The organism is Ilumatobacter sp. (assembly GCF_046290335.1).
Lineage (GTDB): Bacteria > Actinomycetota > Acidimicrobiia > Acidimicrobiales > Ilumatobacteraceae > Ilumatobacter_A.
Map to the genome: position 1 here is coordinate 518,220 of NZ_JBKAGH010000001.1, position 57,284 is coordinate 575,503.

The window sequence follows — 57,284 nt, forward strand, 5'->3', positions numbered from 1 at the left end:
CGAGCGCGACCACGGTCGTGGTGTCGGAGATCTCCGAGTCCAAGCCGCCCATCACTCCGCCGAGCCCGATCGGGACGTCGTTGGCGTCGCAGATGACCAGGTCGTCGGACGAAAACGTCCGATCCTCGCCGTCGAGCGTGACCAAGTGTTCGCCTTCGTCGGCGAGCCGGATCCGGAACCCGCCACCCCCGAGCGTGTCGAGGTCGTACGCGTGGTTGGGCTGGTTGAGTTCGAGCATCACGTAGTTGCTGACGTCGACCACGTTGTTGATGGGCCGCATGCCCGCGGCGGTCAAGCGGTTGGCCATCCACCGGGCGGACGGTTTCACTTCGACGCCGGAGATCACTGTCGAGGTGAAGCGCGGGCACCGGTCGCGAGCGGCGATCTCGACCGACGCGACGCGCTCGGGGCCCGTGACGTCGAGGACGGGATCGGGGGGCCGGAACTCGACGCCCATCTTCGCCGCGAGATCGCGGGCGATACCGACGTAGCCCCAACAGTCGGGGCGGTTGCGTGTGACGTCGGCATCGATCAGCACGTCGGACGAGATGCCGAGCGCATCGCCGTACGGAACGCCCAACGGCGTACCGGACGGCAGGATCCGGATCCCGCTGTGGTCGTCGCCGAGTCCGAGTTCGGACGCCGAGCACAGCATCCCTTCGGAGTCGATGCCCAGGATGCCGCGACGTTCGATCGTCATGCCGTTCGGCATCGTGGTACCGAGGGTCGCCATCGGCACCACGTCGTCGACGGAGATGTTGCTCGCACCGCACCACACGTGACGCTCGACGCCATCGCCAGCATCGACGTAGACGCGCTGCACCTTCGCTGCGTCGGGATGCGATTCGAGACGAAGGATGCGCGCGGTGACGACACCGTCGACCGTGTCGCCGACCGAGGTGACCGTGTCGACTTCGAGACCGAGCGAGGTGAGCGCGTCGGCGACGCGCTGCACGGCCGCCGAGTCGGTCGGGTCACCGAAGTCGCCGTAGGAGTTGAGCCAGGACAGGAGAATCTTCATGGGTCTGCCCTTTTCAGAACTGTTCGATGAAACGAAGGTCGTCGGCGTACATCGCCCGGAGGTCGTCGACGCCGTGGCGCATCAGGGCCATGCGGTCGATGCCGAAGCCGAAGGCGAATCCGCTCCATTCCTCCGGGTCGAGTCCACCGGCTGCGAGCACGTTGGGGTGAACCATGCCGCAGCCACCGAGCTCGATCCAGGATCCATCGGGGCGCTGGATGTCGAACTCCGCCGACGGCTCGGTGAACGGGAAGTAGCTCGGGCGCAACCGAGAGTTCCAGCCCTTGCCGAAGAAGGCATGCGTGAACGCTTCGATCGTGCCAGCGAGGTCGGCCATCGAGATGTCGCGATCGATGACGAGTCCTTCGATCTGATGGAACACGGGCATGTGCGTGGCATCCGGAGTGTCGCGACGGAACACGCGTCCGGGAGCGATCACATAGATCGGCGGCTCCTGGGTGAGCATCGTGCGGATCTGTACCGGAGAGGTATGCGTGCGCAGCAGCGTGGTGCCGAGCGTTCCACCCGGTGGCACGTGGTCGACGAAGAGGGTGTCGAACTCGCCTCGAGCCGGATGGCCCTCGCCCATGTTGAGGGCTTCGAAATTGTGCCAGTCGGTTTCGACCTCGGGCCCTTCGGCCACCCGAAAGCCCATGCCGACGAACACGTCCTCGAGCCGCTCCCACGCTTGTGTGACGAGGTGCGCTTTCCCGCGGCTCGGCTTGGTCATGAACTCGGTGAGGTCGAGGCGCTCAGCCTCGACGCGTGCGGCGAGCGCCTCGGACCGAAGCTCTCCTCGACGATCATCGAGCGCAGCGTCGACGGCAGCCATCGCCTCGTTGATGGCAGCGCCAGCAGCCTTCTTGTCGTCGATCGACTCGACCGAGCCGAGCTGCTTCTTCAGTCCGGCGAGTTCACCCTTCTTGCCGGCGAACCGGGTGGTCATCGAGGTGAGGTCGTCGAGGGATACCGCCGAGGCGATCTCGGCGAGCGCCGCGTCGCGGGCGGCGGTGATGTCTGCGATCAAGGGAGGTCCTTTCGAAGTGCGAACGTGAGCGTACGGCCGCGCGCAGCGGCCAGTGATGATCCCCGGACGGACTCAGGACGTGGCGCAGGAGCGAAGATGTGCCATTCCCCGGTTCACCCGGGGCACAGAAATCGCTGCAACTGCATCGTCACCACGCCCAGCGTAGCGCCGCGTTGACGATCAGGCGCCTTGCGTTTCGCCCGATCGCGTGTCTCTCTCAGCGGAACCGACCGTTTCGCCTTCCGGCCGCGGCCACGACCGACACCTCGTGTGCTACAGGTTGGTGATGGCCTCCATCGATCAGCATTCTGCGACCGAACGACCATTCCCGCCCAAGCAATACCAGTCCTTGTTCGCGATGCCGCTGTCACCGGCGGAGCTACGCGAGCACCAGGCCCGCTATCTCTCGATGCCCGAGTACCGCTACGGACCTGCTGCGCGCCTGCTGTTCTGGACCGCCGACAAGGTGTTCCCGCAGGGACGCAGCTTCGAGTTCTTCGCCTTCGTCGAGTTGGTGGCCCGAGTCCCGTACATGGCGTGGGAACACGTCGGCCACATCGCGCAGACCCAGAACCACCGCGACCACGAGTTCGACCGCAAGATCCAAGATCGCGTCCTGCTCGCCCGGGACGAACAAGACAACGAGTTCTGGCACCTGCTGATCATGGAAGAGGCTTGCGAGCAGGTCGGCTACGAGCGGCGGTGGTTCTTCGACAAGCTGTTCCCCCAGATCTTGTCGGTCGTCTACTACCACCTCTCGTGGCTGCTCTTCGTCGTGCGCCCGAACTGGTCGTACCAGCTCAACCGCGACTTCGAGGACCACGCGATGCGCCAGTACGCCCGATTCGTGGAGGAGCATCCCGAGTTCGACGAGATGGCTTGGGAGTCTCGCTATCGAGGCGACTACGGGTTTCACGCAACCGTCGGCGACATGCTCCGCCAGATCGCCCACGACGAGGAACAGCACAAGCTCCACTCGGAAGCCTTCATCCGCCGCGGCGCCCGATTCTCTCGCCGTACCGGCTGACCAGGCGCCTCGCATCGACGCGCGAACCGCGCCGACCACCTTCACGATCAGGGCGGCGGCGGCTTGGCCAGGTCGTCGACGACCTCGGCGCCGATCGCTGTCAACACCGACGGCGCCGCCAAGACCTTGCGGTCACGTGAGCCCCCACCGAGAATGATCTGGTCGCGAGCCATCACGGCGCGATCGACCCAGATGGGGACCTCGTCGGGCAGCCCGAACGGTGTGACGCCGCCGATCTGCATGCCGGTGATGTTCGCGGTGTCGTGCGCGTCGGCGAACGACGCCTTCTTCGTGCCGAGGCGCTTGCGCACCACCTTGTTGACGTCGAGTCGCGTGCTGGCCAGCACGACGCAGGCAGCGAACACCGGCGGGTCGGCTTTGCCGACGACGAGGATCGTGTTGGCCGAGTCGTCCAACGAATAGCCGTAGGCCTCGCAGAACTGCGCGGTATCGGCGAGTTCCGGGTCGCACGGCACGATGTCGTAGTCGACGCCGGTCGCGTCGAGTCGTTCGATGAGCGGATCCGCCATGGACCCGAACCTATCCGGCCCCACCCTCGCGTCGCTGCGTCGCCTCGAGCACCTGGTCGAACACCTGGCCGTCGGCCCACAATTGCTCGATTCGATCGAGCCGTTCCGTGGCCTCGTGACGGAGTTGGCCTGCGATTTCGGCGATCAGGAGCTCCACGACCGCCACCACGGGCACCACGCTGTCGAACGGCCCCACGGCCGCGACGTCGATGCCCAACCAGCGGTCGGCCATCGCGGCAAGCGGCGACAGCGGGCCATCGGTGATCGCGATGAGCCTGACGCCGGCAGCAACGAGTTCGGTGGCGGCTGCCACGACAGCGGACTCATAGCGAGGAAAGTCGATCACCACGGCGACGTCGCCCGCAGCGGCTTCGGCGAGCTGCGATGCCACCGCCGGTGGGGAGCCCTCGAGTCGCCGGACACCGGGGCGGAGGAGACGCAGGTTCCCCGCGAGCAGCGTTCCCGGAGTCGCCGAGGTTTCGGCGCACAACACCCACACTGTCCCCAGCGCCCGAGCGATCTCGGTGGCCAGATCTGCCACGGTGCCCACGTCGAGGCCACTGAGGGTTCGGTGCAACCGGTCGACGACTTCGACTGCCGGGTCAGCGTGTCGATCCCGAGTTGCGGTCGGGGACGAATCCGTCGCCAATCGGAGTCGGTCGGTCGGTCGCCGCAGTCGTTCGGCCAATGACGCCCGAACGTGATCTTGGAGCGCGCCGTAGCCGTCGAAGTCGAGTTTGTTGGCGAACCGGACGACCGTGGGTCCGCTCGTGCCGACGGCGCGAGCCAGATCCGCCACCGTGCCGAAGGCCACAGCGGTCGGGTCGTCGAGGATCAGCCGGGCGAGACGACGTTCGGTGGGGGTGAGCGAGGAGCCCGCCGAGGCGATCCGTTCGCTCAGGTTCTGCATGCTCGTGGCCGCCGCTGGTCGCATGAATGAGACGTTACATTATCGAGACGCTTAATGTAATGTTCGAGTCATGACGAGCTCATCTGTGACTCACGCTGGCTCGCAGCCGGCCACCGTGCTCGGTGCCGCCGGGCTGACCACCGACGTGCTGACCGCGGGCGTCGACCGCCCCGACGGACTCACGGTTCGAACACCGATCGACGGCTCGGTGCTGGCGACCCTGGCCACCCACTCCGCCGACGGGGCCGATGCGATGATCGCGGCCGCGTCCGAAGCCTTCGCCGCCTGGCGTGCGGTCCCGGCCCCACGGCGCGGCGAGTTGGTGCGTCTGATCGGCGACGAGCTGAGGTCGGCGAAACGAGATCTCGGTCGCCTCGTCTCCCTCGAGTGCGGCAAGATCTTCCAAGAAGGCCTGGGCGAGGTGCAGGAGATGATCGACATCTGCGACTTCGCCGTGGGGCTCTCTCGCCAGCTCTACGGCCTGACGATCGCGTCGGAACGCCCGGGTCACCACATGCGCGAGACCTGGCATCCCATGGGCGTGTGCGGGATCATCACCGCGTTCAACTTCCCGGTCGCGCCGTGGTGCTGGAACGCTGCGCTGGCCCTGGTCTGCGGTGACCCGGTGCTCTGGAAGCCGTCCGAGAAGACCCCGCTCACCGCGCTGGCCACCCAGGCGATCGTCGACCGGGCGATCTCACGCTTCGACGCCGACGGCGGTGAGGCCCCTGCTGCGCTCTCGCAGGTCTTGATCGGCGGCCCCGAGCTCGGTCGAGCCCTGACCGCCAGCTCGGACGTGGCCATCGTGTCGGCCACCGGATCGAGCGCGATGGGGCGCAAGGTGTCGGTGGCTGTGGCCGAGCGGTTCGGGCGTGCCATTCTCGAACTCGGCGGCAACAACGCCATGATCGTCTCCCCGTCGGCAGACCTCGACATGGCGTTGCGGGCGATCGTCTTCTCCGCGGTCGGCACCGCCGGACAGCGATGCACGACGCTACGTCGGCTCATCGTCCATGAGGATGTCCGAGCCGATCTCGTGGAACGGCTGCAGCAGGTGTATGCGAACCTTCCCATCGGTGACCCGCTCGACGACACGACGCTGGTGGGCCCCTTGATCGACGAAGCAGCCCACACCGCCATGAGCGACGCGCTCGACCGCGCCCGGGCCGACGGCGCGAGCGTGTTCGGTGGTGAGCGGGTGCGCGCCGAGGTGCACCCCGATGCCTTCTACGTCAACCCGGCCATCGTCGAACTCGAGGCCCCGACCGATCTGACCAGGGAGGAGACCTTCGCGCCGATCCTCTATGTCATGCCCTACCGCACGCTCGACGAGGCCATCGACATCACCAACGACGTGCCCCAAGGTCTGTCGTCATGCATCTTCTCCACCGATGTGCGAGAGACCGAGCTCTTCTTGTCGGCGATCGGATCCGACTGCGGGATCGCGAACGTCAACATCGGCCCGTCCGGCGCCGAGATCGGCGGGGCGTTCGGCGGCGAGAAGGAGACCGGCGGCGGTCGCGAATCCGGCTCCGACGCCTGGAAGGGCTACATGCGACGCCAGACCCAGACCATCAACTTTTCCCGTGAACTTCCCCTCGCGCAGGGCATCCGGTTCGAGGTCTGATCATCATGGATCCCGACCGACTCGGCACGGTGGCCGTGCTCGGCCTCGGCAAGATCGGGCAGTTGGCTGCCCGCTTGCTGTGCGACGCGGGGTTCGACGTCGTCGGCCACGATGTCCGACCCCGGCCGCGTTCGGAGGCGTTCCCCGTCCGGGCGACCGACGTGACCGACCCCGACTCGCTGACCGCCGCCCTGGCCGACCGACACGCCGTGCTGTCGTGCCTCCCCTACTCGTTCAACATCGGCGTGGCCGACGTCGCCCACCGACTCGGCACCCACTACTTCGATCTCACCGAGGACGTGGCGACGACGCAGCACATCCGAACGCTGGCCGACACCTCGTCGGCGGTGATGGCACCCCAGTGCGGTCTGGCACCGGGTTTCGTCGGCATCGTCGCTGCGTCCCAGGCCGAGTCGTTCGACCGCTGCCGGTCGATCCGCATGCGCGTCGGCGCCCTGCCAGAACACCCCACCGGGCTACTCGGCTACGCCTTCAACTGGTCGCCCGAGGGCGTGGTCAACGAGTACCTCAACGACTGTGAAGTCATCGAGGAGGGCGTGCGCAAATGGGTGTCGCCGATGGAATGGAAAGAAACCGTCCACGTCGGCGGCACCCGTCTCGAGGCGTTCACCACCTCCGGTGGTCTCGGGACGATGTGCGACACCTATCTCGGCCGAGTCGAGAACCTCGACTACAAGACCCTGCGCTATCCGGGTCACATGGATCTGATGAACTTCTTCTTCCACGAACTCCTGATGCGGGAGCGAAAGGAACTGGCCGGCGAGATCCTCACCAACGCCAAGCCGCCGGTCGACGATGACGCCGTCTACATCCACGTGTCGTCCGAAGGCTGGATCGACGAGCAACTCACCCGATTGGAGTTCGTGCGCACCTTCCGTCCGATCACCGTCGGTACCGAGCGGGCCACGGCGATTGCGTGGACCACTGCGGGTTCGGTGGCATCGGTGATCGAGATGGTGAGCAACGGACTCCTGCCCGAGCGGGGTTTCGTGAAGCAGGAGGAGATCCCGTTCGACGCGTTCACGGCCACCACCACCGGCCGATTGTTCGGCAAGGCGCGCTGACACGAAGCGCTCGACGACACCGCTAGGACACCGCTACGACACCGCGACAACGCTGTCGCATGTTCGCTGGACGGAGGCGAGATCCGACCTACCCGGCACCGCCGGCACGCTGCCGCGCCGCTTCGAACACCAGCACCGTCGTCGCCATCGCCACGTTGAGCGACTCGCTGCGCCCAGCGTGGGGAATGGTCAACCACTGGCGGATCGGACCGCGTTCGTCATTCCACTCGTCAGGGAGCCCGGCGGCCTCGTTGCCCATCACGATGGCGACCCGGCCCGCCAGGTCGGCATCGGTGTACCTGGTCACGGTGCGCCCAGGCGCGAGGTGGCTGCTCGTTCCGACGAGCACCAGCCCGGCCCCGAGCACGTCGTCGAACGTCGCCGTGAGCACCGGGACGTGGAAGATCGCGCCAGCGGAGGCGCGGACCACCTTCGGGTTGTACACGTCGACCGAGCCAGGTGTGAGCACGACGGCGTCGGCGCCCGCCGCTTCGGCCGAACGAAGAATCGTGCCGAGGTTGCCGGGGTCGCTCACCCGGTCGAGCACGACGACGAACGATGCATCAGCGAGAGAGATGGCGGGCGGGCGCATCTCGACGACCGTCAGTGGCGGTTGCGGTGTCTTGGTCGAGCCGACGCGCTCGAACACGCCCATCGCGAGTTGCTGAACCGGCCCGGCACCAGCGACACGCACCTCGCTGCCCTCCGGAACGAACTGCATCAGGCAGCTCCAGCCCGCTGCAACCGCTTCGGCCGTCGACACGGGCCCTTCGACGACGAAACGGCGATGCTCGTTGCGTTCGGCCCGCGAGCCGACCAGCTTGCGCAACGACTGCACGGTCGAGTTGTTCATGCTCAGCGGGGCCATGGTCTCGGTTTCTGCGACGGGTGCGGCACGGTAGCGAAAACGACGACGGGCCGCACCTCTCGGCGCGGCCCTCGTCGTCGATCACGTGGGATCGAAATTCAGCGGTTGCTCAGAGCGCTGCCTTCGCGTTCTCGACGAGCTTGGCGAACGCTGCAGCATCGGTGACGGCGAGATCGGCGAGGATCTTGCGGTCGACTTCGATGCCAGCTGCGCTCAAGCCCGCGATGAAACGGCTGTAGCTCATGTCGTTTTGGCGGCAGGCGGCGTTGATGCGCTGGATCCAGAGCCGGCGCATCTCGCCCTTGCGGGCTCGACGGTCGCGGAAGGCGTAGTTGCCCGACCGCATGACCTGCTCGTTCGCGGCGCGGAACGAGCGGCTCTTGTTGCCGTAGTAGCCACGCGCCTGCTTCAGGACCTTCTTGTGGCGATTCGTCTTGGTGACGCCACGCTTCACTCTTGCCATTGTTCAGTCTCCTCGTGAGTTCGTTCGGGGGTCGTCAGCGCTCGGCGAGGAGACGCTTGATCTTTCGGGCATCGCCGGGGTGCACGTCGGCATCGGCTTCGAGGCGGCGCTTGCGGCGGCTCGACTTCTTCTCGAACAGGTGCTGATTGTTGCTCTGCTCGCGACGGAGCTTGCCCGTCCCGGTCTTCTTGAACCGCTTCGCAGCGGTCTTCGATGTCTTCATCTTCGGCATCTGGATGCTCCTTGTTGTCATGTGCCGGACTGCGGTCTGCCGCGGTCGGCGTGACGCCTCAGTCGGCGTCGTTCTCGGCCGGTGCAGCGACCTGATCGGCGGTGTCTACGTCGGCGGTTGCTGCGTCGGCTGATTCGGCCTCTGCAGCTGCTGCTTCGGCGGCCGCCGCGCGCTCTGCTTCGGCTGCTGCCTTCTTCATGGCTTCTTGGGCCTGCTTGTCAGGCGACAGCACCATCGACATGGCTCGGCCTTCGAGTCGCGAACGACTGTCGAGCTTGGCCGCCGGACCCACCGCTTCGATCACCTGGTCGAGGATCTTTGCGCCGAGCTCGGGGTGCGCCATCTCGCGTCCTCGGAACTGCAACGTCACCTTGACCTTGTGGCCTTCGTCGATGAATCGCACGACGTTGCGCGTCTTGGTGTCGAAGTCACCCTTGCCGATCTTGGGCCGGTACTTGACTTCTTTGACCGAGACGTTGGTCGACTTCTTGCGCGCTTCTTTGGCCTTCTGGTCTTCCTCGTACTTGAACTTGCCGTAGTCCATGATGCGACAGACGGGTGGGTTCGCGGTCGGGGCGACTTCGACGAGGTCGAGATCGAGTCCTCGGGCCATGCGCAGCGCCTCGGGAACGGGTTTGATTCCGAGTTGGTCCCCGCTGGGTCCGATGAGGCGGACCTCTCGGGATCGGATGCGGTCGTTCACGCGGTGCTGTTCACTACGCGGTTCTGGTCGTCGCGGTGCTATGACTGCCTACTCCTGTGCAATGGGCCTCCCCATGTGATGAATACTGGTGCTCGACGCGAAGTCCCGCGGAGCGACCACACACGGCGCGCCGGAAATCCGACGCCACGCTGACAGTCTCAGCCTCAGAACCTGGCTCACGGTCGGACGAATCGCTTCGACACGGTGGTGGCCAGGTGGGGGTTGCCCCCACTTCGCCTCAGTTGTAACAGGGGCACACTATCCGGCGACACCGCGGAAACCTCGGAGTCCGCCGCGGGTGAGCAGCGGCGACCTACATTGAGCGCACCATGGGACGCTTCGACGACATCCGCGCCTCGCTGCGCAACCGGGCTGCTTCAGCGCTGAGCGAGCCGCTGGCCCGCTCATCGACGTCGCGGCGTCTCCTGCTGCGCTCCCCCGCGTTCATCGAGTGGATCACCACCGATCCGGCGGTGCGCAGGCACTTGGAGGATGACGAAGGGTTCCTCGCGTCATTGCATGCGTCGACCAGGTTCGGTGCGACCGAGCCTGCGATGCACGTCGACGTCGACGTCTCCGACGAACAACTCGCCGCAGCGTTCGAACGCGTCCGCGAGACCTGGGAGAAGGTTGGCGTCGACGAGCCGTTCTGGTCGGTGTTGAGCGCCGACGAGTTCAAGCGCGACCGCCTGGCCGACACCGACGCGTTCTACGAGTCCGGACGATTCCACGTCGACCAGCTCGTTGCCACCCTCGAGCGCCACGGGGTCGACCCGTCCGGCGTCGGCACGTGCCTCGAGTTCGGATGTGGCGTGGGTCGTATCACGCTGTGGCTCGCCGAGCGTTTCGGCCACGTCGTCGGTTGTGACATCTCACAACCGCACCTCGATCTCGCAGCCGCCGAGTTCGAACGACGGGGCCGAACCGGCGTCGATCTGCTCCGAGTCGCCGACCGAGCGGCACTCTCGGCACTCCCCGAGGCCGATCTCGTGTACTCGATCATCGTGTTGCAGCACAACCCGCCGCCGATCATGGCGTTCATCCTGCGGCGGCTCCTCGACTCGTTGCGATCGGGCGGACACGCCGTGCTCCAGATCCCGACGCACGACCGCCGCTACCACTTCGGCATCGACGAGTACCTCGCTCCCGACGTCGCCGACGGCATCTTGATGCACGTGCTGCCCCAGCCCGACCTCTTCGGCATCGTCCACGACGCCGGCTGCGTCGTGCGAGAGATCTACGCCGATCATCTGGCGGGCATGGCACCGCACACGATGTCGAACACCCTCGTCATCCACCGCCCGAACGAGTGAGTCCAGGCGGTTGCCCGGCGCGCCGCTGAACGGGCGGTCGAGGCTGTCGCTGTGCGATCACCGAGCTGCATCGGCACACTCGACTGGTCATACGAGTTGTGTACCCCGATCGAACAGGAGGTGTTCGACCGGCTTTCGGTGTTCCCGTCCCGGTTCAGCCTGACTTCGGCGCGGGCGATCGCCGCAGGTGGAGCGATCGACGAACTCGACGTGATCGATCTCGTTCCACAACTCGTCGACCGGTCGCTGCTCCAACGAGTCACCGTCGACGACGGCACCTCTCGATACCGCATGCTCGAGACGGTGCGCGCCTACGCCCTCGCTCACCTCCAAGACGCAGGGACCACCGATGAGACCCGAGCGCTCCACGCACGCTACGTGGCCGACACGCTGCTCCGACTCGCGCTGCGCGCCTACGGCCCCGACGAGCACGTCGTGCGTGCCGAGATGGCCAGTTGGCTCATCGACGCCGTTGCCGCCGTCGACACCTCCGTCGAGCAGCAACGATGGCACGACGCGTTCCTCCTCACCCGAGCCGGCCACGCGGCAGGGTTTCGCCAGTGGGTGGACCTGCAAGGGCTCATCATCGACGCAGCACGAAACCGACAGGAACTGAGCGAACTCGAGATCGCTCTCCTCGGATTCGCTCCGATGACGCACTTCGGCATCGACGCGGATCTGACGCGCCAGGTGTTCGATGCGATCGTCGACGGCCGATGGGTGGCACGGCACGACTCCGTCGGTGCGCCCCACGAGTCGATGGACGGCATCGACCTCACCGACACCGAGTGGGACCGGCTGATGGCCTCCCTCGACGACCTCGCTGTCGCCAGCACCGACACGCGCTTCACCGCCCTCGTGGGTCTGGCGTTCTGCTCGATCTCGGCCGACCGGACCGAGCAGATCATCGAACGACTCGAGGACCTCGCCGACGCGACCGGAAGCGCCACCGTGCGGGCCTGGAGTGCGAGCGCGACTCCGACACGTCGTCCACCGACACCCTCGACGAACTGATCGCCGACGTCCTCACACTCGCCGACACGCTCCCGCGCTGAACCGCTGGAGTACGAGTACGGGTGAGTGTGAGAGGATTCGTGGGTTCCGAGTTCGGGGAGAGAATGTGATGCAGACGGTGATGGTGACGGGCGCGAGTGCAGGAGTGGGCCGCTCGCTCGCTCTCCGCTTCGCCTCGGAGGGCTTCGATGTGGTGGCGGTTGCCCGTCGCAGTGAGCTGCTGGACGAGCTCGCCGCGGAGATTTCCGATCGATACGGGCAGCAGGTGTTTCCGCTGTGCATCGATCTCACCGAACCCGGAGCGGCCGAGCGCGCGTACGAGGAAGCTCGTGGTCTCGGTGTCACCGTGCTCATCAACAATGCGGGCCTCGGAGACTGGAACTACGTCTGGGACGTCGGAGTCGATCGACTGCACGACATGATCGATCTCAACGTCCGCGCACTCACCGTGCTGTCGGTGCTGTTCACGCAGGACCACCGGGACACCGATGCGCAGCTCATCAACGTGGCCTCGGCTGCCGGATACGCATTGTTCGCGGGAGCGGTGACCTACAGCGCGACGAAGTTCTTCGTGACCGCTTTCACCGAGGGGATTCAGCTCGACATCGCGGCGGCAGGTGGAACGATGAAGGCGAAGGTGCTGGTGCCTGGTCCGATCGATACCGAGTTCACGGCCATCTCGTTGTCGGAGACGAAGTTCCCGGCTCGCGGCACGGACGGGGTCGAGTTCCACACCGCGGACGAGATCGCGGAGTTCGCACATCAGCTCTACGTGAGCGACCGCTCCGTGGGCCTCGTCGACACCGCCGACATGTCGTTTCGCCTCAGCGACTCCGTCCACCCGACCGCCTGGCTCACGAAACGGTGAGGCTCCGCGCTCGACTACGCCGTGCAACGTCGCTGTCACAAGGTCACGACCGGTCCACGGTGGGTTCTTGCCCGGCGCTGCACGACGAAGCGGCCGTCGGACTTCGAGCTACGGCGGCGCCAGTGCTCGTCGGCGGGCACATCCCTCCATCGCATCGCTGTGTTCGACCTGACGAGGCCGTGGCGCTGCCGGATCGCGAACTCCACCATGTCGGGCGCCGAGGTGTAGACCGTGACCTGCTGTCGCCGTGGCGACGAGGTCGTCTGTCAGCGCCGAGCGTTGGCGAGCATCTCGGCAATCCGGTGGTCGTCGTAACCTGCTTGTGCCTTCGGGCCGCTTGCCAGGCGTTCGAACACGGCAGTCATCTCGTCGATGACGTCGCGGAACGGAAGGAGAGCGTCTTGGTACCCCGGTCCTGGCGACAAGGTGCGTCCCGGCACCGGCCACTCGAGCGACGCGACGAACTCGGCGATGTCGAAGGGGCGATGGTCTGAGAGGAACGCACGCTCCACGTCTCGCAGCTCGAACTCGTCGTCGAGGAAGAGACCGAAGTCGGTGAAGAAGATGCGCTCTCCGTCGGTCACGATGTTCGATGGATTGGCATCGAAGTGGCCGACGCGGCGATCGCGCAGAAAGTCGGTGACTTCCAGAGCCTGGTTGATCACCGAACCGATTGCGTCCTCGTGTTCGGGAAGCCAGTTCATCAGGACGTGCGGAACGTGCTCGATGAGCAACACGATTGCGTGCTCGGAGGCCTGTCGCTCCTCGATGAAGCGGCGGATCGCTGGATCGTTGTCCCAGTAGGTCACGTAGCGGTCGAGCTCGGCGGTGTCCCGATGCCGTGTCTGGCCGGCCAGCGGGAGCAGCCGATGGTGATGCAGGAGTGGGAAGCTTTCGATGTGACCGTCGAGCACCCAACGGGTGGTCCTCTCGTGCGCAGCGAGCTCACGTCCCGCTCCGAAGCCCGCCGAGCCGACGCCGTACTGGTAGGTCGCTGGAAGATCGAACAGATTCGCCGTGGACGGATACGTCTCGAGTTCGACGGCGGTGACGGGCAACATCTTCACGAAGACCGCATGGTCAGCGATCTCAACCGTCTGCGAGACACCCCACCCCCGGCGAGGTTCGCCCTCAGCGAGCAGCTCGAGCAGGTCGGCGTCGGACATCGAGCTGCAGCGTGTCGACAAATCGGCGTGCCGTGCGATCCGGTCCGTCACCAACGCGAAGCTACCTCCCGTGCCCTTTCGGGACCGCTGATCGACTCGATCGAGTTCCTTCCGGCGAGGAATCGACTCGGAACGGCAGCGGCACCGACTCGTCGGCCAACGAGCCGACCGACTGGAACTGGCGCCTGCGCTGGGGCCGTCAGCCGAAGAGGCCGAAGACGTCGACGACCAAGTGGGTGCGTTCCGAGGAGTAGAGCACGAAGTCGCCGTCGTAGTGGATGTCTGACGGCAGGTTGATGATCGCCTGATTTCCGGTGACGCTCCCGGAGAAGTTCAGGTTGGAGGTACTGATCCGCCTGGGTGGGAGATCAGCCTGCAACGCAATCGCCGTCGCGAAACCGGGGCCATCGGGCCGCACAGCGGTGAGGTTCGCGACGATGGCAAGCCCCGGGGAATAGCCGCGAATCTCGACGCCAGCGCCGGGCGGTATCGACCCGTCACCGTCGAAGGGGCTCGACGCTCGACTGTCGAATTCGCGATAGGGAGCAAGCCCGAGAAACCTCATCCCACCAGGGTTGTCGGCGTAATACCCGACGATGTCGATCGCGATGTCGACGGTTCCAGCGGAGTTCCACACCTCGAAATCGGTACCGCCTGCGAGGTCGATCGTCACGAGCCGATTCACGTTGCGGCCCGCCGGGAAGTTCATCGACGAACCCTCGGGCAGGGGACTCCCGTCCGCGTGAAGCCGAAGAAAGCCGGTCGTCGTCGGGTTGATGGCGGTCACGTTCGCAACGATCGCTACCGCGCCAGGCGTGATGTCTCCGACCGTGGCTCCAATCGAGAGATCGCCGGCGGTGAACGATTCCGACGGTCCGAGTCTCCCACCGTAGATTCGGGTGTCGACCATGCGTTGCGGACGAAGAGGAACGAACCGTGAGCCACCGGCGCCGAACGTCGACGAATAGAAGCCGAAGACGTCCACGACGAGATGCACCGCTCCCACCGAGTTGAACAGATCAACCGATCCGTCTGCGCCCAGCTTGACCGACACCGAGTTGCCGAGCGTGTTGCCCTCGATGAGGTTGAGCGACGCAACCGTCGGCCGATCGAGACCCGACGGCCACACGGTGACGAATCCAAGACCGTTGGGTGACTTCTCGAAACGAACCCCCGTCACGTTCACGACCACCGAGTGCGCGTCGACGGGCACCCCAGCGTTCCCGGCCACGTGAACACGAATCGTCTCACCGCCCTCGACGGGTTGTCGGCCGCGGCCGTCGGCACCGATATCGATCCTCGTGTCGAGCAGCCTCGTCGGTGGCAGCGAGGTGAACTCGCCCAATGATCCGCACACGACGGCGAGGTCGACGATCCTCGTGGCCACCGAGAAGCCCGTTGCGACCCGTCCGTCCCCGAGCAGCACGAGGCTGTCGAGTTGGAAGCATTCGGCGTCGCCGGACACGAGTGCGCTTCCGGTCCTCGCATCGAAAATGGTGAGGCGGTTGTCCGACCACGAATAGCGCAACGGAATGGACGGATCGTCGCGCGCGAGATCGAATGGAGTGGTGTCTCTCAGCTGGCGGCCGTCGGTGTCGTACACCGCCTGAGCTGTCACGATCTCACCCGGTCGAACCACGAACGGAAACGTCGCGCCATCATCGCTTGCGATCGGCTCGACGGACTCGACACCCGAGTCTCCGACGGTGACGATGTAGATCTCGCGACCTGGCTGATCGGTGCCAGCGAACAACACCGCCCTCGTCTCGTCGAGCGGCGCCAACGCAGCAATCGACAGCCCCAACGGCAACGCGTCAGGAGTCCACCAGATCGACGGCCTCATAACCCCGTCGACGATCGCGGCGATCCCGTTCCGAGTTGCCATGACGACCGCATCGGAATCGCCGAGCAAGGCCACCTTCGTCGTGCTCTCTTCACCCAGCCCGATGTCGCGCACGTTCGTCACCGGTGTCGACCTCAGCGTGTCGAGATCGATGCGACTGATCTGCTCTGCGCCCGCTGCCGATTCGCTGAGGTAGGCAGCGCGACCATTTCCCGCGACCACTGCCGACGAGTAGAAGGGGACCTGGTCACCCGCTCGCAGGCGACCGGTCACGATGTCGAGCGTGACGAAGCGACCCTCGTCCGGCCAGGTTCCGAAGAGAAGTCCACGTTCGGGAACCGCAACGGCGTTCTCCAGCCGCAGGTCCGGGAACTCCGTCACCCCGAACCTCACGAACTCGGGCGGGATCACTCGTTCGTCGACCGACGCCGACGTTCCTGAGAAATCACTGGCCGGCGGACTCGCCTCCACCGACAGCTCGAGCGGGGCCGTCGCCGTCACGAGGACCACGACGAGACTCAGGAGCCGCTTCACGGCGATCGAGAACCCGATCGCACGACGGTTCAGCGGCAGCGTGTCGATCGACCGCTGGTATGGATCGGTCGGCACGACATGGGAGTACGGAACTCGAGCGTGAGGTACCAGCCGCCACGGGCCCGCCACGAAGCCGCCGAGCGATCGTCCTGTGATGCCTCGCAGCACCGGATCCAACATCGACCTCCACCATAGATCAACGTCCACGACGGTCCGCCGAGTTCGTTGCGCCGCCGTCGCGCTCACACGGAGCCCGTGGGCGCGCGACCGACGCGCCGTTGAGTGGTACCTCGAAGATCGAGGGGCCCGGTACTAGCGTGTCGGCCGTGAGCGAGGACGACATCGACGACATGGATGAGCTGTTCGACGACGAGCTGGACCAGCTGGACGTCGAACCCGATGAGCTGGATCCCGACCAGCTCGATCAGATCGAACAGGCCCAGCAGGCGATGCAGGAGGCCCGAGCCCGGCTCGCCGAGGTGCCCGCCGAGGTCGTCGTGACGAACCACGTGATGGGGCTGTACGAGTTGGCCGCTATTCACCTCTCGTCGGAAGAGCCCGACCTCGTCCAGGCCGCGCTGGCCATCGACGCGGTCGCGTGTCTGGTCGACGGGTTGGGCGATCGACTCGGCCCGGACGCGCCGACGATGGTCGAAGCGCTGAACAACATCCGCCTGGCGTTCGTCCAGATCAAGGGCTGAAGCGTCACAGCTGAAGCGTCACAGCTGAACCGTCACAGCTGAGCCTGAATCCACCGCGTGGGGTCTTGGGGCTGGCCGATGATGGTGGGTGTGGAGCGAGCGAGTTGTGGTCCTGGCGGACCGGGTTTGGGGCGTGTTGAACCGGGTTCGGACGGTGTTGGTGGGTTCGTGACGCTGGGTCGGGTCTGGGGCGCGTCGGACCGCTGGTCTGTGGGTCAGCCGGCTGGGCCGGGCAGTGCGCGCAGGTTCGTGAGCATTGTGGTGAAGTCGCCGCTCCATGGCCATCGTGTCGGGAAGCGAAGTGTGCGTCGTCCGGATCGGTTCACCGCGACAGCGGGGACCGCGATGATCCGGACGTGCAGGGTTCGGTTGTTGACGGGTTCGTGTCCGCCGAGGGTGACGGTCCAGCGGGCGAGGTTGTGGGCGATCACGGCGCATCCGAACCAGGCGGCGTTCGCTGCGTAGTGGCCGGAAGGGATGTGGGCTGCGCCGCCGTCTTTGAGTTCTCGGATGGCGAGTTCGACCACGGCGTGTTCGCGGTGGAACCGGTCCGCGGCCACGGTGTTGAGGTCGGTGCGGTTGGTGATGAAGCTGTGGTGTCGCCACTCCGGAAAGAGGCGCGCCTGGGCGGTGTCGGCCAGCCGAGCCCGTCGCACGACGAGGCGCACGGTGCGACGATTCTTTTTCAACGGGCCGCCGCCCTCGTAGCTGGTCTCGGCGACCTGGGCGTAGCCGCCGAGGGTGTAGTCGATATCGACCCACGCGTCATCGGGGATGCTCGCGATCGCCGCTTTCACCTTGGCATGATTGGTGACGGTGATCGACCAGGTCATGCTGTGACGGTCCAAGGTTCGCAGCAGTTCCCACGACCAGAACCCCGAATCGGCGCGCACACACTTGGCGCCGGTGTGTTGCTTTGGCTCGGCGTAGGACGCCGGCGAGTTCGTCGATGAATCGGTTGATCCCGCGTGACGATCCGGCTGATCCTTTCCGCATCCGTGAGAACAAGATCTCGCCGGTGCCGGCGCGTGTCGCGACGAGAGGGTGATAGCCGAGACATTTCGTGTAGCCGTATCCGGCGCCCTGCTTCGCGTGACCATGGACCTCACAGATCGTCGAGTCCAAGTCGATCATCAGATCGCTGTCGCCGGGACCCGCGCCCACAGCCCACGCGTTCGTGAGGAGCCGGGCGGCGACAGCGTCGAGTTGGCGGACGAACCCGAACGTGAACGACCTGAGGAACGTACCGATCGTCGAAGGTGCCATCACCCGAAACGGCAACACCGACTGTGTCGCCCCGGCGCGTAGTACGTCGGTGTGATCGATGTGCGTGGCACCCGCACACATCGCCGCGATCAGCGTGCAGAGTTCGCGGCCAGGGGTGTGCGATCCGGTCTTCACCCACTCGTTCGCGAGACGTTCCAAACCGAGCCGCGCCATCAGCGTGGCCACCACGATCAGGCCGGCATTGGCGATCAGGGCGTCATGATCGAATGACGTGTCGTAACGGTCGACGGTGCGCGATACTGGGAACACAGAAAGTGCCTCCTGTTACTTGTGGACTTTGTGACTTCGAACATCACAATCATCCCAGTACAGGGGGCCTTTTTGGTGGACGCGCTCCATCCAACCTCGTCACCTACCCGGTGGATCCAGGCCCAGATCCGAAGCGCCGGATTGTCCACCGAAATCATGCCGTCTCCGCGTCGTCGAGACGTCGGCGACGAGGCCCTCGCTGTGCCTGCGGTTGTGTTGCGCTGTCCGGTTCAACCCCGTAGAGCCAGAAAATTCCAATGATGTGTAGCGGTTTGGGGCCGCCGAGGGGTTCTATAGGTAGGCACCGACGATGGATACCGATAGCGATACCGATGATTTCGACTGCTTTGTCCGCGAAGCTGAGCCGCGTCTACGACGCGCCTACGGCGGCCATCTCGCGCCTCACCGTGTTGGTGACGCCGTCGGTTCTGCGTTGGAGTACGCCTGGACCAATTGGGATCGTGTTGCGCTGATGGAGCATCCGGTCGGCTACTTGTTCCGCGTCGGCCTGTCGAAGTCCCGCAGCCGGAAGCAGGCGCGGCTTCCAACACCTCCACCAAACGAAATGCCCCAGGTCGAACCAGCCCTGATTCGGGCGGTGCAGCAGCTTCCACGGCGCCAGCGAGAGGTGGTGTGGCTTGTCGAAGCGTGCGAATGGACTCCCACAGAGGCTGCAAGAGCCCTCGGTGTGTCCTTGTCCGCGATCCGTACTCATCGATCACGAGGGCTGGAACGCCTTCGACGACAGTTGGGCGTGAAAGCCAATGCGTGAAATCAGTGATCAACTCCGCGAGTGGTCGAAGGCACTCGCGGATGCGTCTGAACCACTCGACGTCCGCAGCGCCAAGCTGCTAGCGACCTCTCCATCCGGATCGCGGGCCAGCCACCGAACGCTGGCCCTTGTGGCCTCGATAGCTGCGATCGCCGCGGGAGTCTTCGCCGTCGCCACGTTAAGCGGCGGTGAACGCATTCGCCCCGGATCCACCACTCTCCCGTTGGTAGCAGGTGAGGTCGCTTCAAGTACCCCAGCGATAACCCAGGTCGCGACAACCCCCAATTCTGTCCAGGATGCCTCACCCGCCGGGCGGAGCGACACAACTGACCACAACTTCCCTAGCGATTTTTTGGATCGGAGGTGGGTACTGTTGGGCGAGTCGCTCGCCGAGACTGGCCCACTACTCGGCGCGTTCGAGATTAGTTCTCTGGGCGTTCGTGGGTTTGATGGCTGCAATGTCTATCGAAGTGACATTGAGATTATGGGAGACGATCGAGTGATCCTCCGAACAGGCGAGGAGCTGAGCACGGTTCTCGGTTGCGGGAACTCGTCTTCATTCCCTCCCGTCGGTGCAGCGGTTCGAGTAGCGAATGGAACGTTGCTCCTTGAAGATCAGAGCCAAGCGATAGCACTCGATTTCATGTCGCTGGAGCCATGGACGGCCTCGACATCGGTACTGGTATGGGAGACCGGATCAACATCGGTTTCCATGACCCTTACGTCACAGGGTGAAGTGAAGTCCAATTGCGGACGACTCGGTTCGTGGGAGTCGCCGTCCTCAATCGTCCTCGACGGGTTGGATCTGATACCCACACCAACGTGCTCATCGGAGGCCGTCGACCTGCTACGAATGATTGTGCCTTTGGGATCACAGGACTCGATCTCGTACTCGCTCCGCGAACTCTCCGGCAGCCGGCTTCTCGTCGGCCCGAGCGACGTTCAGAGCCTGCGCGGTTTCTTCATTGTTAGCCCGGATCTTTCATAGGACTTTGCTGGCTCTCCGCGTTTCAGGGTTGGATCGTGGGTAGGAGGGTCCAGTCGGGTTTGCCGGCGTAGAGGAGGCAGCGGACTCGGTGGTGTCGGAAGTTCACTAGGCCGAACGCGACTCGCTTGATCCGCTTTGCGAGGTTGTTGACTGCCTCGGTTGGTCCGTTCGAGACGTGCGAGCGGTGCCATGCCGTGATCTGGCTCGCCCACTTGGCGATGGTGCGTCCGAGGCGCCGGACCTCGATCGGCATCGACTCGTCTGCGAAGTCGCGAACGATCTCAGCGACCCACTCATCGGCGAGATCGGGGTCGGTGTGGGCGTAGGTCTGACGGACGACTTCCTTCGCGTTCCACGCGAACCACACCTCCTGTCGCGGGTCGCCAGCACGCAGCAGACCAATGAGTCGGTCGTGCTGATCGCCGGTGAGTCGCTCGGCCGCGATCGAGAGTCGACGCCGGATCCGGTCGAGCGGATCGTCCTTGCGGCCCCGATGACCCATGGTCTCGTTCTGCACGCGTCGCCGGCACTCGTCGAGCGCGGTGCCGGCGAGGCGGTGGACGTGGAATGGGTCAGCGACCTGGACCGCCAGCGGGAGCATCGTGTCGAACACGCTGCGGTAGCTGTTCGACAGATCCAGGGTCGCCCACTCGATCCGATCCCGCCACGCCTGCGGACGCGCGGCGAGCCAGCGGCACGGCTCGACCGCTGTTCTGCCCGGCACGACATCGAGGAGCTGGCCGCGGCGCACGTCGACGATCTGCGTCGACCACGACTGCGTCCGGAACCTGCCGAGCCTGGCGAACAGGGTCTCGTCCAGACCGAGCGCATTGACGTCGCCGATGCGGTCGGGATGGTCGATGAGTTGCTCTCCGATCGCGACAACGGCGTCCATCACGGTGTGCCAGCCGCAGCCGAGCTCGCGTGCCACATCGGACACGGCACGACCGTTGCGCCCGACGTGCAACGTCGACCAACGAGCCGCACGGGTCGTCAACGCGCACCGGGTCGTTGCGATCTCGGCGTTGTCGTCGCACCAGCAGCGGCCACACGTCGTGCAGCGCCAGCGTTGCTTGCGCCACACCAACCGGGTCGAGCGGCCGAACACCGGCAGATCCACGAACTCGACCTCGCGGATCCCGTGTCGATGCACCACGCCGCCACACGAACAGTCCGGTCGACCGGTCGGCGTCTCGACAACAACGCGCAGCCACCTCGGCCAGTCCCCGACACCGATCACGTTCACGTCGGGCAACCCGACCAGGAGCGCGCACATGCGCGTAGCATCGATTTCCAAGCAGGGGCTCCTCGCAACTCAACGACTTCGACATCGCTGAGACTTGCAGAGCCCCTGTGGCGCGCCCGGGATCAACCCCGAACCATCACCCAACCCTCAGACGCGGAGAACCCACAATCATCCCAGTACAGGGGGCCTTTTTGGTGGACGCGCTCCATCCAACCTCGTCACCTACCCGGTGGATCCAGGCTGAAGCGTCACAGCTCAAGCATCACAGCTGAACCGGCCGATCGGGGCGTCGATCACTCGGCCCGACCGCACGATCACACCCTCGCTCGTCAGCAGTTCGGCCTGCTGCCGCGGGTCCGACGCCCGCAGCACGCCAGCGGCGTTGACCACGCGCCACCACGGCACGTCCCAGTCGGTGGTTGCCAGGATCCGGCCCACGAGACGCGCCTGCGTGGGGTAGCCGGCCACCTCGGCGACGTCGCCGTACGTGGTCACCTCGCCCTCGGCCAACGACATCAACACCGCGAGGATGCGCTGTTCGCGTTCGCTCCCCGTCGTCACGATGCAAGGGTCACGGGCCAGGGGTCACGGAGCGGTTATCAGGGCCGGATGTTGGCCGCTTCGTAGCGCCCGAGTTTGGCGAGGAGGTCGAAACTCACAGTTGCTCCCACTTCGATGCCACGCGACCCGTCGGCGATCTCGATGCAGTGGAACGCGAACACGTCGCCATCGGCGGTTCGGATGGACCCGAGCCCGACCGCGGCGTCGAACTCGCTGACCGTGCCCGAAAGTCCCCGACCGCGAGCGAGTTCGGTCACGGGACGATCTTCGAGATCGGCATCTCGACGAGGTCGGTGGCGCCGGCTTCTCGCAGCGCCGGGATGATCAGGTTGATCTGTCGCTTCTCGACCACCGACTCCACGGCGAACCCGCCGCCGGCGAGCTCGGAGATCGTCGGCGACTTCATCGACGGGAGCACGGCGAGCACCGCCGCGCGATCCGCGTCGCTCACGTTCAGCTTGAGCAGCACTCGGCCGCGAGCGTCGAGCACGCCGTTGAGCAGCGTCATCACCTGCTCCATCGCCTTGGCCTTCTCGGGATCGGCGGCCGACTCCGGGTTCGCGATCACCTCGGTGTAGCTGGTGAGAATCGTGTCGATCACCTTGAGGCCGGCGGCTCGCAGCGCTCGACCCGTCTCGGTGATCTCGACGACGACGTCGGCGATGTCGGGAATCTTGGCCTCGGTCGCGCCGTAGGAGAGCCGCACGTTGGCGTCGACGCCCTTGGCGGCGAAGAAGCGCTTGGTCAGTTCCGGGTACTCCGATTGCACCCGCACCCCGTCGGGCAAGTCGGTGACCGACTGCGCCGGCGAATCGCCGGCGACCGCGACCACGAGGCGAATCGGCTTGCTGGTCGCCTTCGAGTACTTGAGCTCACCCAGGCTGACCACGGTGCTGGCGGTCTCCTCGATCCAGTCGCGACCGGTGATCCCGATGTCGAAGAGCCCCTCCTCGACGTACATCGGGATCTCCTGGGGGCGCAGGATCCGGACGGATTCGATCCGCGGGTCGTCGATCGTCGCCTGGTAGTCGACCGACGACGACCGGTTGACCGGCAGATCGGCTGCCTCGAACAGCTCCAGCGTCGCTCGTTCCAACGAACCCTTTGGCAAGACCAGTCGCAGCACCGGGCGGAGGCTATCGGCGCTCAGTGCGACGTGTCGGTGTCGTTGAGCAGGCGCAGGGCATGCGGGAGCACGTCGATGATCGCGCCGAGCTGCTCGACGCAGCCGTTGGTGCTGCCCGGCGTGTTGACGACGATCGACTGCCCTCGCACGCCGGCGATGCCGCGCGACAGGCGCCCGAGCGGGTTGCACAGCCGCATCGCTTCGGCCAGACCCGGCGCTTCGCGTTCGATCACCGCGCGGGTTCCCTCCGGGGTCTGGTCGCGCGGGGCGAAGCCGGTGCCGCCCGTCGACACGACGACGCCGGCGAAGCCGTCGGTCATCTCGCGCAGCATGGTCGCCACGTTGTCGGTGCCGTCGGCCGTCACCCGGTGATCGACCACGTCGAACCCGTGCTCTCGCAGGAACGCAACGAGCGCAGCCCCGCTGCGGTCCTCGCGGGTTCCGTGCACCACGCCGTCGGAGCAGGTGAGCACCTTGGCGAACGGGGTCGGGGCGGCGGTCGGATCGCTCATCGACGTCGACGGTAGCGAATCATCGTCATGCCGTCGGTGTCGGCATCTTGTGGCAGGACGCGCCACCCCTGCCGATACGCACGCCACTCCCCGACCGTCGGCGGGGTCTCGTCGACCTCGAAGCCGTCGGGAGTCGGGTGATCCACCGACTCCGCCGAGCCCAGGGTGCAGACGCTGTACACGAGGCGACCTCCCGGAGCCACGAGCGGCGCCACTGCCGAGAGCAGCGATCGCTGCAGCGCGGCGAGCTCGACCACGTCGCTGCGTTGGATTCGCCACCTCGCGTCGGCGCGCCGGCGCAGCGCGCCGAGCCCCGAGCACGGAGCGTCGAGCAGGACCGCATCGAACGATCCGGGCCGAAACGGTGGCGCCGTGCTGTCGGCGGTCACCACCGGCACGTCGAGACCGAGTCGGCGGGCATTGTCGACGATCAAGCGGCTTCGCCCGATCCCCCGATCGGCCGCCACCACCGTCGCTCCGGCGGACGCCAACGCCGTGGCCTTGCCTCCCGGCGCGGCGCACACGTCGAGGATCCGCTCACCCGGCGCGACCTCGACGCCCGCTGCGACCCACTGCGACGACTCGTCCTGGACGTAGCCGTCGGCGCGTTCGGTCACCGGGGGCGCCTGATTCATGCGCTCCAGTGCGGTGATCGACTCGTCGCCCAGCTCGGCGGTCAGCAACTCGACGATCCAGTCGGGGTAGCTGAGGCGAGCCGCCTCCGAGGGCCACGTGAGCGCGCTGACGTCGAGCCGCGCCACCTTGCGCAGGACGGCGTTGACGAAGCCCCGGGTCCGCTTGGGGGCGAGGCCGACGGTTTCACCGACGGCGGCGTGGGGCGCCACCCCGGCGAACGCGAGTTGGTAGGCGCCGAGGCGCAGGATCGTGCGCGTGCGCTCGTCGGGCGGCGACGTGACGTATCGGTCGACGAGCGAATCGCACGCTCGGCGCATACGCGTCGTCCCGTAGACCAACTCGGTGGCGAAGCGCCGGTCCTGTTCGTCGAGATCGGAGCGCGACAGCGCCGGGCCGAGCGCCAGGTTCGCGTACGCGCCGTCACGCTCGATCCTGGTCAGCACGTCGGCGGCCACGTGCCGCGCCGAACGGCCGGTTTCTTCGCTCACCGGTCGCCGAACAGTTCGTCGGGCCGCGGCTGGGCACCGTTTCGCCACGCGTCGAACGGCATCGGCCCTTTGCCCTCGGGCTGCACCACGGTCGGGACGAGACGTCCGTCGACGACCTCGGCGGCGTGGATCTTGAGTCGCTTGTCTCGGAACGTGGTCCACATGCCGCCGACGCGAACGCGCCGATGCAGCAGCTCGACCGGCTCGTTCCAGTCGATCTCGAACTCGGCCTTGTCCAACTTGGCGGCGTAGACCGGCTCGCCGACCTGCGGCTGCGGCTCGTCGATCCAGTCGCCCAGCGGTCGCGACAGGCACTCGACGAGCACGCGCGATCCGACCTCGACCAGCCGGGTTCGGAGTTCGTCGGCCGTGACGGCGTCGTCGATCGGGACCCGCTCCTCGGCGTGGATGCCGCCCGTGTCGAGCCCTTCCTCGACCCGCATCACGTCGACACCCGTTTCGGCGTCGCCCGCGAGCATCGCCCGCTCGACCGGCGCAGCACCGCGCCAGCGCGGCAGTAACGAGAAGTGCAGGTTGACCATCGGCACGGCATCGAGCAGATGCGGCTTGATGATGCGTCCGTACGCGACCACGACACCGAGTTCGGCACCGTCGTCGACCGCCGCGAGCACGTCGTCGGGGTCGTGAGACACCGTCAGGCCGAGTTCGAGCGCGGCGGCCTTGACCGGGCTCGGCGACAGCGCGGCGCCCCGGCCTCGCTTCTTGTCGACACGCGTGATGACGCGAACGACATCGTGACCGGCATCGACGAGGGCTCGCAGGGGCGGCACCGCCATCTCCGGGGTGCCGAGGTAGACGAGCTTCATCGGCGCGGTCATCGACGCAATCTCATCGGCGAGTCGTCAGGACAGACGCAGGCGCCGGCGGAGCCCGGAGCGTTCGGCCGCCGCAGCCTGGCTCACCGACTCCTCTTCGATCCGCCGGTACTCGGCGAGTGCTTCCTTGCGCTGGTCCCCCTCGAGCCGGTCGAACATCAGCACGCCGTTGAGGTGGTCGATCTCGTGCTGGAACATGCGCGCTTCGAGTTCGTCGGCCTCGATCTCGATGATCTCGCCGTCGATGCTGACGCCGCGCACGAGCACCTGCTTGGGTCGAAGCATCTCGACGTACAGACCCGGGATCGACAGGCAGCCCTCGTCGAAGACCCATTCGCCGTCGGACTCGACGATCTCGGGGTTGATGATCGCCAACGGGTCGTCACCGAGATCCCAGACGACCACCTGCTTCTGCACCCCGATCTGTGGGGCTGCGAGCGCCAGGCCGTTGCCGGAGTCGACCAGGGTGTCGAACATGTCGTTGACGAGGCGGATGACCTTGCCGTCGACGTTGTCGACCTTCATCGCCTTGCTCTTCAGCACGGGGTCGCCGTATGTCCTGATCTTGTACGACATCCCTGCCAGGCTAGGACCCGTGCCCCCCGATCCCGACCATCGAGCTCACGAACCAGCCGACGAGCGAGCCGGCGAGGGCGACGCCCAGTACTTCGAACACCGACCCACGGTCCCGTCCGATCCGGTCGTGGTCGACGTCAGCCTCCCCGACACCGCGTTCGCGATGGAGACCGATCGCGGGGTGTTCAGCCGAGGACACGTCGACGCCGGCACGGCGTTCCTGCTCCGAGCCGACCCGCCGCTCGTGTCGCACGGGCACGTGCTCGATCTCGGCTGCGGGGCTGGCGTGATCGCACTGACCATGGCCCGGCGATCACCCGACGCGACGGTCTGGGCCGTCGACGTCAACGAGCGCGCGCGAGACCTCTGCCGGCGCAACGCCGAGCGCAACGCGATCGCGAACGTGCGCGTGGCCGCGCCCGACGACGTGCCCGACGACGTGTCGTTCGGCACGATCTGGTCGAACCCGCCGATCCGGATCGGCAAGCAGGCACTGCACGACCTCCTCCTGCGCTGGCTCGCCCGACTGTCGTGTGAGGGCACGGCGGCGCTGGTCGTCCAGAAGCATCTCGGTGCCGACTCGTTGCAGCGCTGGCTGATCGACCGGGGCCATCCCACCGAGCGCATCGGATCCAAAGCCGGCTTCCGGCTGCTCGCCGTGAGGGCCGCGACCGAAACGGACCCCGACCGGACCGAGGCGACCTGAAGCTGTCGGCGATCCCGTCCCGTCAAGCGAGCAGGTCGGGGATCGCTGCGTCGCTCACCATCACCAGGCGCTGCACCGCCCGGGTCATCGCGACGTAGAGCAGCCGGGCACCGAGCGCGGTCGGGCCGCCGTCGGCGTGGCCTTCGGCGAGGATCTCGTGCGGGTTGACGACCACCACCCCGTCGAACTCCAGGCCTTTCACCGCGTGCGCCTCGAAGAGCGGCACCTCGGCCGTTTCCAGGGCGTGCACACGATCGACTGCACGCAGACCGAGGCTGGCGAGTTCGTCGCGAAGCGCATCGTGGAGTCGTGCCGGAGCGACGACACCGGTGAGCTTGTGGAGGCGCTTGACCGCCACGGCGTGCGCGGCGACGCGCGAGGCCAGCGTCGCGGCCGAGCCCACGTGCCACTCGGGAGGCGAGCCGCCCATCCGCACGCTGCGACTCGCCGTGGCATCGACACCGGTCGCCGCAAGGAGCCGATTGGCGACCCGCAAGATCGGGTCGGGCACGCGGTAGCCGATCGTGAGTTCGGCGATCGTCCCCGACGACGCCGACACCCCGAGATGAGCGAACACGTCGGCCCATCGCTCTTGACCTGCGGGAGCCGTCGACTGTGCGACGTCGCCGACGAGCGTCATCGAGCCGGTTGCCGCCCGGCGAGCGATGACCCGGAGCGCCACCGCCGAGTGATCTTGCGCTTCGTCGACGATCACGTGGCCGTACGTGAACGGGGTTCCGTCGAGGATCGAGTTCGCTTCGTCGACCAACAACTGATCGGCACGAGTCCAGACTCGCCGCCTGCCCGCTGGTCCCGGCAGCAGACGATCGACCAGCTTCACGGCATGCTGAGTCGGCCATGCCGCCGTGATCGCCGACTTGAGAGGCGCGGCGGAACTCCACGCGTCGTCGCGGCCCGTTCGGCGAAGCAGCTCGCGCTTCGCGATCGCGGTCAGCCGCGCTCGGCGCTGATTGACGGGAGCGTTACCGGACGTTGCCGTCTCCACCCAGCTGGCGAACTCCGCTGCCGAGATGACGTGATTGCGGACGCCGATCGGCACGACGACGTCGTCGACCGGTGCCTTGATCGCACCCAACGCCGCTCGTTCGAGATCGCGGACTCGCTCCGCATCTCCTTTCCATCGAGCCATGTCGATGTCGTCGTCACCGGTGACCTCGACCCGCGGCAGACACAGCTCGTCGACCGTCGCCTGGCGCACTCGACGCTCACCCAGCGACGGCAACACGTTGCCGATGTAGTCGAGAAACGCATCGTTGGGTCCGATGACCAGCACGCCGTCACGGGCGAGACGCGCTCGATGCTCGAAGAGCAGGAAGGCCGCACGGTGCAGCGCAACGGCCGTCTTGCCGGTTCCCGGACCGCCCTGGACGATGAGCGCCTGATCGATGTCGGAGCGAATCACCACGTCCTGTTCGCCCTGGATGGTGGCGACGATCTCACGCATGGCGCCGTCACGCTCGGCCCCGATCTCGGCGAGCACCGGATCCGGAATTCCCGCAGCACTCGTCCCCGACTCCGGATCGTCGAGGTGTTCGTCGAGGTAGGCGACCAAGTCGCCGTCGTCATCGAGCGTGAACCGCCTCCGGAACGCCACCCCCAGCGGGTCGATCGCCGTCGCGCGGTAGAAGGGAGCGGCGATCGGCGCACGCCAGTCGACCACGAGGGGGTCGTGATCGTCGTTCTCGATGTGGCGACGACCGATGTACCAGCGATCGACGGCACCATCCGCCCCCGGCTCGTCGATGCGCCCGAAGAACTCTCCGGCGCCCGGTCCGTTGAGGTCGAGCAGCGCCTCGGCAACCGTGACCTCGATGTACTCCTTGGTGATCTCGTCTGCTGCACCAGCGGGGTCGACCGCCGACAACCGCTCGATCATCCGGTCGCGCGCCGAACGCGACGCCTCCAGGCGCGACCGCTCCATGTCGAGCTCGGGGAACAGGTCAGCGTTCAAGGGCCGATCGACGCTACCGGCTCCGTCGATGCATGCGCCTCAGATCCGCGGCGGATCGACCGTCACCTTGATGCGAGCGCCCGGCGGACGTTGCGCCGCGTTGAGCGCTCGCCCGAGGTCGAACCAGTCGTCGGCACGGATCAGGAACCCTTCGTCGCCGTTGCCGCCGACCTCGACGACGGACCGGTCGAGTTGGTCGACCACCTCGACGCTGAACTCGCCCGACACCGTGGCCAACGCTCCGTAAGGGGGCAGCCGGAGCATCTGGCGACGCTCACGTTCGGCGTGTACGACGATGTCGGGCTTGGCCGCCGCTGCAGCCCGGATCACCTCGTGGTCGGGGTTGAACGTCTGGATCAGCACCGTCGGCGCGATCCTGCCCGCTCGGATGATCAGGGCAAGCGCCTGCTCCGAGGCACGAAACCGGGGTGCCAGCATCTCGGAGTCGAACTCGAGAAACGCCACGACGTCGGTGCGCTGCAGTCGGTGCAGTGCCGCCTCCGTGCCGACGTAGATGTCGGCGCGTCGAGGCGGCTCGTCCTCGGCGCCCGTGATCGCGACGACATGCCGGTTCGCCGCCTTCTCCAGTTCTTCGCGCAGACGGGTGACGCCCGGTCGGAGGTTGGCGAAGTTGCCAGCGCCGCACTCCTGACAGACCGGGGGCCGAGTCGTGTCGCAGCGACGGCACACCAATCGACCGTCGTCGCCGAGCCCGACGGCTGCGTCGCAGCGCTCACAACGCGTCAGCGTCCGACAGGTTCGACACGCCAGCACGCGGGCACGCCCGGTGGTGTTGCTGATGCACACCACGTGCTGCAGCGGATCCCGAAGGTGCTCGATCAGTTCGCTCGTCACCAGCGAGCGCTTCCACGGGTCCTCGTCGGTCCGGTCCACGACCTCGATTCGCGGCCAGTGCAGTTGCTCGCGCCGGTGGGGCGGATGGACCACCCCGCCCGGGCCGGCGAGCTCCTCGACCGCCACGAGCGTCGGCGCCGGCGACACGAACACCGCCGGGACCCCGGCACGGCGGCAGCGCTCGGCGACGACGTCGCGGGCGTGCCACGTCGGGGACCGCTCCTCCTGCAGCGCCTCGTCGTGTTCGTCGACGACGACGGCGGCCGCCAAGCCGGTGCACGGCATCCACGCGGCCGAACGCGATCCGACGACGACGTCGACGCCCCCGGCGGCGGCGGCCCAGTCGTCGGGCACCGCCGCGACGGTGGCACCGGTTCGCCGGAGTCGAGCAGCGAGCAGGGCGGCATCGTCGACGGACGGCACGATCACGAGCGTCGGACCGCGCCGGATCGCCGACAGCACGGTCGGCAACACATCCGAACGAGGCGGAAGCCGCAACACACCACCACCGAGATCGAGCAGTTGGGTCGTGGCGGGCGAACTCGGCCCCGGGTCGATCGCCCGACGATGCGGCGGTGGAATCGACCGAATCGCTCGCTTGGGCGACGCTGCGACGAGGAACGGCCGGAGCCGACGGCCCGCCCAACGGACCGCCGCCCACGACGCGAGCTCGATCATCGCTTCCGACGGGCCGTGCCCGGTCACCTTCAGGATCGGCTTGAGATCCTCGGCGTCGACGCCGCTCTCGGATCGGTCGACCACCGCGAGGACCCACCCACCGATACGCCGACCGTGCAACTCGACGCGCACCATCGTGCCGACCTCGACCTGCTCGGCGAGGTCGTCGGGGATCAGGTAGTCGAACTGTTTGTCGAGCCCGGTCACGTCGGGCAGCACGCGGGCGATCACACCCGGCACCAGGTCATCGAGGCAACGGCGCGACCGCTCGACGCCAGCGGTCTCACGGCCGACCGTCCTGGCCGCGGCCTTCCCGTCGTCGGCCTTCCCGTCGTCGGCGCGGTGATGTCCGCCGACGAAGAGTCAGGCGCCGAGGGCCGACTTCAACTCGTCGAGACGCCCGAGCTGCTCCCACGGGAATTCCTCACGGCCGAAGTGACCGTAGGCCGCCGACTTCTTGTAGATCGGACGCTTGAGATCGAGATCGCGGACGATCGCACCGGGACGCAGATCGAACGTGGCGCGGACGGCCGCTTCGATCTTCGACGGATCTTCCTTGGCCGTACCGAAGGTCTCGACGAGGATGCTCATCGGTTGGGCCATGCCGATCGCGTACGCCAGCTGGATCTCGCAGCGGTCAGCGGCGCCGGAGGCGACGACGTGCTTGGCGACCCAACGGCCGGCGTAGGCGGCCGAGCGGTCGACCTTCGACGGGTCCTTGCCCGAGAAGGCGCCGCCGCCGTGGCGACCCATGCCGCCGTAGGTGTCGACGATGATCTTGCGACCCGTCAGGCCGCAGTCGGCGTAGGGGCCGCCGAGGACGAACTTGCCCGTCGGGTTGATGTAGATCTGGTACTCGTCGTCGGCGAACTGCTCGGGGATCACCGGGCGGATCACCTGGTCGATGAGATCGGGACGGATCACCGTGTCGCGGTCGATCCCGTCCTGATGCTGCGTCGAGATGAGCACGGCCTTGAGCGCGACCGGAACGCCGTGCTCGTCGTACTCGAAGGTCACCTGGGTCTTGCCGTCGGGGCGCAGGTACGGGATCTGCCCGGACTTGCGAACCTCGGCGAGCCGCTCCGCCAACCGGTGAGCGGTGTTGATCGGCAGCGGCATCAGCGCGTCGGTCTCGTTGCACGCGTAGCCGAACATCATGCCCTGATCGCCAGCACCTTGAAGGTTCAATTCGTCCTCGCCGGACGTGCCGCCGCGGACTTCTTCACTGGTGTCGACGCCCTGCGCGATGTCGGGGCTCTGCTCGTCGAGGGTGACCATCACACCACAGGTGTTGCCGTCGAAGCCGAACAGCGCGTTGTCGTAGCCGATGCCGTTGATCGTGTCGCGGGCGATCCGAGGGATCTCGACGTACGCCGAGGTGCTGATCTCACCCGCCACCACGCAGAGCCCGGTCGTGACCAGGGTCTCGCAGGCGACGCGGGCATCGGGATCCTCGGCGAGGATCGCATCGAGGACCGCGTCGGAGATCTGATCGGCCATCTTGTCGGGATGACCCTCGGTGACGCTTTCGGAGGTGAACGTGTAGTTAGCCATTGGTGTGTCCTGTCTTGGTGTCGACGATCAGCGCGCTCGCATGATCTCGACGATCGTGTCGATAACGGCTCGGGCGACATCTCGCTTGGCAGCGAGGTCGATCTCGACAGGCTCCGCCCCGGGCCGAAGCATCGTAACCGCATTCGTGTCGTGAGCGAAGCCAACCTGCGCAGCGCCGACGTCGTTGGCAACGATGAGATCGAGCCGCTTCGCCTCCAGCTTCGCCTGCGCGTTGGCGACGAGATCGTCGGTCTCGGCCGCGAAACCGACGAGCACCTGACCATCGCGTTTCGCTGCGCCCAGCCCCGCGAGGATGTCGGGCGTCGGCTCGAGCACGATGTCGGGCACGCCGTCGCGCTTCTTGATCTTGCCGCCCGCAGTGGTCGCCGGGCGGAAGTCGGCCACCGCAGCGGCCATGACGATCACGTCGTTGCTCGAAGCGGCCTCTCGCATGGCGGCCTCCATCTGCGACGCCGTCTCGACCGCAACGACGGTCGTGCCGAACGGAGGGGACAACTCGACCGTCGACACGATCGTGACGTCGGCACCGCGAGCGGCCGCCTCGGCAGCGATCGCATACCCCTGCTTGCCCGAACTGCGATTGGCGATGACGCGCACAGCGTCGATCGGCTCGCGCGTCCCGCCCGCTGACACGACCACGCGGACACCGGCGAGGTCTCGCGGGCCGAGCACCGACTCGACCGCGGCGACGATGCGCGCCGGTTCGGCCAGACGGCCCATCCCAGTATCGCCTCCGGCCAGGCGACCGGGCTCCGGCTCGACGATGTGGACGCCTCGTTCACGGAGGACGGCGATGTTGTCGACCACACTCGGGTGCTCCCACATCTCGGTGTGCATCGCCGGACAGACGACGACCGGGGCCCGCGTCGCCAACAACGTGTTGGTCAACAGGTCGTGGCTGAAGCCGGACCGGTAGGCCGACAGCAGCTTGGCAGTGGCGGGCGCCACCAGGATCAGGTCGGCACCCTGGCCGACCTTGGTGTGCGGGATCGGTGTCTCGGGGTCGTGCCACAACTCAGTGCGGACGGGCTCGGACGCCAGCGCGCTCAGCGTCGTGGTTCCCACGAAGTGCTGCGCTGCATCCGTCATGATCGGCGCCACGTGGGCACCGGCATCGACGAGTCGACGAGCGATCTCGATGGCCTTGTAGGCGGCGATTCCGCCCGTCACACCGAGCACGATGCGCTTGCCGGCAAGGGGGCCGGCGTGTTGAGTCACGGTCCTGAGCTGCCGCTCGGGGAAACCGGATCAGTCGGTGCTCTCGACGGCCGGATCGGTAGCGTCGTCGCTGACCGCCTCCGCTTCGGCGTCGGCGACATCGTCGGACACGGGCGCAGGCGGCTCGGTCCAGATGATCTTGTCGTCAGCGATCTCCTGGAACCCGATCGACAGCGGCTTGCGCGCTGTCGACGACACCTGCGGCGGGATCATGTGGCCGAGGCCATCGCCGAGTTGGTTGAAGTACGAGTTGATGTTGCGCGCCCGACGAGCGGCGAGCGTGACCAGCGTGAACTTGTTGAGGTTCGGCTTCTCGAGCAGCGTCTCGATCGACGGGTTGATCAACGTGTCATTGTCCATCGGCATAGTCCTCCCACCCTACCCGTGCTGGCGACTGGATCGGACTGCATCGATGATCCCGAGCATCTCGTCGATCGTCTCCTCGAGATCATCGTTGACGACCGTGAAGTCGGCGAGGCGCCGCCCGACCGGTTCTTCCTCTTCCGCCTTCTTCAGGCGAGCAAGGACCTTGTGCTCCAGATCGCCGCGGCCCCGCAGACGCCGTTCCTGTTCGGCACGCGAGGGCGGCAGCACGAAGATGAGCACGGCGTCAGGGTGGATGCGCTTCACCTGTTGCGCGCCGTCGACTTCGATCTCGAGCACGAGGTCACGGGATTCGTCGACGTCCGGGGTGGGCGATCCGTAGTAGTTGCCGAGGAACTCGGTCCATTCCAAGAACCCACCGTCGGAGATGCGCTGTTCGAACTGGGCGGTGGTGGTGAAGACGTAGGCGTCGTCGGATTCCGACGGGCGCTGCTCGCGAGTGGTCCACGACCGACTCAGGAACAGCGCCGGGTCGCGCTCGACCAGCGCATCGACGATGGTTCCCTTGCCGACTCCACCAGGTCCGGAAACGACGATGATCACAGGGGATTCCACCGCTTCAGGCCGCGATGGTTTCAATGCAGTTCGTCGAGCAGCGCTTTGCGTTGCTGCGCCCCGAGCCCCTGCACGCGACGGTTGTCGGCGATGCCGATCTCGTCCATCAGCTTGCGCGCCTTGACCTTGCCGACACCGGGGAGCGACTCGAGCATCGAGACGACCTTGAGTTTGCCGACGTTGTCGTCGTCGGAATCCAGGGCTTCTTTCAGTGTCATCGAGCCCATCTTGAGCCGCGCTTTGATGTCGGCACGAGCGGCTCGGGCCTCGGCCGCCTTGACGAGCGCAGCCGCCCGCTGCTCCGGGGTCAACGGTGGTGGTGTTGCCATGAAGTCACGGTAGCGCGCCGAGATCGGCCGTGCGCGCAACCCCACGCGACTGCATCCACTCGACGAGGTCGTCGTGCACGTTTCGCGGTGCGCGCGGGTCGGCGAAGGTGGCCGTACCGACCTGTACGGCGGTCGCTCCCGCGAGCAACATCTCCACCGCATCCCAGCTCGACGCGACGCCACCGACGCCGATGACGGGGAGCTCCGGCAACGCCTGGTGCACATCGTGCACGGCTCGTACCGCTACCGGATGAATGGCTCGCCCCGACAGCCCTCCACCGCCAGCGCCGAGCGTCGGCGACAGCGTCTCGGGGTCGTAGGCCAAGCCGAGGAGTGTGTTGATACAGGTGACCGCCTCGGCGCCGGCTTCAGCGACCGCTGCGGCGACGTCGATGATCCGGTCGGTGTTCGCGCTCAGCTTCGCCCACCGGGGACGGCCGCATGCTGCGGTCGCAGCGACGACGGCAGCCGAGAGTTCGGCGTCGTGAGCGAAGATCGAACCACGACCTTCGAGGTTCGGACACGACAGGTTCACCTCGACCGCCACCACGCTCGCGGGCGCGTCGGCCAACTGCTCGGCCGCTCGGCGATAGTCGGCCAGCGAGCGACCCCAGATGCTCGCGACGACCGTGGCGCCGGTCGCGGCCAATTCCGGCAGCACCGACGCGAGCCAGTACTCCACGCCGGGCCCCTGGAGCCCGACCGCGTTCATCATTCCCTGGGAGGTGGGGTGCAGGCGCGGCGGAGGGTTGCCGTCCCAGGCGTACGGCGCGAGCGACTTCGTGACGATCGCGCCGATCGTGGACAGGTCGAAGTACGGCGCCAACTCCGTGCCGTAGCCGGCGGTGCCCGACGCCGTCATCACCGGCGACGACAACGTCACCGATCCGACGGTCGTCGCCAGGTTCATCCGGAGACACCCGCAGCGTGATGATCCTGCAGGCTCGTCACCGACAGCGGCTGGCCGTGACGCTCGGCGAGGCCCTGTGCTGCCGCGAGCGCAGCATCGACCGTGGTGACGCAACTCACGCGGTGCAGGCTCGCCGCCTTGCGGATCGTCGCCCCATCGGTCCGCCCGATCCTGCCGCGTGGGGTGTTGACCACGAAGCCGATCTTTCCGTCGGCGATCAGGTCGGGGGCCGTGGGCAGATCGAGGTCGTCGTCGCTGCGAGCGCCGTCGTTGTGCACCTTTGCCACGATCTGATCCACCGCCAACCCGAACTTCGCAAGGTAGGCCGCGGTGCCCGCGGTTGCGGCGATGCCGAGTCCGAGCGCCCGAAGCCGCTGCGCGACCACGAGCCCAGCGGGCTTGTCGGGGTCGGCGAGCGACAGGAACACCATGCCGTGGGCCGCCTCGGTCGGCAGCACCGTGCCAGCGGCGAGTTCCGCCTTGTAGAACGCACGACCGAAGGTCGCGTCGATGCCCATCACCTCACCGGTCGAACGCATTTCCGGTCCGAGTGCCGGATCGACCTCCGGGAACCGAGTGAACGGAAGGACGGCTTCCTTGACCGCCACGTGACCGCTCACCGGTTCGGTGAGCAGGCCTTCTTCGCGCAACTCCGCGAGCGTGGCACCGAGCATCACCCGGGTGGCGACCTTGGCGAGCGGGACCCCGGTCGCCTTGGCGACGAACGGCACCGTGCGACTCGCCCGCGGGTTGGCTTCGATGACGTAGACGGTCGTGCCGACGACGGCGTATTGCACATTGATCAGCCCGCGCACGTCGAGCCGCTCGGCGATCGCGCCCGTGTAGGCGTGGATGACCTCGACGACCCACGACGGCAACGTCTGTGGCGGGATCGCGCACGCCGAGTCGCCGGAGTGCACGCCGGCTTCCTCGACGTGTTCCATCACCCCACCGATCAGCACGTCACCGGTGTGGTCGCGAACGGCGTCGACGTCGACTTCGGTCGCATCCGCGAGGAATCGGTCGATCAACACGGGCCGCTCCGCCGAAAGGCCGCCTTCCTTGCCCAGCGATCCGAAGCCGGCGAGCTCCTCCATCGCCGATGCCAGATGATCGCGGTCGTGCACGATCTGCATCGCTCGGCCGCCGAGCACGTAGCTCGGGCGCACGAGGACTGGGAACCCGATGGAATCGGTGATCTCCAGCGCTCGCTCGAGGGTTGCAGCGGTGCCTCCGGGCGGCTGCGGGATCTGCAGCTCGTCGCACATCTGGTTCCACCGCTCGCGGTCCTCCGCGGCGTCGATCGAGTCCGGAGAGGTGCCGGCGACGAGTTCGACGGGGATCTCCCCGGCGAGTTTCAGCGGCGTCTGACCGCCGAGCGAGACGACGATGCGATAGGGCTGCTCGGCGTCGATGATGTTGAGGACGTCCTCCTTCGTCAGGGGCTCGAAGTACAACCGGTCGGACGTGTCGTAGTCGGTCGAGACCGTCTCGGGGTTGCAATTGACCATGATCGTCTCGAAGCCCGCCTCGCGCAGCGCGAACGACGCGTGCACACAGCAGTAGTCGAACTCGATGCCCTGCCCGATGCGGTTCGGCCCGGAACCGAGAATCATGACCTTCTGACGATCGGACGGTCGCACCTCACTCTCGTCCTCGTACGACGAGTAGTGGTACGGCGTCTGCGCGTCGAACTCCGCAGCGCACGTGTCGACGGTCTTGTACGTCGGCACGACGCCGGCCCCGATCCGCCCTGCGCGAACGTCGGCCTCCGACATGCCCCACAGATACGCGAGTTGGGCATCGGCGAACCCGAGCCGCTTCGCTCGCTTCCACGTGCGCGTCGTCATCGCGGCGACACCGAGATCGGCCAACGCCTGCCGCTCCTCGACGATCATCGACATCTGGTCGAGGAACCACGGGTCGATCTTGGTCACCTCGTGGACCTCGTCGACGCTGTGGCCCCGGCGCAGCAGTTCTCCGACCTGCCAGATCCGATCGGGGGTGGCGACCGCTGCCGCTGCGGCGAGTTCGTCGTCGTCGAGCGAGGCGTACTGCTCCTCCCCCGCATCGCAGTTCAACCCGTGACGACCCTGTTCGAGAGAGCGCAGCGCCTTCTGCAAGCTCTCGGGAAATGTGCGACCGATGGCCATCACTTCCCCGACCGATTGCATCTGCGTCCCGAGCACCCCGTTCGTGCCGGGCAGCTTCTCGAATGCCCAACGCGGGATCTTCGTCACGACGTAGTCGATCGACGGCTCGAACGCCGCCGGGGTCGACGACAGCGGCGTGGACGTGATGTCGTTGTCGATCTCGTCGAGGGTGTAGCCGACCGCCAGCTTCGCGGCGATCTTGGCGATCGGAAACCCCGTCGCCTTCGACGCGAGCGCCGACGAACGCGACACACGAGGGTTCATCTCGATGACGACCTGTCGACCGTCGGACGGGTCGACGGCGAACTGCACGTTGGATCCGCCCGTCTCGACGCCGACGCGCCGGATGCAGGCGATCGCTGCGTCACGCATCTGCTGGTATTCGACGTCGGTCAGCGTCTGGATCGGCGCGACGGTGATCGAGTCACCGGTGTGCACACCCATCGGATCGAGGTTCTCGATGCCACAGATGATCACGCAGTTGTCGGCCTTGTCACGGATGACCTCGAGCTCGTACTCCTTCCAGCCGACGATCGACTCCTCGACGAGGATCTCGCTGATCGGGCTGGCGGAGAGACCGTTGGCGGCCATCCGCTCGAACTCTTCGGGGGTGTGAGCGATACCGGTGCCACGGCCGCCGAGGATGTACGCCGGACGGATGATCACGGGCAGACCGATCTCGTCCATTGCAATGCGGGCCTCGACCATGTCGTGCGCGGTGCGGGAGCGACATGATTCGAGCCCGATCTCGGTCATCGCGACCTTGAAGTTCTCGCGGTCCTCCGCCGTTGCGATGGCTTCCGCGTTGGCGCCGATCATCTCCGGCTTGCCCGGCACCCCGATGAGCCCCCGTTCGAACAGTTCCATCGCGATGTTCAGCCCGGTCTGGCCGCCGAGCGTGGGCAGCACGGCGTCGGGCTGCTCCTTGTCGATGATCGCCGAGACGACTTCCCACGTCAGCGGCTCGATGTAGGTCGCATCCGCGAAGTCGGGATCGGTCATGATCGTCGCCGGGTTCGAGTTGGCCAGGATGACCCGGTACCCCTCGTCGCGCAGCACACGGCAGGCCTGCGTACCGGAATAGTCGAACTCGCAAGCCTGGCCGATCACGATCGGGCCGGATCCGATGATCAAGATGGACTCGATGTCGTTGCGCCGGGGCATCACGCACCTGCTTTCTTGGTCGAGGCGAAGGCATCCATCAGGTCCGCGAACTCCTGGAAGAGGTAGTCGGCGTCGTGCGGTCCGGGATTGGCCTCGGGATGGTGCTGGACGCTGAACGCGTGGGCATCCATGGTGCGAATCCCCTGGCAGACATCATCGTTGAGGTTGACGTGGGTCATCGCGACGCTGCTCGGCAGCGTGGCAGCGTCGATCGCGAAGTTGTGGTTCTGGCTGGCGATCTCGACACGATTGGTGATCAGATTCTTGACGGGCTGGTTGGCGCCGTGATGGCCGAAGGGCAACTTGATCGACGACGCGCCGAGCGCCATGCCCAGCAGTTGATGCCCGAGACAGATCCCGAAGATCGGCACCTTCCCGAGCATCTCGGAGATGGCTTCGACCGCGTACGGCGCCATCGCCGGGTCGCCCGGGCCGTTCGACAGGAAGACTCCGTCGGGGTCACGGGCCAAGATGTCGGCAGCGGTCGTACCGGCGCTGACGACCTCGACACGGCCGTAGCGGGCCAGGCTGCGGGCGATGTTGCGCTTCATCCCGAAATCCATCGCGACGATGGTGCGCTGGCTCTGCGGGTCGAGTGATTCGATCGTGTAGCCAACCGGAGTGGTGACCGTGCGCACGAGGTCGACGCCGTCGGTTCCCGGCTCCGCGCGTGCTGCCGCGAGCAGCTCGGCCTCCGATGCCGTGCCGAACGCGCCGGGGATCGCTCCGGTGTCGCGGATCACGCGGGTGAGACGGCGCGTGTCGATGCCGGCGATGCCGGGCACCCCGCGTTCGAACAGCAGGGCGCCCAGGTCGGCTTGGGCTCGATGGTTGCTGCGTCGGCGAGCGAGTTCGCGCACGACGACACCGCGACAGAACGTTCCGACCGATTCGAAGTCGGTCGCATTGATGCCGTAGTTGCCGATGTGCGGCGTGGTGAACGTGATGATCTGGCCGGCGTAGCTGGGGTCGGTGATGACCTCTTGGTAGCCGGTCATCGCCGTGTTGAAGACGACCTCGCCGGTCGCGATCGGCACGATCGCGCCGAAGAGTTCACCTTCGAAGACCTGGCCGTCGGCGAGGACGAGTTGGCCGTCGACCGGTGGAGGGGTCGACGAAGCCCTGGGGGAAGTGGCTGGTGTGTTCATCGTGTGGGGGTTCCGTTCTCGACGACGACGTCGCCGTGCAGGATCGTGTGGGTGGTTCGGCCGGTCAGGGGGATGCCGACGTAGGGGGTGTTGCGACTCTTGCTGGCCAACTGGCTCGGCACGACCTCCCAGCGGACGTCGGGGTCGAGGATCGTGAGGTTGGCCGGCTCTCCGGGCTCGATCGGACGCCCGTGGACGTCGTCGATCCCGGCGATCGCCGCCGGCTTCCACGACATCGCCGCGATCACGTCGGCGAACGGCATGTCGAGGTGCGCCAGGCAGACGCCGAGCGCGGTTTCGAGGCCGAGCATGCCGGGCGGGGCCTGGTCGAGCGGCTGTTCTTTCGACTCGGGTACGTGCGGCGCGTGATCGGTGGCGATCGCGTCGATCGTGCCGTCGGCGAGACCACCGCGGACGGCGTCGACGTCGGCCATCGTGCGCAGCGGCGGGTTGACCTTGTAGATGGCGCTGTACGAACGAAGGAGCTCGTCGGTCAGGCTGATGTGATGTGGCGTGGCTTCGGCCGTGATCGGCAGACCATCCGCCTTCGCCGCCCGCACCAACTCGACGCTCTTGGCGGTCGACAGGTGCAGGAAGTGTGCAGGTGCGCCGGTGAGACGCACCAGCTCGATGTCGCGGTGGACCATCAACTCCTCCGCCAGCGACGGCCAGCCGGGGAGCCCGAGGTGGCTGCAGCAGTCGCCTTCGTGCATCACGGCACCGGCGGTGAGCCGCTCGACCTCACAGTGCTGCGCCATCGTGATCCCGAGACCGAGCGCGTACTCGAACGCCCGACGCATGAGCAGCGGATCCTGCACGCCGTTGCCGTCGTCGGTGAACAGCTTCACGCCAGCGGCTGCCAACTCTGCGAAGGGTGTGAGCTGGGTGCCCGCCCGCCCGACGGTGATCGACGCCGACGGATACACGTCGCACAGGCCGGCTCGTCGGCCCTGTTCGCGCACGAACTCGACGACGCCGACGGAGTCCTGGGTCGGGTCGGTGTTGGGCATCGCGACGACAGCGGTGTAGCCGCCCTTGGCCGCTGCACGCGACCCGGTCTCGATCGTCTCGGCTTCCTCCTTGCCCGGTTCGCGCAGGTGCGTGTGGAGATCGACGAACCCCGGCGACAGGACCCGTCCCGGCACATCGAGGTGCTGCTCGTCGGACCGTGGGGCGAGTTCGGCTGCGACCTCCACGACACGTCCTGCGGCCACGCGCACGTCGGCGCGCCGTTCTCCTCGCTGATCGACGAGGGTGGCACCGGTGATGAGAAGACTCATGTGGGGGTTCCTTCCGAGAGGGTGGACTCGCTGCCGAGCAGGTCGAACAACACGGCCATGCGCACGGCGATGCCGTTGGTGACCTGTTGCGTGATGACTGCGCCGGGAAGTTCGGCCGGGTCGACCGCGATCTCGACGCCACGGTTGATCGGGCCGGGGTGCATCACGAGTGCGTGCGGCGCGAGCCGGGCGGCGCGGGCAGCGGTGAGACCGAAACGCGCCGTGTACTCGCGCGGTCCGGGAACGAGCGCCTCGGTCATCCGTTCGTTCTGCATGCGCAGCAGGTAGAGGACGTCGAGGTCCTCGATGATGTCGTCGAGGCGATCGGTGGTGTGCTGGTGGACGACGGGCGGTAGCAGCGTGCGCGGGGCGACCCAGGTGACATCGGCACCCATCGCGCAGAATGCTGCGGTCGTGGATCGAGCCACCCGACTGTGCTTGATGTCGCCGACGATCGCCACCCGGAGTCCGTCGAACCCGCCCGTGCGATTGAGCGCCGTGCGGATGGTGAACATGTCGAGCAGCGCCTGGGTCGGATGTGCGTGCCAACCGTCGCCTGCGTTGATCACCGACGCGTTCGTCCAGCCGTCGACGAGCCACGGAGCGCCGGTCGACGCGTGCCGGATGACGAACGCGTCGACACCCATCGCCGCGATCGTCTCGATCGTGTCCTTCAGGCTCTCGCCCTTCTTCAGACTCGACTGCGACACCGCGAAGGTCATCGTGTCGGCCGACAGCCGTTTGGCAGCGGTTTCGAAGCTGAGTCGGGTGCGGGTCGAATCCTCGAAGAAGACACTGCAGACGGTCTTGCCACGCAGTGCGGGCACCTTCGGGTTCGGTCGCCGGTTGACCTCTGCCATCGTGTCGGCGAGTTCCAGGATGCGGTGGACGCCGTCGGCGCCGAGTTCGTCGATCGACAGCAGCGAACGGCTCACGAGATCACCACGCCGTCGACGCTCACCTCGACCGACTCGGCACTGCTGGTCGGCAGGTTCTTGCCGACGTAGTCCGGTCGGATCGGAAGCTCGCGATGGCCACGGTCGACCAGCACGGCCAACTGGACCGACTTCGGACGTCCGTAGTCGGACAGCGCATCCAACGCTGCTCGGACCGTACGCCCGGTGTACAGCACGTCGTCGACGAGCACGATGGTGGCGCCGTCCACGTCGAAGCCGATGTTGCTCACGGCGGCGGGCGACACCGGGCGCAGACCGATGTCGTCGCGGTAGAGCGAGGCGTCGATCGAGCCGACCGGCACGGCGACCGCTTCGTCGATTCGGGCGATCTCGCTGCCCAATGCGTCGGCCAACCAGACGCCTCCGGTCTGGATACCGATCAGCGCCACGTTGTCGAGGCCCTGGTTTCGTTCGATGATCTCGTGTGCCATCCGAGTCGTCGCTCGGCGCACATCGTCAGAGCCCAAGACGGTCTTGGGCTCCCGCTGCTCACGGGGTGATGTCACGTTGTCCTTTCCGTTCGAGCCTCTCCGGACTCGCTTCACGGGCAGAACCGCAACCTAGCAGCTCCCCCACCGCCCCGACAATCGCCCGTCAATCCGGCGTCAATCTGGTGTCAGACACCACGTTGATCTGGTGGTCAATCTGGTGTCAGACACCACGTTGACGCCACGGTGGGTGGTCGGCGGGTGGGGCGGCGAGCCGGGGCGGGGCACGAACTACGGTGGGTGGCATGCACGATCTCGTGATCACCAACGCTCGATTGGTCGACGGGTCCGGTTCGCCCGCACGCACCGCCCACGTCGCCCTCGACGACGGGATCATCACCGCCGTGGTCGACGCCGGTTCCGGATCCAGCCCTGGTCCTGCAAGACGGACGATCGACGCTGACGGGCTCCTGCTGACGCCCGGATGGGTCGACGTGCACACCCACTACGACGCTCAGGCGAGTTGGGATCCCTATCTCACGCCGTCGTCGTGGCACGGCGTCACCACCGCGGTCATGGGCAACTGCGGCGTCGGTTTCGCCCCGGCCGCACCCGACCGTCACGAGTGGCTGATCGAACTGATGGAAGGCGTCGAAGACATCCCGGGTTCAGCGATGACCGAGGGCATGGAGTGGCAGTGGGAGAGCTTCGAAGAGTTCCTCGACGCCCTCGACGCCCGTGACTACGCGATCGACATCGGCGCCCAGATCGCCCATGGCCCCGTTCGCGGCTACGTGATGGGCGACCGGGGTGCAGCGAACGAACCGGCGACCGCCGACGACATCGCGGCGATGTCACAGATCGTCGAACGTGCGTTGCGAGCCGGTGCACTCGGGTTCTCGACGTCGCGCACTCCCCTCCACCGGTCGCTGTCGGGCGAGCTCGTGCCCGGCACGACGGCGAGTGCCGACGAACTGTTCGGCATCGCCGACGCACTCGCTCGCGTCGGGCACGGCGTGTTCCAGTTCGCTCCCGAGCACGCGGACGTGCCGACGGCCGAGTGGCCGTGGATGAAGGAGCTGGCGCGTCGCACCGGCAGGACCGTGAGCGTCAACCTCAACCAGCCCAACAGCGCACCCGACCTGTGGCGCGACGTCCTCGGTCTGCTCGACGAGGCCAGCGCCGAAGACGTACCGATCGTCGCACAGGTCGCCGGCCGCGTGGTCGGCTTGCTGATGTGTCTCGAAGGCAGCTTCAACCCGCTCGACTTCCACCCTGCCTACGCGCCGATCCGTGATCTTCCCCTCGACCAACGGGTTGCGGCCCTGTCACGAGCCGACGTGCGCGACGCGCTACGCATCGAACCCGACGACGGCGGACTGTTCCGCAAGGTCGTGCTCGACAAACTCGACGCCTGGTGGACCGTGGCCGACGGTGACATCGACTACGAACCCGACGCGAGCGAGTCGATCGCCGCGGTCGCGGCACGCTCGGGCGTCGACCCGATCGACCTGATCGTCGACCAACTGTGCGCGCACGGCGGTCACGGGATGATCCTCACGCCGTTCTTCAACTACGCGTACGGCGACCTGTCGTTCCAGTACGAAGCGCATCAGCACCCCTCCACCCGCATGGGCCTCGCCGACGCCGGCGCCCACTGTCGCGTGATCTGCGACGGCGGTACCCCGACGTTCATGCTGACGCATTGGACTCGCGATCGCCGCCGCGGCCCGACGCTCCCGCTGGAGTTGATCGTGCACCGTCAGACCCGCCAGACCGCCGAGCTCTACGGACTCGGCGACCGCGGCCTGGTCGCTCCGGGCAGGCGTGCCGACCTCAACCTGATCGACTACGACCGGCTCACCTTCGGGCCACCCCGCATGGCCTACGACCTCCCCGGCGGGGCTCGGCGGCTCGTGCAGAAGGCCGACGGGTACGTCGCGACCTTCGTCGCCGGCACGCAGACCGTCGCCGACGACGAGTTCACCGGCGACCTCCCCGGTCGACTCATCCGCGGCCCGCGCTGAACCGATCCAACGAGTCGCCCGCAGGGCAACTCGCTCCATCACTCGCGTGGCGGCGGGAGCGGCACGTCGAAGTCGCGTTCGTACAGGATCCAGTGATCGTTGATCTCCACGAGGTCGAACGCCGACTCGATCAACAGCCAGTCGTCGACCGGGTACGCATCGGTGGTCACCGGCAACACGACGTACTCGACTCGTTCGGCCCGCTCGGGTATCCGGGGGCCGTCCACGTTCCCGTTGGGGCCGTAGAGCACCGCTCGGAACGGGGTCGGAAACTGGTAGATCTCGTGTCGATGTGCGATGTGGGGAGTGATGCGATAGTGCGCCGACACGATCGCATCGGCGGGGATGTCCTCGACGATCGCGTGCCCGGCCTGCGCCCACGGGTTGTTCGGGTTGCCGTAGAACAACTCCGTGCGACCCCACGGCACCGGTGACCACAAGTAGGTCGTCCACAGCGAGGCGACCGCCAGTACACCCATCGCCGCGGCCCGAACGGGCACGCCGCGCCACCGTCCCTCACGGAGCGCCCCGATCGCGTGCACGGTGCCGAGGCTGAGCGCTGGCACCGCTACGAGGCTGTAGTGGTACTCGATCTGATACTGGTACCAGAACGTGCTCAGGATGTTCGTGAACATCACCAAGGCGCTGATCAACGCGATCCAGGGGAGGCGGACGAACAGCCACGCCACCGGAGCGGTCATCTGCCAGAGGTACCAGGGTCGGTCGTCGCTGCGCAGATGCTCGGCAAGCGCCGTCGGGTTCGTGACCGCGGTGTCGATGATCCGCCATCCCGCCCGAATCGTGCTGTCGTCCGGCTGGCTGAACGGCAGCCGCCACGTGTTGCGCGTCGGCACACCGATGAGGCTGCGCATCACGACGAACATCGCGACAGCCATGAACGCCACACTGCCGAGCACGGTCGCGATACCGATCTTCCAGTCTCGCTTCACGGCCACCCACACGCCCATCGGCACGAGCACGAGCGAGGCGTCCTCCTTCACCGACAGTGCGAGGACGACCGACACGAGGTACCAGCGCCAACGACGTTCGAGCGCGCAGTAGATCGCGAACCCGACGAACACGCCGAGGAACGAATCGGGATGAAAGTTCTCCAGGTTGGTCCAGCCGATCGCCGGGTGCAGCAGATACGCCGTAGCGACAATCAGCGCGTACCACTCGCTGCCGAGGCGTTTGCGTCCGTACAAGAACACCGGCAGCGCACCCAGCCCGATCACGAGCGACTGCGAGAAGAACAGCACGCCAGCCGCTGGCCAGATCCAATAGAACGGGACGAGCAACAACAGGATGAACGACGTGTGGTCGCCGAACAGGTTGCGGCCCATCAGCGTCACGAACGGCGCGTCGCCCTGAGACAGCAGCCAGACGCCCTGGTCGTAGAGCGCCGAGTCATAGCTGGCGGTGCCGAGCGCGTGATGGATGTCGAGTGACCGCTGCGTGAAGTACCAGACGTAGATCAGGATCACGCCGGCGACGAGGACCTGCGGAGCGGTGGCGACGAACCGCTCGGCGGTCTCGGAGCTCTCTTCGTCGGTACCGTCCGAGGCGCCGGAGGGTTCCGCCTCAGGCGCGTCGGCGTCGACGAGATCGCTCACCGCACCAGTCTGACAAGAACCGCGCCGCCGCGGGCGGCATCACCGCCGGAGTTCGGAGGCGAGCGCTGCCAAGACACCGTTGACGAAGCGTCCGCTGTCGTCGGTCGAGAACTGCTTGACCAACTCGACGGCCTCGTCGAGCACCACCGCGACCGGTACGTCGGGGCGACCTGCCAGTTCGAAGGCACCGATGCGCAGCACGTTGAGGTCGATGACCGGCATACGCGCCAGGGTCCACCCGGTCGCCTTGGCGTCGATCGCTGCATCGAGGCGTTCTTGGTGTTCCACCACGCCGCGCACGATCAGTTGCGTCAACTCGTCGGGTTCGATGACCTGCAGTTCGATCGCCTCGATCGGCGTGATGCCTTTGGACTGCGCTTCGTACAGCAGATAGAGCGCTCGTTCACGCGCGTCCGATCGCTCGTCAGGACGCGGGATCGACGCCACGTCAGACCCGGGTCATGTATTCGCCGGTGCGCGTGTCGACGCGCACTTTGTCGCCGATCTCGATGAACAACGGCACCTTGATCTCCTTGCCGGTGACCAGCGTCGCCGGCTTGGTACCACCGCTGGAGCGGTCGCCCTGGAGGCCCGGCTCGGTCATGCCGATCTCGAGCTCGACCGAGGCTGCGATCTCGACGCCGATGATCTCGCCGTTGTAGAACGCGATCTGCGCCATCATCTGCTCGCTCAGGTAGTCGACCACGGTCCCCAGGGCCACCGGCGGCACCGCGACCTGGTCGTACGTGCTGGTGTTCATGAAGATGTAGTCGGTGCCGTCGTTGTACAGGTACTGCATGTCCTGGCGGTCGACGATGGCCTGCTCGACCTTGATGCCGGCGTTGAACGTCTTGTCGATCACCGCTCCGGTGCGCACGTTGCGGATCTTGCTGCGCACGAACGCACCGCCCTTGCCCGGCTTCACGTGCTGGAACTCGATCACCTGGAACAGGGTGTTGTCCAGTTCAAGCGTGATGCCGTTCTTCAAATCGTTGACGGAGATCTGGGGCATGGTTCGTTTACAACTCTCGTTTGGGTGAGTGCGTCAGCACCCGATGACCGGACTCGGTGACGACAACCAGATCTTCGATCCGGAATCCGCCGAAGCCGCCACGATAGAGCCCCGGCTCGACGGTCACCACCATCCCAGCGGCGAGCACATCGTCGCTTGTCTGGGAGTGGAACGGCAGCTCGTGGATGTCGAGGCCCACCCCGTGCCCGGTACCGTGCAGATACCAGTCGAGATACCCGGCCTCGTCGAACACGCGTCGACAGGCGTCATCGACGGATTTCGCTGCCACACCGGCCGCGACGGCTTCGAGTCCGGCGCGCTGCGCAGCGACGACGAGACCGTAGATCTCCCGCTGTTGCTCGGTCGGATCACCGATCACCCACGAACGGGTCATGTCGGAGTGGTAGCCGTCGAGGAGCGCCCCGACATCGATGATCACCGTGTCGCCCTCGACGATCGTTCGACGGCTCGCCGAGTGATGCGGCCGAGCGGCGTGCTCAGTGCCCGACGCGACGATCGTGTCGTAGGAGCGGTCGTCGGCTCCGTGGAGGCGCATCCGGTACTCAAGCTCGGTGCGCACGTCGTGTTCGCTCAGCGGATGGTCAACGGCATCCATCAGCATCGGCTCCACGTCGGCCAACGCCGCGTCTGCCGCTCGTGCTGCACTCTCGATCCGGGCGATCTCCGCTTCGTCCTTGATCTGTCGCTGCAACTTGACGAGTGAGCCGGTCGGTTCGAGCGCGACCTCGCATGCCAGGCGAGCCCATGACGAATGCGATGTGGTCGACGCATCGAGCGCAACAGCGCTGTTGCCGGACAAGGTGTCGACCAGACGCTGGTGCAGCCGGGGCGCATGCTGTTCGACGATCACGGTTGCGGCGATCGACGCCGTCTCGGCGCGTGCCCGGTCGCCGTAGCGACCATCGGTCCCGAGCGTCACGCCGTCGGCGGTGACGACCACCCATCCGTTGGACCCGGTGAAGCCGGTGAGCCACCGCACGTCGGTGAGATCGAGGAACAGCAGAGCGTCACACCCGTTGCCGAGCGGGCCATCGGCGAGCCGCAGCGTGAGCCGTTCGACTCGAGAGACGTGGTCGATCGGCGTCATGTCGCTCACGAGTTCAAGAAGCCGACGAGGGCTCGTTCGACGGGCGACCGGTCGACGCCAGCGACGACCTCGACGCCGTTCGGCCCATCGAGCACGAAGGTCAAACCGTCGAGGGCTTTCTTGTCTCGCCCCATCAACTCGATCAAGCGATCGGCGTCGAGTCCGGCCGGAGGAGTCGTCGACAGCCCGTACTCGCCCGCCACGACGTCGAAGTGTTCCACAACGCGAGCGTCGTCGATACGGCCCATCTCTCGCGCCAACTCGGCGGCGAACACGAGCCCGATCGCGACGGCCTCGCCATGCGCCAACCGGTGCTCGGTCGCGGTTTCGAGCGCGTGCGCAAGCGTGTGGCCGTAATTCAGAAGCGCCCGACGACCACCTTCGCGTTCGTCGGACGCCACGACCTCGGCCTTGATCTCGATACAGCGCGCCACGCGTTCGTCCAGGTCCATCGCAAGGAGATCGTCGCCGGTCAGGAAGTGGTACTTCGCCATCTCACCGAGTCCGCACCGTCGCTCACGCTCCGGCAATGTGGCGAGTGTGTCGAGGTCACACACCACGCCAGTCGGCTGCCAGAACGCGCCGACGAGGTTCTTGCCTTCCGGCAGATTGACGCCGGTCTTGCCACCGATCGCCGCGTCGACCATTCCCAGCAACGTGGTCGCCACATGGATCACGGGCGTTCCCCGATGCCACGACGCCGCGGCGAAGCCCGCCACGTCGGTCACCATGCCGCCTCCCACACCGATGACGACGTCGTGGCGGGTGAGCCCCATCCGAGCGAACGAGCGTGTCAGTTGCTCGATCGTCGCGAGCGACTTGGCTCCCTCCCCCACCCCGATCTCGATGATCTCGACCGAATGATCGGGCAACCAGGCGCCGATCTCGCTGAACTGCACCGGTATTCCTGCCTGCGTGACGACGGCGGTACGACGCACCGACGCTGGGAGGAGGTCGGGCAGTTCACCGATGGCGCCGTGGCCGACCACGACCGGATACGAACGGTCGGCGAGCGGAACGGTGACATGGCGCATCACGCGCAACACCTCAGCACGGCACCGGCGACCTCGTTGATCGAGCGATGATCGACCGACACGATCGCGTCGGCCACTTGCTTGTACAGATGCTCTCGAGACTCGAACATGGCGCGAAGTGTCGTTTCCGGATCATCGTCGAGCAGCGGCCGATGCATGCCGTTGCGAACCCGGTCCAGCAGCAGGTCGACGTCGGCCAGAAGCCAAACGACGTGAGCGTCACTGTCGGCGAGCAGCGTTCGATTGGCCGGCGACAGCACGACGCCTCCAGCAGCGGCGATGACCGACGGCTCGTCGGATGCGAGCGCTTCATCGAGCACCTCGGTCTCGAGCGCGCGAAAGGCCGGCTCGCCTTTTTCGTTCCAGATCTCGCGAACCGTTCGTCCGCTGCGTCGCTCGATCATCTCGTCGGAGTCGAGCAGTTCGCGTCCGAGCCGCTGCGCCAGCACTCGGCCGACCGACGACTTGCCCGCACCCATCATGCCGACGAGCACGATGTGCTGCTCGGCGCACTCCCACGTCTGCGTCATCTCGTCATACCTCGACCATCGCCTCGTCCGTCACTTCGACCATCGCCACGGACTACAGCGTCGCTGCGAACGCTTCGGCGTTGCGGACGAACTCGTCGACCGAGTCGCCGCCGAACTTGCGCTGCGCTTCGCCAGCCAGGACCAGCGACACCATCGTCTCGGCGACGACGCCCATCGCAGGAACCGCGGTGACGTCGGTGCGTTCCTTGAACGACACGCCCGACTCCTTCGTCTCGGTGTCGACGGTGGCGAGGGTCGGCTTGTTGAGCGTCGCCAGCGGCTTCATCGCTGCACGAACCACGAGCAGTTCACCGGTCGACATGCCGCCCTCGGTGCCGCCGGCCAACGTGCTGCCCCGGCGGTAGGCCTTGGCATCGGCGTCCCACGAGATCGGGTCGTGTGCTGCACTTCCCCGCCGGCCCGCCACTTCGAACCCGTCGCCGATCTCGACGCCCTTGACCGCCTGGATGCTCATCACGGCCTGCGCCAGCATCGCGTCGAGCTTGCGGTCCCAGTGCACGTGGCTGCCGAGGCCGACCGGAACCCCGAAGGCGAGCACTTCGACCACGCCACCGAGCGAGTCGCCCTCTTTCGCGCAGGCCTTGATCTCGGCGATCATGTCGTCGGTCGCGGCGAGGTCGAAGCAACGGACCTGGCTGTCGTCGACGCGGTCGAGTTGATCGGGCGTCGGACGCGCGGCACCATCGGGGACGCGAACGCTTCCCATCTGGATCACGTGCGAGATCACGTCGACCCCGAGCGTCGACAGCAACGCCTTGGCCACCGCGCCGGCAGCAACCCGCGCGGCGGTTTCGCGGGCGCTGGCCCGTTCGAGCACGTCACGGGCGTCGGTGAAGCCGTACTTCTGCATCCCGGCGAGGTCGGCGTGGCCGGGTCGCACCTGCGTGAGCGGCGCCTTGGTGGCACCTGGCGCCGGGTCCATCTCGTCGTGCCACTTGTCGCTGCGGAACCACTCGGTGTTCTTGATCTCGATGGCCAACGGCGAGCCGAGCGTGCGACCGTGACGGACACCGCCGAGCAAGGTGAGATCGTCGACCTCGAAGCGCTGACGCGGTCCGCGGCCGAATCCCAGGCGACGGCGAGCCATCTCGGCTTGGATCTGCTCGACGGTGATCGCAAGACCGGCCGGGAGTCCCTCGATGATGACGACGAGGGCCTGACCGTGCGATTCGCCTGCTGTCAGAAACCGGAGCATCCAGCGAGCCTACCGGCGCCCCGTCGCGCCGTAGAAAGGTCATCGTGCCAGGCACCATGACCTGCCCCCATGACCTCCCCTGGCCCAGAAAGGACATCGTGCCTGGCACCACGGCACACCGCGAGGTCAGCGGCGTGCGAGTTCGTCGAGGGCGGCTCGTCGCATCGCTGCCGTGTCCACCACGGCGTCCGGGCCGAGCCAGATTCGTTGCTGCGCGGCCGCTTGATGCACGAGCATGCCGAGTCCGTCGATCGTTCGGGCGCCGACGTCTCTGGCCCGTACCAGCCACGGCGTGTCGAGCGGGTGGTACACGAGGTCGGCGACCACCTGACCCTCGTGCAGCAGCGTCGGGTCGCAGGCGAGATCGCGGTCGTTCGCCGTCGCCGGGTCGACACCCATACCCACGCTGGTCGCGTTGACGACGATGTCAGCGCGCGTGATGTCGCTGAGGATCCCGACCGACGCCCGCGGCGTGAGGGCCGCCGCCTGCTCGGCGCGCTCGTGGCTCCGGTTGAGCACGGTGATGTCGAGCGATCCGGCACGCGCGAGCGCGTCGATGACGGAGCGTGCTGCCGCTCCTGCGCCGATGACCGCCACTCGTGCGCCCGCCGGGTCGACTCCGTCGTCGTGCAATGACGCGACGAAGCCGGCGCCGTCGGTGCTCGACCCGACCAGTTCGTCGCCATCCCAGCTCACCGTGTTCACCGAGGCGAGTGCGCGAGCGGCTGGATCGAGGCGGTCGACGGCGCGGAACACGGCCTCTTTGTGCGGCATCGTCACCGACAGCCCGCTGATCCCGAGCAAGCGCATCGCCGACAGCGCCTCGTCGGCCTTCCCCGCTGGCACGTCGAACGCCACGTACGACCAATCGATACCGGCTGCAGCGAACGCGGCACGATGGATCGCCGGCGACAAGCTGTGTACGACCGGCGAACCGATCACGGCAGCCAGCCGTCCGGTTCCGGAAGGAGCGCGCATCAGTCCAGCAAGCCGTCGGCGGCGGCCTGCGCCACGTTCGCGTTGTGCTGTTCGCCGGTCGCGGCGAACACGTGGCTCCCGTCTTCGTCGGCCAGCACGTAGTAGAAGTAGAAGCACTCGTCGCGGTCTTCGGGCGGCAACACCTGGCAGATCGGGTCACCCGGCGCGGGATTGGGCGCCGGGTTGAGCGCGGCACGAATCGAGGCTCGCCCCGGGCTGGCGATCGGTGTCGCCGGCAACGCGTCGATCAGGTAAGTGTTCCACGGCGACGGGATCTGACGAAGCTCGCGGAACGGGAGATCGGTGTCGAGTCCGAGTTGGTTGCGCCCGTAGAGCACCGCCGCGTCGATCTGCAGCCGGAACGGGTTGTCAGGGTTGGCTGCCGTGACAGCGAGGCGGTTGTGGATGACGCGTGAGATCTTGGCGCGGTCTTCCTCGACCCTTGCTTCGCGTTCGATCATCGATGCGATGATCAGCGTCTCGTACGGCGTCCGGCCGAGCGCAGCACTCTTGGCAACGATGTCCTCCTGTGCGCCCACGCGCTCCATCAACGCGATCATCCGCTCGATCACCTGCGCTTCGGACTCGGCGTTCGACACCTGGTACGTGTCGGGAAAGAGCAAGCCTTCGAGCGAGGCAGAGCCGGGCGGACTCCAGATCGATCGGATCGACGGGTCAGATGCCGCCTCGACGAATTCGGCAGCGGTCAGTCGGTCGACCGATGATTCGAGTCGCTGAGCCATTCGATCGATGGTGAAGCCTTCGGGGAACGTCACGCGGCTGTAGGTCTGGCCAGGCGGCGTGCGGAGACGACCGAGCACGTTGCCCATGTGGTCGTTCGGTCGGATCTCGTAGTACCCGGGGGTGAGTTCGATCCCGCCGTTGCGATCGACGTACCACTCGAACACGCTGGCGTCCGATACGAGTCCGGCCTCTTCGAGGCGAAGCGCCAGCGACTCGACGTCGTCAGTATCGTTGACGGTGAAGCTGACGCGGTCGCCCGGCTCGCCGTCCGGGTTGATCTTGCCGAGGTACCACCAACCGACCCCACCAGCGATCAAGATGGCGACGACGGCCACGACCATCGAGCCATAGACGAGCCACTTGATCGGTCGGGTCTGGCGACGCAGGCGCTCCACCGTGCCCGTGCGATCGGCGTTGTCCCACGGGTCGGTCGGCCAGTCGAGTGCCGGACGATCGTCGGGATCGATCTCGGCTTCGGGTAGCAGCGGGTCGAGTTTGGTGGTCACGGGGTCGTCCCCCACGTGTTACGACGGTGATCGAGCCAGGCTTGCAGCATCACCGCCGCTGCGACCTTGTCGACGACCTGGCGACGCTGCTTTGCGTCGAGGCCGGCTTCGAGCATGCCGCGTTCGGCGGTGACCGTGGTGAAACGTTCGTCGTACATCTCGACCGGCACGCCGACGACGCTAGCCAGCTGGCGTGCTTCCTTGGTGGCAGCTCGGGCCGCCGGGCCGTGGGTGCCGTCCAACGACAGCGGGAGCCCGACCACGACGACCTCGCACTCCTCGATGCGCACCAACGCTGCAATCGCCTCGTGGTCGTGTCGACGGGACTTCGATCGATGCACCGTGGTCAGCGCCGAGCCGATCGTGCCGGACAGATCGGACACGGCGATGCCGATGCGCTTCGATCCCAGGTCGACGCCGAGGGCTCGAACGCCCGGGATCCGCGGTGCTGCGCTCAAGCGAACGACGAGATCGCGGCCGCAGCGCGAGCGAGCGCCTCGGGGATGCCGGACGGGTCCTTGCCCCCGGCGGTCGCGATGTCGCCCTTTCCGCCGCCACCGCCACCGACGGCACGGGCTGCGTCTTTGAGCAGGTCGGATGCTGGCTGCGTACTGCCGGGCGGTACCGCAGCGACCAGCGCCACCCCACCCGTCGGCGTCTCCCCCGCCAATACGACCAGGTGCACGCTCGGTTGCTGACGAACGGCGATGGCCAGTTCTCGCAGATCACCCGGCGTGAGTCCGTCGACCTGCGTGACCACCACGCCGTCGTTCGCGATCGCGGCGATCTCGGTTGCGCGCCCCATCGCGAGCTGTGACCGAAGCGCCTTGATCTCGTCGTTGAGCGACTTGATCTCGTCGAGCTTGCGTTGCACGCCGCCAGCGAGATCGTCGGCATTGGTCCCGACCATTCCGGCGACGTCGGAGATCAACCGCTCGTCGCGCTGCAGCAACGCGACGCTGTTCGCTCCGGTGAACGCCTCGATTCGACGCAGGTTCGATCCGATCGACGATTCGCTGATCACCTTGATCGTGCCGATGTCGCCTGTCGCACGCACGTGCGTGCCACCGCACAGTTCGACCGACGCGCCAGCTTCGAGGACGCGAACGATGTCGCCGTACTTGTCGCCGAAGAACGCGATCGCTCCCAACGCTTCGGCTTCGTCCTTCGTGGTCTCGAACGCTCTCGCCGGTGTGTTGGCGAGGGTCTCGGTGTTCGACAGGCGCTCGATCTCGAGGATCTGGTCGGCGGTGACCGCGTCGTAGTGCGAGAAGTCGAAGCGGAGGCGGTCGGGGCCGACCCACGAGCCCGCCTGCTTGACGTGATCGCCGAGGACCTGACGCAGCGCGTGGTGCAGCAGGTGCGTCGCGGTGTGGTTGCGGCGGATCGCATCGCGCCGCTCGACGTCGATGGTGGCCGTCGCGACCTGACCGGCCGTGACGACTCCGTCGACGATGCGCGCCGTGTGGCGACGCAGCGAGGGCAACGCAAACGTCGTGTCGAGTACTTCGGCGCGGCCGGTGTCGGTGACGATCGCGCCGGTGTCGCCGATCTGACCACCGGATTCGGCGTAGAACGGCGTGCGGTCGAGGAAGATCTCGACGATGCCGTCGTCGGCCTCCATGACCGCGAGGACGCGACTCTGCGCCTCGTTGTCGCTGTAGCCGACGAACTCGGTGACGCCGAACTGCTCGACGACTTCGCGATAGCCGTCGAGCGTGGCGTCGTCGACCGCTCCCTTGGCCGCGGCTTTCGCACGTTCACGTTGCGCGGTCATCTCGGTCGTGAAGCCGGCGAGATCGACCTCCACGTTGCGTTCGCTGGCGATCTCCTGGGTCAACTCGAGTGGGAACCCGTAGGTGTCGTGGAGCAAGAACGCGGTCGAACCCGACAGCACCTCGGCCTCGTCGTCATCGCTGAGCGAGGTGTCGAGGATCGACAGCCCGTTCTTCAACGTGTGACGGAAGCGCTCCTCTTCCTTGGCGATGACACTGACGATGAAGTCCTGGTTCTTGCGCAGATCCGGGTAGGCGTTCGACATCACGTCGATGGCGACCTCGGTGAGCTGTGGCATGACCAACTTGTCGGTCCCGAGGAGGTAGGCGAAGCGCACCGCGCGTCGAAGAATGCGTCGCAGCACGTAGCCACGGGCCTCGTTCGACGGGAAGACGCCGTCGTTGACCAACATCGCGCCGGAACGAGCGTGCTCCGCGAGCACGCGCAGGCCAAAGCTGTCTCGGTCATCGTAGTCACCGACTCGGTAGGTCTTGCCGGTGAGCGACTGTGCGGCGTCGATGAGCGGCTGCATCAGATCGGTTTCCCACACCGAGTCGACACCCTGCTTGAGCGCGAGGATGCGTTCGAGGCCGGCCCCGGTGTCGATCGACGGCTTGGGTAGCGGCGTGCGCGAGCCGTCGGCCGCTTGGTTGAACTGCATGAACACGAGGTTCCAGAACTCCATGAACCGGTCACCGAACGGATCGCCGAGCGGTCCGCCGTCCGGCCCGAACGCGGGACCCCGGTCGATGTGGAGTTCGCTGCACGGGCCGCAGGGGCCCGTATCGCCCATCTGCCAGTAGTTGTCCTTGTCGCCGAGGCGCTGGATCCGCTCCATCGGCACACCGACCTCTTCGTGCCAGATCGCCTCGGCCTCGTCGTCGGTCTCGTGGACGGTGACCCAGATCTGGTCGCCATCGAAGCCCCAGCGCTCGGTCACGAGTTCCCACGACCACGGGATGGCCTTCGACTTGAAGTAGTCGCCGAAGCTGAAGTTTCCGAGCATCTCGAAGAAGACGAGGTGTCGCTTGGTCCGTCCGACGTCGTCGAGGTCGTTGTGCTTGCCGCCGGCCCGAGCGCACTTCTGCGAGCTGACCGCTCGCTCGTAGGGCGGTTGCTCGTCGCCGACGAAGTAGGACTTGAACGGCACCATGCCAGCGACGTTGAACATGACGGTCGGATCGTGCGGGATCAGACTTGCCGACGGCACCACCGTGTGGTCCTTCTCGGCGAAGAATCCCGTGAAGGAGTCACGGAGTTGATCCGCGCTCATCGGCGTGTGCGTCCCACTGGTCATACGGCCTGGAATCCTACCGACGACGGATCGCCCGCCGCCGCGATGTTTCCCCAGCCTGCGAACGACCGGGATAGCTTCGGTCTCGATGTCGAAGCCGCCGGAGGATCTGCACGAGTGGATCAGTTTCGACGATCCCGACGAACACCGAACGTGGGTCTTCGATGCGACGTATCTGCGCTCGAATTACACCTGCATCTACGGCTGCGGTTGCCAGGGCATCCTCGACGAACCAGCGACCGATTCGGCGTTGGGGTGCTGCAGCTTCGGCGCGCACTTCGTCGACGCCGACGACCTCGCCAACGTCGAGCGCCACGCCGAGCGGCTCCGACCCGATCACATGCAGTTCCACGCAAAGTTGGCCAAGAAGGGTTTCACCACGCAGGGGGATCGTGACGCCGACGGTGAGCCGACGATGCAGACACGACTCGTCGACGACGCGTGCATCTTCTTGAATCGTTCGGGCTTCGCGGGAGGCGTGGGGTGTGCGCTGCACATCGCCGCCGTCGAAGCAGGCGAACGACCGCTCGACTGGAAGCCGCAGGTGTGCTGGCAGGTGCCGCTGCGACTGGAGCACTCATCGGACGAGTCCGGTCACGTCACCTCACGGTTGCGCGAGTGGAAGCGGCGCGACTGGGGCGAAGGCGGTGCCGATTTCGGGTGGTGGTGCACCGAGGAGCCGGACGCGTTCGTTGGCGCCGAGCCTCTGTATCGGAGTGCGCGAGACGAGATCGTCGAACTGGTCGGCGCTCGCATCTACGAGCTCATGGCCGCGCAGATGCAGAGATCCGAATGGGTTCCGCTTCCACATCCTGCGCTGCGCCGAGCCACCTCCTCCGGTGAGTCCGCGCAGCCCGAACCGTCGTCCTGAGACGTCCGGTCAGCGACTCAGTCGACGAGTTCGTCCTCGTCGTCCTCGTCGAAGG

The 57,284-nt window shown here is 66.6% G+C and carries 56 protein-coding genes (2 of these 56 cut by a window edge); 11 read left to right on the forward strand and 45 right to left on the reverse strand.

Features of this window, described 5'->3' with window-relative positions; translation table 11 throughout:
* Both pheT and pheS read right to left on the reverse strand, forming a co-directional pair.
* Positions 1-1,021, reverse strand: the 5' portion of a protein-coding gene (pheT, locus tag ACE37B_RS02360; RefSeq protein ID WP_409921674.1) for a phenylalanine--tRNA ligase subunit beta. 1,346 nt of this gene lie to the left of the window's left edge; 1,021 of the gene's 2,367 nt are visible here — the first part of the coding sequence; the start codon lies at positions 1,019-1,021; the stop codon falls past the left edge of the window.
* Positions 1,022-1,034: 13 nt separating this feature from the next.
* Positions 1,035-2,045, reverse strand: a complete 1,011-nt coding sequence (gene pheS, locus ACE37B_RS02365; RefSeq protein ID WP_409922878.1) for a phenylalanine--tRNA ligase subunit alpha — start codon at positions 2,043-2,045, stop codon at positions 1,035-1,037.
* A gap of 289 nt (positions 2,046-2,334) precedes the next feature.
* On the opposite strand from pheS, the gene ACE37B_RS02370 reads away from it, so the two are divergent.
* Complete coding sequence (locus tag ACE37B_RS02370) at positions 2,335-3,075, forward strand: alternative oxidase (RefSeq protein WP_409921675.1); 741 nt, start codon at positions 2,335-2,337, stop codon at positions 3,073-3,075.
* A gap of 47 nt (positions 3,076-3,122) precedes the next feature.
* Here the strand turns inward: ACE37B_RS02370 and ACE37B_RS02375 are convergent, their stop codons facing one another.
* Together ACE37B_RS02375 and ACE37B_RS02380 are read right to left on the reverse strand one after the other, a co-directional pair.
* On the reverse strand, positions 3,123-3,605 hold the full coding sequence (locus ACE37B_RS02375) for a YbaK/EbsC family protein (RefSeq protein WP_409921676.1): 483 nt from the start codon (positions 3,603-3,605) through the stop codon (positions 3,123-3,125).
* 10 nt (positions 3,606-3,615) lie between these two features.
* Positions 3,616-4,539: a MurR/RpiR family transcriptional regulator gene (locus ACE37B_RS02380; protein ID WP_409921677.1), complete on the reverse strand. Its 924-nt coding sequence runs from the start codon at positions 4,537-4,539 to the stop codon at positions 3,616-3,618.
* Between the two features lie 46 nt (positions 4,540-4,585).
* Between ACE37B_RS02380 and ACE37B_RS02385 the strand changes: the two genes are divergently transcribed.
* Both ACE37B_RS02385 and ACE37B_RS02390 read left to right on the forward strand, forming a co-directional pair.
* On the forward strand, positions 4,586-6,142 hold the full coding sequence (locus tag ACE37B_RS02385; RefSeq protein WP_409921678.1) for an aldehyde dehydrogenase family protein: 1,557 nt from the start codon (positions 4,586-4,588) through the stop codon (positions 6,140-6,142).
* Positions 6,143-6,147: 5 nt separating this feature from the next.
* Positions 6,148-7,227: a saccharopine dehydrogenase C-terminal domain-containing protein gene (locus tag ACE37B_RS02390; protein ID WP_409921679.1), complete on the forward strand. Its 1,080-nt coding sequence runs from the start codon at positions 6,148-6,150 to the stop codon at positions 7,225-7,227.
* An 88-nt stretch (positions 7,228-7,315) separates the two neighbouring features.
* Here ACE37B_RS02390 and ACE37B_RS02395 read toward each other — a convergent pair whose 3' ends face one another.
* The 4 genes from ACE37B_RS02395 to infC form a co-directional block, all read right to left on the reverse strand.
* The gene (locus tag ACE37B_RS02395; RefSeq protein WP_409921680.1) at positions 7,316-8,080 is read right to left on the reverse strand and encodes a TrmH family RNA methyltransferase; all 765 of its coding nucleotides are present in this window, start codon (positions 8,078-8,080) and stop codon (positions 7,316-7,318) included.
* A 124-nt stretch (positions 8,081-8,204) separates the two neighbouring features.
* Positions 8,205-8,558, reverse strand: coding sequence for a 50S ribosomal protein L20 (gene rplT, locus ACE37B_RS02400; protein WP_409921681.1), 354 nt, complete (start codon positions 8,556-8,558; stop codon positions 8,205-8,207).
* Between the two features lie 34 nt (positions 8,559-8,592).
* A complete protein-coding gene (gene rpmI, locus ACE37B_RS02405) occupies positions 8,593-8,790 on the reverse strand; it encodes a 50S ribosomal protein L35 (RefSeq protein ID WP_409921682.1) in 198 nt (65 codons plus the stop codon).
* A gap of 58 nt (positions 8,791-8,848) precedes the next feature.
* Positions 8,849-9,535 (reverse strand): translation initiation factor IF-3, encoded by a 687-nt coding sequence (infC, locus tag ACE37B_RS02410; protein ID WP_409922879.1) that lies wholly within the window; start codon positions 9,533-9,535, stop codon positions 8,849-8,851.
* 287 nt (positions 9,536-9,822) lie between these two features.
* Here infC and ACE37B_RS02415 point away from each other — a divergent pair, with 287 nt between their 5' ends.
* The 3 genes from ACE37B_RS02415 to ACE37B_RS02425 all read left to right on the forward strand — a co-directional run bounded on the left by ACE37B_RS02415 (position 9,823) and on the right by ACE37B_RS02425 (position 12,688).
* A complete protein-coding gene (locus ACE37B_RS02415) occupies positions 9,823-10,806 on the forward strand; it encodes a class I SAM-dependent methyltransferase (protein ID WP_409921683.1) in 984 nt (327 codons plus the stop codon).
* 51 nt (positions 10,807-10,857) lie between these two features.
* The gene (locus ACE37B_RS02420) at positions 10,858-11,820 is read left to right on the forward strand and encodes a hypothetical protein (RefSeq protein WP_409921684.1); all 963 of its coding nucleotides are present in this window, start codon (positions 10,858-10,860) and stop codon (positions 11,818-11,820) included.
* A 109-nt stretch (positions 11,821-11,929) separates the two neighbouring features.
* Entirely contained in the window at positions 11,930-12,688 is a 759-nt protein-coding gene (locus ACE37B_RS02425; protein ID WP_409921685.1) for an SDR family NAD(P)-dependent oxidoreductase, read from the forward strand.
* A gap of 266 nt (positions 12,689-12,954) precedes the next feature.
* On the opposite strand, the gene ACE37B_RS02430 is transcribed toward ACE37B_RS02425, so the two are convergent.
* Complete coding sequence (locus tag ACE37B_RS02430) at positions 12,955-13,854, reverse strand: hypothetical protein (protein ID WP_409921686.1); 900 nt, start codon at positions 13,852-13,854, stop codon at positions 12,955-12,957.
* Between the two features lie 199 nt (positions 13,855-14,053).
* On the reverse strand, positions 14,054-16,411 hold the full coding sequence (locus ACE37B_RS02435) for a hypothetical protein (RefSeq protein ID WP_409921687.1): 2,358 nt from the start codon (positions 16,409-16,411) through the stop codon (positions 14,054-14,056).
* A gap of 146 nt (positions 16,412-16,557) precedes the next feature.
* On the opposite strand from ACE37B_RS02435, the gene ACE37B_RS02440 reads away from it, so the two are divergent.
* The gene (locus ACE37B_RS02440) at positions 16,558-16,932 is read left to right on the forward strand and encodes a hypothetical protein (protein ID WP_409921688.1); all 375 of its coding nucleotides are present in this window, start codon (positions 16,558-16,560) and stop codon (positions 16,930-16,932) included.
* Positions 16,933-17,147: 215 nt separating this feature from the next.
* Here ACE37B_RS02440 and ACE37B_RS02445 read toward each other — a convergent pair whose 3' ends face one another.
* Positions 17,148-17,780, reverse strand: coding sequence for a transposase (locus tag ACE37B_RS02445; protein WP_409921689.1), 633 nt, complete (start codon positions 17,778-17,780; stop codon positions 17,148-17,150).
* Positions 17,698-18,468, reverse strand: coding sequence for a transposase (locus tag ACE37B_RS02450; RefSeq protein ID WP_409921690.1), 771 nt, complete (start codon positions 18,466-18,468; stop codon positions 17,698-17,700). Before ACE37B_RS02450 ends, ACE37B_RS02445 begins: the two co-directional genes overlap by 83 nt.
* Positions 18,469-18,778: 310 nt before the next feature.
* On the opposite strand from ACE37B_RS02450, the gene ACE37B_RS02455 reads away from it, so the two are divergent.
* Positions 18,779-19,240: an RNA polymerase sigma factor gene (locus ACE37B_RS02455; RefSeq protein WP_409921691.1), complete on the forward strand. Its 462-nt coding sequence runs from the start codon at positions 18,779-18,781 to the stop codon at positions 19,238-19,240.
* 1,010 nt (positions 19,241-20,250) lie between these two features.
* On the opposite strand, the gene ACE37B_RS02460 is transcribed toward ACE37B_RS02455, so the two are convergent.
* The 8 genes from ACE37B_RS02460 to def form a co-directional block, all read right to left on the reverse strand.
* Entirely contained in the window at positions 20,251-21,504 is a 1,254-nt protein-coding gene (locus tag ACE37B_RS02460; protein WP_409921692.1) for an ISL3 family transposase, read from the reverse strand.
* A 225-nt stretch (positions 21,505-21,729) separates the two neighbouring features.
* Complete coding sequence (locus ACE37B_RS02465) at positions 21,730-22,035, reverse strand: MGMT family protein (protein ID WP_409921693.1); 306 nt, start codon at positions 22,033-22,035, stop codon at positions 21,730-21,732.
* 38 nt (positions 22,036-22,073) lie between these two features.
* Positions 22,074-22,292, reverse strand: coding sequence for a cold shock domain-containing protein (locus ACE37B_RS02470; RefSeq protein WP_409921694.1), 219 nt, complete (start codon positions 22,290-22,292; stop codon positions 22,074-22,076).
* Complete coding sequence (gene hisG, locus ACE37B_RS02475) at positions 22,289-23,161, reverse strand: ATP phosphoribosyltransferase (protein ID WP_409921695.1); 873 nt, start codon at positions 23,159-23,161, stop codon at positions 22,289-22,291. The genes ACE37B_RS02470 and hisG overlap by 4 nt, the downstream gene beginning before the upstream one ends.
* Before the next feature lie 20 nt (positions 23,162-23,181).
* On the reverse strand, positions 23,182-23,673 hold the full coding sequence (locus ACE37B_RS02480) for a molybdenum cofactor biosynthesis protein B (protein ID WP_409921696.1): 492 nt from the start codon (positions 23,671-23,673) through the stop codon (positions 23,182-23,184).
* Positions 23,670-24,797: a transcription antitermination factor NusB gene (locus ACE37B_RS02485; RefSeq protein WP_409921697.1), complete on the reverse strand. Its 1,128-nt coding sequence runs from the start codon at positions 24,795-24,797 to the stop codon at positions 23,670-23,672. Before ACE37B_RS02485 ends, ACE37B_RS02480 begins: the two co-directional genes overlap by 4 nt.
* Complete coding sequence (locus ACE37B_RS02490) at positions 24,794-25,636, reverse strand: methionyl-tRNA formyltransferase (RefSeq protein WP_409921698.1); 843 nt, start codon at positions 25,634-25,636, stop codon at positions 24,794-24,796. Before ACE37B_RS02490 ends, ACE37B_RS02485 begins: the two co-directional genes overlap by 4 nt.
* Positions 25,637-25,660: 24 nt before the next feature.
* Complete coding sequence (gene def, locus ACE37B_RS02495) at positions 25,661-26,209, reverse strand: peptide deformylase (protein WP_409921699.1); 549 nt, start codon at positions 26,207-26,209, stop codon at positions 25,661-25,663.
* A gap of 19 nt (positions 26,210-26,228) precedes the next feature.
* On the opposite strand from def, the gene ACE37B_RS02500 reads away from it, so the two are divergent.
* Complete coding sequence (locus tag ACE37B_RS02500) at positions 26,229-26,915, forward strand: class I SAM-dependent methyltransferase (RefSeq protein WP_409921700.1); 687 nt, start codon at positions 26,229-26,231, stop codon at positions 26,913-26,915.
* 22 nt (positions 26,916-26,937) lie between these two features.
* Here ACE37B_RS02500 and ACE37B_RS02505 read toward each other — a convergent pair whose 3' ends face one another.
* From ACE37B_RS02505 to pyrR, 13 genes are all read right to left on the reverse strand, one after another.
* Positions 26,938-28,887: a HelD family protein gene (locus ACE37B_RS02505; RefSeq protein WP_409921701.1), complete on the reverse strand. Its 1,950-nt coding sequence runs from the start codon at positions 28,885-28,887 to the stop codon at positions 26,938-26,940.
* Between the two features lie 39 nt (positions 28,888-28,926).
* Positions 28,927-30,660, reverse strand: a complete 1,734-nt coding sequence (locus ACE37B_RS02510) for a hypothetical protein (RefSeq protein WP_409921702.1) — start codon at positions 30,658-30,660, stop codon at positions 28,927-28,929.
* Between the two features lie 123 nt (positions 30,661-30,783).
* On the reverse strand, positions 30,784-31,974 hold the full coding sequence (metK, locus tag ACE37B_RS02515; RefSeq protein ID WP_409921703.1) for a methionine adenosyltransferase: 1,191 nt from the start codon (positions 31,972-31,974) through the stop codon (positions 30,784-30,786).
* Between the two features lie 27 nt (positions 31,975-32,001).
* The gene (gene coaBC / locus ACE37B_RS02520; protein ID WP_409921704.1) at positions 32,002-33,213 is read right to left on the reverse strand and encodes a bifunctional phosphopantothenoylcysteine decarboxylase/phosphopantothenate--cysteine ligase CoaBC; all 1,212 of its coding nucleotides are present in this window, start codon (positions 33,211-33,213) and stop codon (positions 32,002-32,004) included.
* Between the two features lie 30 nt (positions 33,214-33,243).
* Positions 33,244-33,573, reverse strand: a complete 330-nt coding sequence (gene rpoZ, locus ACE37B_RS02525; protein WP_409921705.1) for a DNA-directed RNA polymerase subunit omega — start codon at positions 33,571-33,573, stop codon at positions 33,244-33,246.
* Between the two features lie 18 nt (positions 33,574-33,591).
* The gene (locus ACE37B_RS02530; protein WP_409921706.1) at positions 33,592-34,152 is read right to left on the reverse strand and encodes a guanylate kinase; all 561 of its coding nucleotides are present in this window, start codon (positions 34,150-34,152) and stop codon (positions 33,592-33,594) included.
* Positions 34,153-34,172: 20 nt separating this feature from the next.
* Entirely contained in the window at positions 34,173-34,481 is a 309-nt protein-coding gene (gene mihF, locus ACE37B_RS02535) for an integration host factor, actinobacterial type (RefSeq protein WP_409921707.1), read from the reverse strand.
* 4 nt (positions 34,482-34,485) lie between these two features.
* Complete coding sequence (locus tag ACE37B_RS02540; RefSeq protein ID WP_409921708.1) at positions 34,486-35,391, reverse strand: dihydroorotate dehydrogenase; 906 nt, start codon at positions 35,389-35,391, stop codon at positions 34,486-34,488.
* Entirely contained in the window at positions 35,388-38,708 is a 3,321-nt protein-coding gene (gene carB / locus ACE37B_RS02545) for a carbamoyl-phosphate synthase large subunit (protein ID WP_409921709.1), read from the reverse strand. The genes ACE37B_RS02540 and carB overlap by 4 nt, the downstream gene beginning before the upstream one ends.
* Positions 38,708-39,856 (reverse strand): glutamine-hydrolyzing carbamoyl-phosphate synthase small subunit, encoded by a 1,149-nt coding sequence (gene carA / locus ACE37B_RS02550; RefSeq protein WP_409921710.1) that lies wholly within the window; start codon positions 39,854-39,856, stop codon positions 38,708-38,710. The genes carB and carA overlap by 1 nt, the downstream gene beginning before the upstream one ends.
* Entirely contained in the window at positions 39,853-41,136 is a 1,284-nt protein-coding gene (locus ACE37B_RS02555) for a dihydroorotase (RefSeq protein WP_409921711.1), read from the reverse strand. Before ACE37B_RS02555 ends, carA begins: the two co-directional genes overlap by 4 nt.
* Positions 41,133-42,071 carry an aspartate carbamoyltransferase catalytic subunit gene (locus tag ACE37B_RS02560; RefSeq protein WP_409921712.1) on the reverse strand — a complete coding sequence of 313 codons (939 nt, stop codon included), beginning with the start codon at positions 42,069-42,071 and terminating at the stop codon, positions 41,133-41,135. Before ACE37B_RS02560 ends, ACE37B_RS02555 begins: the two co-directional genes overlap by 4 nt.
* Positions 42,068-42,523 carry a bifunctional pyr operon transcriptional regulator/uracil phosphoribosyltransferase PyrR gene (gene pyrR, locus ACE37B_RS02565; RefSeq protein WP_409921713.1) on the reverse strand — a complete coding sequence of 152 codons (456 nt, stop codon included), beginning with the start codon at positions 42,521-42,523 and terminating at the stop codon, positions 42,068-42,070. The genes ACE37B_RS02560 and pyrR overlap by 4 nt, the downstream gene beginning before the upstream one ends.
* A 302-nt stretch (positions 42,524-42,825) precedes the next feature.
* On the opposite strand from pyrR, the gene ACE37B_RS02570 reads away from it, so the two are divergent.
* Complete coding sequence (locus ACE37B_RS02570) at positions 42,826-44,547, forward strand: N-acyl-D-amino-acid deacylase family protein (protein ID WP_409921714.1); 1,722 nt, start codon at positions 42,826-42,828, stop codon at positions 44,545-44,547.
* Positions 44,548-44,585: 38 nt separating this feature from the next.
* Here ACE37B_RS02570 and ACE37B_RS02575 read toward each other — a convergent pair whose 3' ends face one another.
* The 11 genes from ACE37B_RS02575 to alaS all read right to left on the reverse strand — a co-directional run bounded on the left by ACE37B_RS02575 (position 44,586) and on the right by alaS (position 56,361).
* Positions 44,586-46,160 carry a DUF2079 domain-containing protein gene (locus ACE37B_RS02575; RefSeq protein WP_409921715.1) on the reverse strand — a complete coding sequence of 525 codons (1,575 nt, stop codon included), beginning with the start codon at positions 46,158-46,160 and terminating at the stop codon, positions 44,586-44,588.
* 39 nt (positions 46,161-46,199) lie between these two features.
* Positions 46,200-46,607 carry a transcription antitermination factor NusB gene (nusB, locus tag ACE37B_RS02580; protein ID WP_409921716.1) on the reverse strand — a complete coding sequence of 136 codons (408 nt, stop codon included), beginning with the start codon at positions 46,605-46,607 and terminating at the stop codon, positions 46,200-46,202.
* A gap of 1 nt (position 46,608) precedes the next feature.
* Positions 46,609-47,172, reverse strand: coding sequence for an elongation factor P (efp, locus tag ACE37B_RS02585; RefSeq protein ID WP_409921717.1), 564 nt, complete (start codon positions 47,170-47,172; stop codon positions 46,609-46,611).
* A 7-nt stretch (positions 47,173-47,179) separates the two neighbouring features.
* Positions 47,180-48,280: a M24 family metallopeptidase gene (locus ACE37B_RS02590; RefSeq protein ID WP_409922880.1), complete on the reverse strand. Its 1,101-nt coding sequence runs from the start codon at positions 48,278-48,280 to the stop codon at positions 47,180-47,182.
* A 5-nt stretch (positions 48,281-48,285) separates the two neighbouring features.
* A complete protein-coding gene (locus tag ACE37B_RS02595; RefSeq protein ID WP_409922881.1) occupies positions 48,286-49,314 on the reverse strand; it encodes a 3-dehydroquinate synthase family protein in 1,029 nt (342 codons plus the stop codon).
* A complete protein-coding gene (locus ACE37B_RS02600) occupies positions 49,314-49,844 on the reverse strand; it encodes a shikimate kinase (protein ID WP_409921718.1) in 531 nt (176 codons plus the stop codon). The genes ACE37B_RS02595 and ACE37B_RS02600 overlap by 1 nt, the downstream gene beginning before the upstream one ends.
* A 52-nt stretch (positions 49,845-49,896) precedes the next feature.
* Positions 49,897-51,060 (reverse strand): chorismate synthase, encoded by a 1,164-nt coding sequence (gene aroC, locus ACE37B_RS02605; protein ID WP_409921719.1) that lies wholly within the window; start codon positions 51,058-51,060, stop codon positions 49,897-49,899.
* Positions 51,061-51,186: 126 nt separating this feature from the next.
* Positions 51,187-52,038, reverse strand: a complete 852-nt coding sequence (aroE, locus tag ACE37B_RS02610; protein WP_409921720.1) for a shikimate dehydrogenase — start codon at positions 52,036-52,038, stop codon at positions 51,187-51,189.
* Positions 52,038-53,288 (reverse strand): endolytic transglycosylase MltG, encoded by a 1,251-nt coding sequence (gene mltG / locus ACE37B_RS02615; protein WP_409921721.1) that lies wholly within the window; start codon positions 53,286-53,288, stop codon positions 52,038-52,040. The genes aroE and mltG overlap by 1 nt, the downstream gene beginning before the upstream one ends.
* Positions 53,285-53,746 carry a Holliday junction resolvase RuvX gene (ruvX, locus tag ACE37B_RS02620; protein WP_409921722.1) on the reverse strand — a complete coding sequence of 154 codons (462 nt, stop codon included), beginning with the start codon at positions 53,744-53,746 and terminating at the stop codon, positions 53,285-53,287. Before ruvX ends, mltG begins: the two co-directional genes overlap by 4 nt.
* A complete protein-coding gene (gene alaS, locus ACE37B_RS02625; protein WP_409921723.1) occupies positions 53,743-56,361 on the reverse strand; it encodes an alanine--tRNA ligase in 2,619 nt (872 codons plus the stop codon). The genes ruvX and alaS overlap by 4 nt, the downstream gene beginning before the upstream one ends.
* Positions 56,362-56,446: 85 nt before the next feature.
* On the opposite strand from alaS, the gene ACE37B_RS02630 reads away from it, so the two are divergent.
* The gene (locus ACE37B_RS02630) at positions 56,447-57,229 is read left to right on the forward strand and encodes a hypothetical protein (protein ID WP_409921724.1); all 783 of its coding nucleotides are present in this window, start codon (positions 56,447-56,449) and stop codon (positions 57,227-57,229) included.
* Between the two features lie 17 nt (positions 57,230-57,246).
* On the opposite strand, the gene ACE37B_RS02635 is transcribed toward ACE37B_RS02630, so the two are convergent.
* A protein-coding gene (locus ACE37B_RS02635) for a hypothetical protein (protein WP_409921725.1) crosses the window boundary here: on the reverse strand, positions 57,247-57,284 show its 3' portion. 160 nt of this gene lie beyond the right edge of the window; the window shows 38 of its 198 coding nt (coding positions 161-198); its start codon lies off the right edge, out of view — the gene reads right to left on this strand; it ends in the stop codon at positions 57,247-57,249.

Excerpts from the sequence above, each read along its gene's own strand:
- ACE37B_RS02370 (WP_409921675.1), top strand. The coding sequence starts at position 2,335 with ATGGCCTCCATCGATCAGCATTCTGCGACCGAACGACCATTCCCGCCC.
- ACE37B_RS02375 (WP_409921676.1), bottom strand. The coding sequence starts at position 3,605 with ATGGCGGATCCGCTCATCGAACGACTCGACGCGACCGGCGTCGACTAC.
- ACE37B_RS02380 (WP_409921677.1), bottom strand. The coding sequence starts at position 4,539 with ATGCGACCAGCGGCGGCCACGAGCATGCAGAACCTGAGCGAACGGATC.
- ACE37B_RS02385 (WP_409921678.1), top strand. The coding sequence starts at position 4,586 with ATGACGAGCTCATCTGTGACTCACGCTGGCTCGCAGCCGGCCACCGTG.
- ACE37B_RS02390 (WP_409921679.1), top strand. The coding sequence starts at position 6,148 with ATGGATCCCGACCGACTCGGCACGGTGGCCGTGCTCGGCCTCGGCAAG.
- ACE37B_RS02395 (WP_409921680.1), bottom strand. The coding sequence starts at position 8,080 with ATGAACAACTCGACCGTGCAGTCGTTGCGCAAGCTGGTCGGCTCGCGG.
- rplT (WP_409921681.1), bottom strand. The coding sequence starts at position 8,558 with ATGGCAAGAGTGAAGCGTGGCGTCACCAAGACGAATCGCCACAAGAAG.
- rpmI (WP_409921682.1), bottom strand. The coding sequence starts at position 8,790 with ATGCCGAAGATGAAGACATCGAAGACCGCTGCGAAGCGGTTCAAGAAG.
- ACE37B_RS02415 (WP_409921683.1), top strand. The coding sequence starts at position 9,823 with ATGGGACGCTTCGACGACATCCGCGCCTCGCTGCGCAACCGGGCTGCT.
- ACE37B_RS02425 (WP_409921685.1), top strand. The coding sequence starts at position 11,930 with ATGCAGACGGTGATGGTGACGGGCGCGAGTGCAGGAGTGGGCCGCTCG.
- ACE37B_RS02430 (WP_409921686.1), bottom strand. The coding sequence starts at position 13,854 with ATGTCCGACGCCGACCTGCTCGAGCTGCTCGCTGAGGGCGAACCTCGC.
- ACE37B_RS02435 (WP_409921687.1), bottom strand. The coding sequence starts at position 16,411 with ATGTTGGATCCGGTGCTGCGAGGCATCACAGGACGATCGCTCGGCGGC.
- ACE37B_RS02455 (WP_409921691.1), top strand. The coding sequence starts at position 18,779 with ATGGATACCGATAGCGATACCGATGATTTCGACTGCTTTGTCCGCGAA.
- ACE37B_RS02460 (WP_409921692.1), bottom strand. The coding sequence starts at position 21,504 with ATGTGCGCGCTCCTGGTCGGGTTGCCCGACGTGAACGTGATCGGTGTC.
- ACE37B_RS02480 (WP_409921696.1), bottom strand. The coding sequence starts at position 23,673 with ATGAGCGATCCGACCGCCGCCCCGACCCCGTTCGCCAAGGTGCTCACC.
- ACE37B_RS02490 (WP_409921698.1), bottom strand. The coding sequence starts at position 25,636 with ATGACCGCGCCGATGAAGCTCGTCTACCTCGGCACCCCGGAGATGGCG.
- def (WP_409921699.1), bottom strand. The coding sequence starts at position 26,209 with ATGTCGTACAAGATCAGGACATACGGCGACCCCGTGCTGAAGAGCAAG.
- metK (WP_409921703.1), bottom strand. The coding sequence starts at position 31,974 with ATGGCTAACTACACGTTCACCTCCGAAAGCGTCACCGAGGGTCATCCC.
- rpoZ (WP_409921705.1), bottom strand. The coding sequence starts at position 33,573 with ATGGACAATGACACGTTGATCAACCCGTCGATCGAGACGCTGCTCGAG.
- mihF (WP_409921707.1), bottom strand. The coding sequence starts at position 34,481 with ATGGCAACACCACCACCGTTGACCCCGGAGCAGCGGGCGGCTGCGCTC.
- ACE37B_RS02540 (WP_409921708.1), bottom strand. The coding sequence starts at position 35,391 with ATGAACCTGGCGACGACCGTCGGATCGGTGACGTTGTCGTCGCCGGTG.
- carB (WP_409921709.1), bottom strand. The coding sequence starts at position 38,708 with ATGCCCCGGCGCAACGACATCGAGTCCATCTTGATCATCGGATCCGGC.
- carA (WP_409921710.1), bottom strand. The coding sequence starts at position 39,856 with ATGAACACACCAGCCACTTCCCCCAGGGCTTCGTCGACCCCTCCACCG.
- ACE37B_RS02555 (WP_409921711.1), bottom strand. The coding sequence starts at position 41,136 with ATGAGTCTTCTCATCACCGGTGCCACCCTCGTCGATCAGCGAGGAGAA.
- pyrR (WP_409921713.1), bottom strand. The coding sequence starts at position 42,523 with ATGGCACACGAGATCATCGAACGAAACCAGGGCCTCGACAACGTGGCG.
- ACE37B_RS02570 (WP_409921714.1), top strand. The coding sequence starts at position 42,826 with ATGCACGATCTCGTGATCACCAACGCTCGATTGGTCGACGGGTCCGGT.
- efp (WP_409921717.1), bottom strand. The coding sequence starts at position 47,172 with ATGCCCCAGATCTCCGTCAACGATTTGAAGAACGGCATCACGCTTGAA.
- ACE37B_RS02590 (WP_409922880.1), bottom strand. The coding sequence starts at position 48,280 with ATGACGCCGATCGACCACGTCTCTCGAGTCGAACGGCTCACGCTGCGG.
- ACE37B_RS02595 (WP_409922881.1), bottom strand. The coding sequence starts at position 49,314 with ATGCGCCATGTCACCGTTCCGCTCGCCGACCGTTCGTATCCGGTCGTG.
- ACE37B_RS02600 (WP_409921718.1), bottom strand. The coding sequence starts at position 49,844 with ATGACGCAGACGTGGGAGTGCGCCGAGCAGCACATCGTGCTCGTCGGC.
- aroC (WP_409921719.1), bottom strand. The coding sequence starts at position 51,060 with ATGCTCCGGTTTCTGACAGCAGGCGAATCGCACGGTCAGGCCCTCGTC.
- aroE (WP_409921720.1), bottom strand. The coding sequence starts at position 52,038 with ATGCGCGCTCCTTCCGGAACCGGACGGCTGGCTGCCGTGATCGGTTCG.
- alaS (WP_409921723.1), bottom strand. The coding sequence starts at position 56,361 with ATGACCAGTGGGACGCACACGCCGATGAGCGCGGATCAACTCCGTGAC.
- ACE37B_RS02630 (WP_409921724.1), top strand. The coding sequence starts at position 56,447 with ATGTCGAAGCCGCCGGAGGATCTGCACGAGTGGATCAGTTTCGACGAT.